Raw genomic sequence first — 46,676 nt, forward strand, 5'->3', positions numbered from 1 at the left:
TTCTTTCTTTTTTGGTTGTGTTTTGTGGTGTGGTGCTCCCCCCCCCCGACGCCGGCGACGTCTGGATCGACGCCACGCGCAGCCGCGAGCGTGCGCCGCTGCACGCGCGCGAGCCGCTGCCGTTCCGCTACGGCCTGCCCGTACATGCGGGCGGCGGCCTGGTGGAGATCCCCGCGCCGAAGCCCGCACTGCCGGACGTCGAAGTCACGCAGCGGATCCGCCTGCACGCGTCCGGCGGCGAGGCCCGGGCGCTGTTCGGCGTCGTGACCGACTACCGCCGCGGCGAGGCCGAGGACCGGCGCGTGCAGTACGAGGACAGCGCCCGCGGCGATATCGGTGAACGCTATCTGTCCTATATGCGCTCGTTCTACGACGGCATTGCCGCCGCCGGCAGGCCCGATGCGGCCGAGCCGCCGGCGCCGGGCGTGATGCGCACGGTCGAGGGCTACCGCCTGGACTGGAACCTGCAGCGGGACGGCCAGGCCTTCGGCATCGTCCTGTTCCAGCTTGGCGACTGGTTGCCGACCCTGGCGCAGGGCACGAGGACCGCGCCGCGGCTGCTCGCAGGGCCGCAGTACGCAACGCACACGATCCGCGTCGACTATCCGCGCGGCTGGTCCATCACGCCCGGCGAAGATCGGGTCGAGAACCCGTGGTTCACGTTCGAACGCCGCGTGGACGTGGAGGGCGATGACCTGGTGGTCTCGGGCAGCTGGCGCCGCCACGCCGACGACGTCCCGGCCGCCGACTACGCCCGCTTCCGCACCGACATGGAGCGCGCCAGGGACCTGCTGGCGTACCAGGTCGACCTGGACGCAACGCCGGCCGTTTTTTCCGCGCGCGCGGCGGACTGGGCCTGGCCGGCGGCGGCCACCGTCGCCCTGGCCGCGCTGCTGGGCCTGGCATGGAGGCGCAGGCGCAGGGACCGGCTGTCGGGAATGCTGTTCGCGCCCAGGCCGACGATGGCGACGCTGCTGCAGCGCCCGCGCGCGTGGTGGCCGGCGCTGGCGCTGATGGCGTTGACCGCCGTGCTGGGCGCGGCGCCCGACTTCGTCGACGAGTCCCTCGGCGGCAACCTGGTGCTGGCGATCGTGAGCCTTGTGTCGTCGCTGGCCTGGTTCCCGCTCTACACGCTGTTGCTGATGGGTTGCCTGCGCATGCTTTCAGTACGCGCCGGCTACGGCAACCTGCTGCTGGCCGCCGCCTGGGCATGCGTGCCCTACCTGCTGTTCCTGCTGCTTGCCGGCATGGCGCTCGGTGGTCGGATCGAGGTCTTTGCCGACGGCCATGAAATGCAGCCGTCCGACCTTCCCGGCGTCCTGCTCGCGGTGCTGCTGGTGCTCACCGGCCTGTGCTGGAGCCTCGTGACCAGCGTCAACGCGGGCGCGGTGGCGGCATCCACCGGGCGCGCGAAGATGTTCGGCGCATTCGCGCTGTCCTTCCTGTTCCTGGTCGGCCTGGCGCTGGTCGTGGGGCTGGTCGCCGCCGTCGTCTATTTCTCAAGGGGCGGGGTCCTGTGATCCCGTCCCGCCACCGATCCCAGCCTTCATGCCAGCCCCGTCCGGAGCATCGCAAGCCATGACACGTTCCAGCGTTCCGTCCCCGATCCCCGCGCGCATGCGCGGCCTCAACCGCGCCGAAATCTGCGACGTCAATTTCAGCGAGTTCGTGCGCGGCTGGGAGGGCGGCGTCGGCCACGCGCCCGCCGCCGGCGACGCCATCCTGCCAGGCAGCGCGCTCGACGCCTCCGGCTTCATGGAGCTGTTCGAATCGCAGCTGATCAGCCGCCACCTGGACCTGATGGCGCGCGTGCTGCGGGTGCAGAACAAGGTCTTCTACACCATCGGGTCCAGCGGCCACGAGGGCAACGCGATGGTCGCGCGCGCCACGCGCCACACCGATCCCGCGTTCCTGCATTACCGCTCCGGTGGCTTCATGGCCGAGCGCTTCCGCAAGCTTCCGGGCATGGATCCGGTGATGGATTCGGCGCTGTCGTTCGCGGCGTCAAAGGACGATCCGGCCTCGGGCGGTCGCCACAAGGTGTGGGGCAGCAAGCCGCTGTGGGTGCTGCCGCAGACGTCCACCATCGCATCGCACCTGCCCAAGGCCTTCGGCACCGCGGTTGCGATCGAGCAGGGCAGGCGCATCGGCCACCCGCTGCCGGTGCCGGGCGACAGCATCGCCATCTGCTCGTTCGGTGATGCATCCAGCAACCACGCCACCGCCCAGACCGCGTTCAACGCCGCCGCCTGGACCGCCTACCAGAAGCTGCCGGCGCCGGTGCTGTTCGTGTGCGAAGACAACGGCATCGGCATCTCGGTGAAGACGCCCGACGGCTGGATCGCGCGCAACTTCGCGCAGCGCCCGGACCTCGACTATTTCACCGCCGACGGCCTGGACCTGGCGACCGGCTATGGCGACGTGCAGCGCGCGGTCGACCACTGCCGCCGCACCCGCCGCCCCACCTTCCTGCACCTGCGCACCACCCGGATCATGGGCCACGCCGGCACCGACTTCGAGATCGAATGGCGCTCGATCGAAGAACTGTGCGCGGTCGAGGCCACCGACCCGCTGCTGCGTTCGGCCGCGATCGCGCTCGAATCCGGGCTGATGTCCAAGGACGACGTCATCGACCTGTACGAGGCCACGCGCGCGAAGTGCTTCGCCGCCGCCGAGGACGCCGACAGCCGCCCGCGCCTGGACAATCTCGAAGACGTGATGGCGCCGCTGGCTCCCTACACGCCCGACGCCGTGGCCGCCGAGGCCGGGCGCGCCGATTACGAAGAGCGTCGGCTGGACGTGTTCGGCGGCGCAGCCAAGCTGCCCGAGAACCAGCCGCCGAAGCACCTCGCCGTCCAGATCAACCAGGCCCTGCACGACCTGTTCGCGAAGTACCCCGAAGCCCTGCTGTTCGGCGAGGACGTGGCCCAGAAGGGCGGCGTCTACACCGTCACCAAGGGCCTGCAGAAGTCCTTCGGCGCGCGCCGCGTGTTCAACACCCTGCTCGACGAAACCGTGATCCTCGGCCTGGCCCAGGGCTACGCCAACATGGGCCTGCTGCCCATGCCCGAGATCCAGTACCTGGCCTATTTCCACAACGCCTGCGACCAGATCCGCGGCGAGGCGGCGTCACTGCAGTTCTTCAGCAACGGCCAGTACCGCAACCCGATGGTGATGCGCATCGCCTCGCTCGGCTACCAGCGCGGCTTCGGCGGCCATTTCCACAACGACAACTCGATCACCGCGCTGCGCGACATCCCGGGCCTGGTGGTCGGCTGCCCCAGCCGTGGCGACGACGCCGCCACCATGCTGCGCACGATGATGGCGCTGGCCAAGGTCGACGGCCGCGTCTGCGCCTTCCTCGAGCCGATCGCGCTGTACATGACCAAGGATCTGCACGAACCCGGCGACGGCGGCTGGCTGACCACGTTCCCGGCGCCGGGCGAAGCGATGGAGCTCGGCGAAGGCCGCGTCTACGACGAAGACCACGAGGACCTGGTGATCTTCAGCTACGGCAACGGCGTGCCGATGAGCCTGCGCGCCGCCCGCGCCATCGAGGCCAGGCACGGCTGGAAGGTGCGCGTGGTCGACCTGCGCTGGCTGGTGCCGCTCAACGAAGACTTCATCCGCGAACAGGCCGCGACCGCGACCCGCATGCTGATCGTCGACGAAGGCCGCCGCAGCGCCGGCGTCGGCGAGGGCATCGTGACCGCCATCGTGGAGGCCGGCTTTGCCGCGCGCCCCTTCCTGCGCGTCACCGGCGCCGACACCTTCACCCCCCTGGCCGGCGCCGCCTTCCTCGTGATCCCGTCCGAAGAGGAAATCCTCGCCGCCGCCGACCGCCTCGCCGCCACCTGACGCTGGTGGACCGGCGCGCGGTACGGCGGGTCGGTGGGTACTCCGTGGGCTGTCCCGCTGCGCGGGCCTTTATGCCCGCTGCGCACCCCCCGACCCGCCTTGCAGCGCCTTCCCGCGGGCCGCAGGGAAAATCAAAGGCGCGACGCTCCTGCCTTTCCCACCGCCCCACCGCGCTGATGGCAGCGGAGGGTGGGCGGGTATTCCGCCGGCAATCAGGAGCAGCCCCACCGCGACGCCGGCGGAGTAACCGCCCATCCTCCGCCCCCGGTCACTCAGCGCGCCACAACCCGCACCTCAACCCGCCGGTTCGGAGCAAGGCAGTCGATCAGCGCCTGCCCCCTCTCGCCATCGCACGCGGCCACGGGCTCGACGCTTCCGCGCCCCACCGCCGTGACCTGTTCCGCCAGAACACCGGCGGCAATCAGATGATCCCGCACCGCCGCCGCGCGCTTGCGCGACAACTCCACGTTCGCCGCGTCCTTGCCGATGCGATCGCTGTGGCCGATCACGTGCACCGCCTCGATGTCGGGCGTTGCAAGGACCCGCGCCGCCAGGTCGTCGAGCTCGGCGCGCCCCGCATCGCTCAGGTTCTCCACGCTGGCCTTGCCGAACGCGAACAGCGCATCGCCGGACAGCGTGTGATTGAAGGAGGCTGGCGGCGGCGGTTCCGGCGCAGGTGCAGGTTCGGGCGCGGTGGCGCAGGCGGCGATCAGGCAGGTGGCCGCGAGCGCGGCCAAGGTCGGCTTCCACTGGCGATACATTTAATTCCCCTGGTTCGTTGCGGCGGCGCCTGGCCCCATGCCGGGCGTCCCCCTCCGGATCCCCTGCGCCCGAGCATAACGCCGGAGCATGTCCATGCTGCAACCGCGGTCGCGGTTCCGGAACCTTGGGGGCGGGGGAGTGGTGCCGGCGGTCAGCGCGCCAGGCCGTCCAGCAGCGGCAGGGGCGCCAGGGCCGCGCCATCGACGTGCAGCGCCGGGGCGTCTTCCGCCCGATCAAGCGGCAGCACCGCCAATGCCAATGCAGCGTGGCCGGGCGCTTCGTTGGCAGCCGAAGCGCCTGCGACCACGGTGCCGAGCACGCGATCGCCCGCCATCACCGATGCACCGGCAGTCGGCGCGACCGCGCAGCCGAACAGCGCCAGCCCGCGCTTGGCCTGGCCGAGGAAGTGGGTGCGGGCCACGATCTCCTGCCCCGGGTAGCAACCCTTGTGCACGCTGTAGCCGCGCAGGCGGTCCAGCGAGAGCTGCTGCGGAGTGAAGGCTTCGAGCGTTGCGGCACCGGGTCGCGGCAGGCCGTGTGCAATGTCGAAGGCGCGCCAGCGGGCGAGGGCATCGGCATCGACGCGGGGGCCAGCGGCCGCGGCGTCGCCTGCGTTGGCTCCAAGCGCACCAGCGCTGCCGGACAACGCGATGCGCAAGGTGCGTGGCGTCGTGCCGTCGCCGAAATCGAGCTCCACGTCGCCATCGGCATCGATCCTTGCCGCTGCGCCGGACGCTACGGTCGCCCCAGGCGCGGTTGCGCCAACCGCGCCAACCGCGTCGCCCGGCGCAGCAAACGCCCCGCAGACCGACAGCTCCTCGGGAACCCGCAATTTCACCTTGCTGCGGAACACGAAGCGCCCCAGCGCCGCCGCCAGCGCCCCGGCATCGCCATCGGGCAGCAGCAGCCACAGCGTCTCCGGCCCCACGCGCAGCAGCGCGAACAGGGCCTGCACGCGACCCTTTGGCGTCAGCCAGCCGCTCCATTGCCACTGGCCGTCTGCCAGCTTCGAAAGGTCACCCATGAACTGCGCCTGCGCGAAGGCGATCGCATCGCGGCCTTCAAGCGCGAGCAGGGCATGGTCGGAAAGTGCGAAAAACCGTGCGTGCGCGGCGGCTGGCTTGTCCAAACTGTGCTCCGGGACGTAGACTTCGACTCGTGCAAGATCCCGCAATCATAGGCGAAACGCCGCAAGAGACGCCCCCGGTGACATCCCCGGGCGACGCGTCGGCATCGCCGCCGGCGCGCGAGTACGGCGGGCGGGACGGCCCCGATCCAACGCGCTACGGCGACTGGGAGAAGAACGGACGCTGCATCGATTTCTGATGCGGAGCCGCCGGACGCGGCCACAGCAAGACCTTCGTAAGCCAACGCGGCGCTGCCGCCGCCCAGCAAGAGACGCCTGCCGCGATGACCCATTCCAACCGCCCCCTGTCGCCGCACCTCCAGGTGTACCGCTGGCAGATCACCATGCTCATGTCGATCCTGCACCGTGCCACCGGCATCGTGCTGGTGGTCGGCGCGTTCGGACTCGCGTGGTGGCTGCTTGCCGTCGCCGCCGGCGGCGAGGCCTATGCCTCCGCCGCCGCCTGCCTGGCCTCGCCCCTGGGCAAGGTCGCGCTGTTCGGGTTCTCGGCGGCCCTGGTCTTCCACCTGCTCAACGGCATCCGCCACATGCTGTGGGATGCCGGCTGGGGCATGGAAATTCCCGAGGTCTACCGGTCCGGCTATACCGTGTTCGGGCTCACCGTGGTGCTGACCGCGCTGATCTGGTTCGTGGCACTGGGAGCATCGGCATGAGCGACGTCAAGGTGACCCCCGACTACCGCACGCCGCTGTCGCGCGCGCGCCGCCTGGGTTCGGCCAAGTCCGGCACCGGCCATTTCTGGTGGCAGCGCGTGACCGCCGTGGTGCTGGCGCTGCTGGTGCCGTGGCTGGTCGGCACCCTGGTATCGATGGTCGGAGCCGACCTGGCCCGCGTGTACGACGTGTTCTCGCGCCCCTACAACGCCATCCTCATGGCGCTGTTCGTGATGGCGCTGTTCTGGCACGCGAAGCTCGGCCTCCAGGTGGTGATCGAAGACTACGTGCACAACCGCGCCGTCGAGCTCGCGCTGCTGGTGCTCAACATCCTCCTCTGCGTGCTCGGCGCGCTGGGATCGCTGTACGCGATCGCCCGCATCGCGCTGCTGGCCTGACAAGACGCCCGAAATGACCAACGCCTACAAGATCACTGAACACAACTACGACATGATCGTGGTCGGGGCCGGCGGCGCCGGCCTCCGCGCCACCTTCGGCCTGGCCCAGAAGGGCCTGCGCACCGCCTGCATCACCAAGGTGTTCCCGACCCGTTCGCACACGGTCGCGGCGCAGGGCGGGATCTCGGCGGCGCTCGGCAACATGGGCGAGGACGACTGGCGCTTCCACTTCTACGACACCATCAAGGGCTCCGACTGGCTGGGCGACCAGGACGCCATCCAGTACATGTGCCGCGAGGCCATCCCCGCGATCATCGAGCTCGAGCACCAGGGCGTGCCGTTTTCGCGAACAGAAGAGGGCAAGATCTACCAGCGTCCCTTCGGCGGCATGACCACGCACTACGGCAAGGGCACCGCGCAGCGCACCTGCGCCGCGGCCGACCGTACCGGCCACGCCATGCTGCACACGCTGTACCAGCAGTCGCTGGCGCACAAGGCCGAGTTCTTCATCGAGTATTTCGCGCTCGACCTGATCATGGACGAGGAGGGCGCCTGCCGCGGCGTGCTTGCCATCGACATGGCCGAGGGCACGCTGCACCTGTTCCGCGCCCAGGGCACGGTGCTGGCCACCGGCGGCTACGGCCGCGCCTATTTTTCCGCAACGTCCGCCCATACCTGCACCGGCGACGGCGGCGGCATGGCGCTGCGCGCCGGGCTTGGCCTGCAGGACATGGAGTTCGTGCAGTTCCATCCCACCGGCATCTACGGCGCCGGCTGCCTGATCACCGAGGGCGTGCGCGGCGAAGGCGGCATCCTGCGCAATTCCAACGGCGAACGCTTCATGGAGCGCTACGCGCCCAACGCCAAGGACCTCGCCAGCCGCGACGTCGTCAGCCGCTCGATGACCATCGAGATCCGCGAAGGCCGCGGCGTCGGCGAGCACAAGGACCACATCCACCTCGACCTGACCCATCTCGATCCCAAGGACATCCACGAGAAGCTTCCGGGCATCTCGGAGTCCGCGCGGATCTTTGCCGGCGTCGACGTCGAGAAGCAGCCGATCCCGGTCATCCCCACCGTGCACTACAACATGGGCGGCGTGCCGACCAACTACCACGGCGAAGTGGTGCAGCTGAAGGACGGCAACCCGGATTCCGTGGTGCCGGGCCTGTACGCCATCGGCGAGGCCGCCTGCGTCTCGGTGCACGGCGCCAACCGCCTGGGCTCGAACTCGCTGCTGGACCTGGTGGTGTTCGGCCGCGCGGTGGCCAACCGTTGCGCCGAGACCATCAAACCCGGCGCGCCGCACAAGCGCCTGGCCACGGATGCCTGCGACAAGGCGCTGGCCAACCTCGACAAGCTGCGACATGCCAACGGTGATACGCCGACGGCGGTGATCCGCGACAACATGCAGCGCACCATGCAGGCTGACGCTGCGGTGTTCCGCACCGGCGAGACCCTGGCCGAGGGCGTGGCGAAGATCCGCGACATCCACGCCTCGTTCGCCGACGTCAAGGTCAGCGACCGCTCGCTGGTCTGGAACTCGGACCTGATCGAGACCATGGAGCTGCAGAACCTGCTCGGCCTGTCGCTGGCCACCATCGTGTCTGCGGAAAACCGCAAGGAATCGCGCGGCGCACACGCACGCGAGGACTTCCCGGACCGAAACGACGCCGAATGGCAGAAGCACTCGCTGACCTGGGTGGACGAGGCGGGCAACACCCGCATCGACTACCGCCCGGTGCACATGTACACGCTCGACGACGAGGTCGAAGTCGTCCCGCCCGTTGCGCGCGTCTACTAGGATCGAAGCAGATGGCTGAATTTTCCCTCCCCAGGAACTCCAGGGTCCACAAGGGCAAGCACTTCGCCGCACCCGCCGGGTCGTCACGCGTGCGCGAGTTCAAGGTCTACCGCTGGAGCCCGGACGACAGCGAAAACCCGCGCACCGACACCTACGAGGTCGACCTCGACAAGTGCGGGCCGATGGTTCTCGACGCGCTGATCAAGATCAAGAACGAGATCGATCCGACGCTGACCTTCCGCAGGTCCTGCCGCGAGGGCATCTGCGGTTCGTGCGCGATGAACATCGACGGCACCAACACGCTGGCCTGCACCAAGGCCATCGACGACTGCGGCAAGGGCGAGGTGCCGATCTACCCGCTGCCGCACATGGAGGTGGTCAAGGACCTGGTTCCTGACCTGACCCACTTCTACGCCCAGTACGCCTCCATCCAGCCCTGGATCCGCACCCAGAGCTCGCCGCCGCCGGACCGCGAGCGCCTGCAGTCGAAGGAGGACCGCGCCAAGCTCGACGGCCTGTACGAGTGCATCCTGTGCGCCTGCTGCAGCACCGCGTGCCCCAGCTACTGGTGGAACGGCGATCGCTACCTCGGCCCCGCGATCCTGCTCCAGGCCTACCGCTGGATCGTCGACTCCCGCGACGAAGACACCGGTGCGCGACTCGACGACCTCGAGGACCCGTTCAAGCTCTACCGCTGCCACACCATCATGAACTGCACGCGGACCTGCCCGAAGGGGCTCAACCCCGCCAAGGCCATCAGCGAGATCAAGCAGCTGATGCTGGCCCGCCAGGTCTGATCCACACCGCGCCGGCAGCCGCCGGCGCGTTCGTATCCGGGGGAGCGATGACAAGCAACCTGATCCTGTGGCCCGCTGTGGTCCTGGTCGCGCTGACCTTCGTGGTGGCCGTGGTGATGTACCGCCGGCGCGTGGCGGTGATGAAGCGCGAGCGCGTGCATCCGCAGTCGGTGGCGCTGTCGGCGCAGATCGCGCAGCGGCTCACCGATACCCGCGCGTCCGACAACTACCGCAACCTGTTCGAACTGCCGGTGCTGTTCTATTTCGCGGTCGCCGTGGCGATCGCCGCCGGTGTGCGCGATCCATGGGTGCTCGGGCTGGCCTGGGGCTTTGTCGCGTTGCGCATCGTGCACAGCGCGATCCACTGTGGCTACAACAAGGTCATGCATCGCTTCCAGGTCTTCATTGCCGGCTTCTTCGTGCTGGCGCTGCTTTGGATCCGCCTGGCCTGGTACCTGTTCCAGGTATGAGCAGGCCCGTCGACACGCCCATCGCCGACGACGAAGCCGAGTTCCGCCGCCTGCGCTGGCGCTGCCGGCGCGGCATGCGCGAGCTGGACCAGCTGCTCGAGCGCTGGCTCGACCGCGAATGGCGTCAATCCCCGACGGCCGAGCGCGAGGTCTTCCTGCGGCTGCTGGACAGCGAGGACGATAGGCTGTGGAAATGGTTCCTCGGCCACCAACGCCCGGATGACGACGCCCTCGACGCCCTGGTCGGCAGGATCCGCGCCCTGCCGCATTGACTGGCGGCCATCGCGCTGGCCTCCGGCGATCCTGATACTGCTGGGCGTGCTTGCGCCGGTCGCAGTGCTGGCCAGCGAGATGCCGCGCCCGGCGGCCTGGCTGCTGGCCGCGGCCGCGGGGCTGCAGGGCCTGCATTCGGCCATGCGCGAGTGGCGACGGGTCCCGCGCAGCCTGCTGTTCACCGCTGATGGCGGCCTGCTGGTCGATGAGGTCGACGTGACCGGCGTCCAGCTGCACTGGCGCGGCCCGCTCGCCTTCCTTTCCTGGCGCGATGCCGCCGGCCGCCGCCGGCGCCTGGCCTGGTGGCCCGATACCCTGCCGCCGCGCTGGCGTCGTGAACTCCGGCTGGCCGTCGACAGGCTGCCCGCTGCGCGCGCGGGGCCATCGGTGGCACCATAGCGGTCTTAAAGCCGGCGAGACCCGATGTTCAAACCACTGCCTGTCGCCATCGGCCTGCGCTATCTCCGCGCCAAGCGCCGCAACGGCTTCATCTCCTTTATTTCGCTGGCCTCCATCCTCGGCATCGCCATCGGCGTGACCGCGCTGATCACCACGCTTGCGGTAATGAGCGGGTTCCAGCGCGAGATCCGCGACCGCATGCTGCAGATGACGCAGCACGCCACCGTCAGCGCCCACGGCGAACCGATGCAGGACTGGCAGCGCGCGGTCGATGCGGCGATGGCCGATCCGCGCGTCGCCGGCGCCGCGCCCTACATCTCCACCGAAGGCCTGCTTTCGGGCAAGCGCCGCGAGCCGGCCATGGTCCGCGGCATCACGCCGGCCGACGAGGCCAAGGTCTCGGTGCTGGGCGAGCGCATGGTCGAAGGCAGCCTCGATTCGCTGACCCCGCGCAGCTACAACATCGTGCTTGGCCGCGAGCTGGCTGCGTGGCTTGGCGTGCGCACCGGCGACAGCGTGGTGGTCACCACCGATTTCCAGGCCACGCCGATGGGCGCGGTGCCGCAGCTCAAGCGCTTCACCGTCAGCGGTGTGTTCGAGGCCGGCTACCAGGAGTTCGACAAGGGCCTGGCCGTGGTCAACATCGAAGACCTGCAGCGCCTGCTGCGGATGGGCGAGGGCGTGACCGGCGTGCGCCTGCACATGCACGACATGGACCAGGCCTATGCGGTCGCGCGCGAGCTCGCGCTGAAGCTTGAAGGCCCGTACATGGTCAGCGACTGGACCATGGAAAACGCGCACCTGTTCCGCGCGCTGAAGCTCGAAAAGACCATGATCGCGATCCTGCTGTCGCTGATCATCGCCATGGGCGCCTTCAACCTGGTGTCATCCCAGGTGATGCTGGTCACCGACAAACAGTCCGACATCGCCATCCTGCGCACCCTGGGGCTGACGCCGGGCGGGGTGATGCAGGTGTTCATGGTGCAGGGTTCGCTGATCGGCGTGTTCGGCACCGTGCTTGGCGTGGTCGGCGGCGTGGCGCTGACGCTCAATCTCGAGCGCATCCTGCGTTTGATCGAGGCCGTGACCGGCGCCGAGCTGATGCCGGCCGACGTCTACTACATCACCGGGCTTCCAACCGACCTGAGTCCGCAGGACATCGTGATCGTGGCCCTGGTCGCCCTGGCCATGGCCTTCCTGGCCACCATCTACCCGGCGCGGCGTGCGGCGCGCACCGACCCTGCGGAGGCGTTGCGCTATGAGTGAGCGGGCGGAGCGCCATGCCGACGAAGTCGTCGGTGCCGGGGCGCTGGGCAAGACCTATGCCGAAGGCCGGATGCACACGCCGGTGTTCGACGGCCTCGACCTGTCGGTATCGGCCGGCGAGACCGTGGCGATCCTCGGCGCATCAGGCGCCGGCAAGAGCACGCTGCTGCACCTGCTTGGCGGACTCGACACGCCCACCGCCGGCGAGGTCTACGTCGCCGGCCAGCGCATGAGCGCGCTGTCGGATGCCGAGCGCGGCCGCCTGCGCAACCACGCGCTGGGCTTCGTCTACCAGTTCCACCACCTGCTGCCCGAGTTCACCGCGCTCGAGAACGTGATCCTGCCGGTGCTGCTGTCGGGCGCCGGCGTCGCGGAGGCGTCCGCGCGCGCGCGCGTACTGCTGGAGTCCGTCGGCCTTGGCCATCGCCTCGAGCACAAGCCCGGCGAACTTTCCGGCGGCGAACGCCAGCGCGCCGCCGTCGCCCGCGCCCTGGTCAACCGCCCGGCCTGCGTGCTCGGCGACGAACCCACCGGCAACCTCGACGAAAAGACCGCCGCCACCGTGTTCGAACTGATGCTCGAACTCAACCGCGCCGAACGCACCAGCCTGGTCCTGGTCACCCATGACCGCCGCCTCGCCCGCAGGCTCGACCGCGTCCTCGAACTCCACGAAGGCAAACTCCGCGAGATCGCCCCCGCCTCCGCCTGAAAGCCCCGAACCACCCCCATGCAGGAGCAGCTACAGCTGCGACCCCGACCGGCACACCTGTCGCGGGCTGGCCCTGCCTGAACATGCCGGGGTGACGGGTCGCCGGCTGTAGCTGCTCCTACAGGTGCGGGGCGGGTTGGCCGACGCGAATACAGGAGCAGCCATCGCTGCGACCCGCGGGGCGCCATTCCATCATTGCGGCATGCCTGGCCAACGTTCCCATGCGCTTCGCCGCGGCCGCTGGTCCAAGCCCGGCGGCATCTACCTCATCACTCTCGTCACCGCCATGCGCCGCCCGTGGTTCGCCCGCATCAGGGGCGGGGTCGCAGCGATGGTTGCTCCTCCATTCGGGGTGGGGGTGGCGGGGGCGCTGGTTCTGGGGGCGTTTGCCTGCCTGCGGCTTCCGGCTTTGCCGGCGACGGCCCTGTTTGCGGCCTTGCTGCTCGTGGGGCTTGCCGGTTGGTGGGGCCTGCGAAGCCGCTGGCGCTGGGCCGGGGCGGCGCTGGCCGGGTTCGCGCTCTGCGGCCTGCATGCCGCGGCGTCGCTGGGTGCGCAGCTGCCGGCGGAGCATGAGCGGGCGGACTTCAGCGTCAGCGGTCGCGTCATCGGCCTGCCCGAGACCGAGCCGCGGCGCACGCGCTTCCAGCTTCGCGTCGATGACGATCCGGCGCTTCCTGAATTCCTGCGCGGAGCGAAGCTGCGCCTGTCCTGGTACGAAAACGACTGGTCGGACGAACCCACGCGGCGCCACGAGCTGCGCCCCGGCGCGCGCTGGCGGCTGCAGCTGCGCCTGCGTGCGCCGCGCGGGCTGCGCAACCCCGGCGGCTTCGACAGCGAGCGCCACGCGCTGGCCGCGCGCATCGCCGCCACCGGCTATGTCCGCGAGCAGGCGACGGCGGAGCCGCTGGCTCCGCCGCGCGGCATCGACGCCTGGCGCGACCGCATCGCGACCCGCATCGACCAGGCCGTACCCGGCGCTTCCTCACGCTACGTGCGCGCGCTGGCACTGGGCGATACCCGCGGCCTGGCCGACACCGACTGGGAGCTTCTGCGTGCGACCGGGCTGACCCATCTGATCGCGATTTCCGGTTTCCACGTCGGCCTGGTCGCAGGCTTCTTCGCCCTGCTCGGGGCAGGCGCGTGGCGCCTGTTTCCGGCGCTGTGCACCGTCGTTCCGAGGCCACAGGCCGCCGCCGCCGCGGCCTTCCTCGGCGCGCTGGGCTACGCCGCCGTCGCCGGCTTCGCCCTGCCCACGGTGCGCACGGTGCTGATGATCGCGGTGGTGGTCGCGGCGCGGCTGTCACGCCGCCCGCTGCGGATTCCCGAGTCGCTGGCGCTGGCCGCGATCGCCATCGTCCTGGTCGATCCGCTGGCGCTGCTGTCGCCGGGCTTCTGGCTGAGCTTCGGCGGCGTGGCCTGGCTGCTGTGGTGCCTGCCGCAGGCCGGCGGACGCCCGCTGCGCGACTTCCTCTCCGCGCAGTGGGTGGCCACGCTCGGCCTGCTGCCGATGACCGCCATCCTCTTCGGCCAGGCCTCGCTGGCCGGGCCGTTCGCCAACCTGGTGGCGATCCCGTGGTGGAGCCTGGTGGTCGTGCCGCTGTCGCTGGCCGGCACGGCGCTGGAAGGCCTGCACGCCGGCTGGGGCAGCGGCGCCTGGCGTCTGTCGGCCTGGGCTTTCGATCTTTCGTGGCCGCTGTTCGAGCGCCTCGGCAGCAGCCCGCTGGCGCTGTGGTGGCTCCCCGAGGCCCGCTGGTTCGCGCTGCCGATGGCGATGTTCGCCGCGTTCTGGATCCTGCTGCCGCGCGGCGTGCCGGGCAAGCCGCTGGCGCTGCTGCTGTGGCTGCCGCTGCTGTGGCCCGACCGCCAGCTGCCGCGGCATGGCGAAGTCGAGCTGGTGGTGCTGGACGTGGGGCAAGGCATGTCGCTGCTTGCGCGCACCGCGGGCCACGCCATGCTGTTCGACATGGGCCCTGCCATCCGCGATGGCTACGATGCCGGCGAGCGCGCCGTGGTGCCGGCGCTGCATGCGCTGGGCGTGCGCCGGATCGATGCGATGGTGGTGAGCCATGGCGATGCCGACCATGCCGGCGGACTCGACGCCGTGCGCCGGCGCTTCCCGGCGAAGCGACTGCTGGCGCCCGAGGGCGTGGAGATCGACGGCGCATCGACCTGCCTCGCCGGCAGCGGCTGGCAGCGGGACGGCGTCAGCTTCCGCTTCCTGCACCCGCCGCTGCACTTCCCCTACCTACGCAACGAATCCAGCTGCGTGCTGCGCATCGAGACCGCCCACGGCAGCGCCCTGCTGCCCGGCGACATCGGCGAGCCGGTCGAGGAGCGCCTGGTGGGGCGCGTGCCGCAGGATCTGCCGGTGGACGTGGTGGTGGTGCCGCACCACGGGTCCAGGCATTCGTCGACGACGGGCTTCGTGGCCGCGACCTCGCCGCGGCTGGCGCTGGTATCGGCCGGGCACGGGAACCGGTTTGGCCATCCCGATGCGGACGTGGTCGAGCGCTGGCAGGCCGCGGGGGCGCGCGTGCTCGAGACCCCGGCCGCGGGTGCGCTGCGCATCCGCATCGGCGGGGCCGGGCTGGAGGCCGTAGCGGAACGTGACCGCCGTCGCCGTCTCTGGGACGCCGCCGCCGCCGCCCGCCTCCGGGAGCAGCTGTAGCTGCTCCTGGAGGTTGCAGCCATCGCTGCTCCCACAAGAGCGGGCTGCTCCTACGGGCGGGGGTTGTGGCGGTATCCTATGGGCCCTGTTTCCCGGGCCCCCCGGCCCCTGGAGTGATGCGTGCTGGAACTGGTCAAGGCGGGCGGCTGGCCGATGCTGCCGCTGCTGCTGCTGTCGGCGGTGGCGCTGGCGATCATCGTTGAACGCTTCTGGACGCTGCGTCGCAACCAGATGCTGCCGGCCGGCCTCGGCCGCGAGGTGCGCGACTGGGTCGGGCGCGGCGGACAGCTGGATCCGGCGCACATCGAATCGCTGCGCGGCAACTCGCCGCTGGGCGCGCTGCTGGCCAGCGTGCTCGACATGCGCAACCACCCGCGCGAGGAAATGCGCGAGCGCGTCGAGGACGTCGGCCGCCACCAGGCGCACCGCATGGAGCGCTACCTCAACGCGCTCGGCACCATCGCCGGCATCGGTCCGCTGCTGGGCCTGTTCGGCACCGTGGTCGGCATGATCCAGATGTTCCTCGGCATCATGGATGTCGGCATGGGCGAGATGAACGAGCTCGCCGGCGGCATCGGCAAGGCCCTGGTCTGCGCCGCCGCGGGCATGGTGGTGGCGGTGCCGGCGCTGATGTTCCACCGCTTCTTCCGCGGCCGCATCGACGGCTACATCGTCGCCATGGAGCACGAGGCGATCGCGCTGATGGACGCGCTGGATCCGCGCAACCGCCCGGCCAGGGGCTGAGCCACACATGCGCATCCGCGACCGCCGCGCCGAGGACATCCCCGAGATCAACCTGGTGCCGCTGATCGACGTGATCCTGGTGCTGATCATCTTCTTCGTGGTCACCACCACCTTCGACACGCGTTCGATGTTGAAGCTCGAACTTCCGCGCGCCGACGCCCGCGCCGCCGACAGCGAGCAGCCTTCGCTGAGCGTGCTGGTGAATGCCGAGGGCCGCTACTTCATCGATGACCGCGAGGCGCTGCGCACCGACGTCGAGTCGATCAAGGCCACGATCCTTGAAGTCGCCGGCGAAGACCGCGAGCGCCCGGTGCTGCTACGCGCCGACGCCCGCACCCCGCACCAGGCGGTGGTGACGGCGATGGACGCGCTGGGCCAGCTCGGCTTCCGCCGCATTTCGATCGCGACCGCGCCCGAGGCCGGCGGCGCCGTCGTGCAGGATCCCGCGCGGTGAGCCGCGCAGGCGGACGGGACCCGTCACAGCCGCAGGCCCCGGCCGCCGAAGGCGCATCGGCTGCCGCGCCGTCCGCCACCAGGCCGGCTGCACCCGCGCCCTCGGTCTGGCAGACCTACCGCCGCCTGCTCGGCCACACCATCAACTACCGGCCGCTGCTGATCGTGGCGATGGTCGGCATGGTGATCGAGGCCGCGGCCGGCGCCGCCTTCGTCTGGCTGATGGAGCCGCTCACCAACCAGGGCTTCGTCGACCCCGACCCGGACATGGCGCTGATCCTGCCGTTGGCGATCATCGGCCTGTTCCTGCTGCGCGGCGCGGCGACGTTCTGCACCGACTACGGCATCGCGCGGGTGGGCCGCAGCGTGGTGCGCGACCTGCGCGAGCTGGTGCTGGGCAAGTACCTGCGCCTGCCCAGCAGCCGCTTCGACACCGAAGCCGTGCCGCAGATGGTCAGCCGGCTGAACTTCGACACCGAGCAGGTCACCCAGGCCAGCGCCGACGCGCTGAAGATGCTCATCGCCGACGGCCTGACCATCGTCTTCCTGTTCGGGCTGATGCTCTGGACCAGCGTCAAGGTGACGCTTGCGATGATCCTGATCGCGCCGCTGATCGGGGTGCTGGTCTGGTACGTGGGCGGGCGCTACCGGCGCATCAGCCGCGGCATCCAGACCGGCATGGGCGACCTGGCGCACAGCGCCGAGCAGTCGCTGGCCGCGCAGCAGGACGTCAAGGTGCACGGCGCGCAGGCCTTCGAGCAGGGCCGGTATTCGAAGCTCGCCAACCGCGTGCTCGGCCTGAACATGAAGGTCGAGGCCACGCGCGCGGCGTCCTCGGCGCTTGTGCAGATCCTGGCGGCGCTGGCGCTGGCGGCGATCGTCTGGGTGGCGATCCGCGAATCGCTGGCGGGGCAGCTGAATCCCGGCGAGTTCATCAAGCTGATGACGGCGATGATGGGCATCATCCCGTCCCTGCGGCGCATCACCAACGTGCAAAGCGTGCTCGGCCGCGGCGTGGCCGCCGCCGAGCGCCTGTTCGCGATCCTCGATGACGAGGAAGAGGACGACCGCGGCCGCCACAAGGTCGAGCGCGTGCGCGGCGAGCTGGTGCTCGACGGCGTCGGCCTGCGCTACCGCAGCGGCGAGGGCAGCGCGCTGGATGACGTGAGCTTCCGTGCCGCGCCCGGCACCGTCACCGCCATCGTCGGCCGCTCCGGCAGCGGCAAGACCAGCCTGGTGCGCCTGGTGCCGCGCTTCTACGAGCCCAGCGCCGGCCGCATCACCCTCGACGGCGTGCCGCTGGGCGACTACCCGCTGGCCGACCTGCGCCGGCAGATCGCACTCGTCGGCCAGCGCGTGGCGCTGTTCGACGACACCGTCGCCGCCAACATCGCCTACGGCATCGACGCGCCGCTGGAATCCATCCGCGCCGCCGCCGAGGCCGCCAACGCCTGGGAGTTCATCGAACGCCTGCCGCAGGGCCTGGACACGCCGATCGGCGAGAACGGCTCGCTGCTGTCGGGCGGCCAGCGCCAGCGGCTGGCGATTGCGCGCGCGATCCTGCGCGATGCACCGATCCTGATCCTCGACGAGGCCACCGCCGCGCTCGACACCGAGTCCGAACGCCTGGTGCAGGACGCGCTGCAGCGGCTGATGCCCGACCGCACCACGCTGGTGGTCGCGCATCGCCTGTCGACCATCGAGCACGCCGACCAGGTGCTGGTGTTCGACCAGGGCCGGATCGTGGAGCAGGGCACCCATGCCCAACTGCTGGCGCAGGGCGGGCTGTATGCGCACCTGCACGCGATGCAGTTCCGCGACGGCGGTGCCGCATGAGTCGTCGCGAAACTCCGCGCTGGTGGTACGACGGCGGCCGCGTGCCGCTGTGGGCGCACGCGGTGTCGCGCGTGTACGCCGCGCTGGTCGCGCTGCGCGTGCGCCTGTACCGCATCGGCCTGCTGCGCAAGCACCGGATCAAGGTGCCGGTAGTCGTGGTCGGCAACCTGGTCGCCGGCGGCAGCGGCAAGACGCCGCTGACCATCGCCATCGTCGAACGCCTGCGCGCCGAAGGCTGGAATCCCGGCGTCGCCACCCGCGGCTACGGCCGTGCGGACGCGTCGAAGCCGCTGTGGGTCCAATCCAACACGCCCGCGGCGCAGGGCGGTGACGAGCCGGTGCTGATCGCGCGCCAGTCCGAAGCCCGCGTGCGCGTCGACCGCGACCGCGTCGCCGCCGCGCGCGCGCTGGCCGCCGCCGGCTGCGACATCGTGGTCTGCGACGACGGCCTGCAGCACTACGCGCTGGCGCGCGATATCGAGATCGAAGTCATCGACGGCCGCCGCCGCCACGGCAACGGCCTGCCGATCCCCGCCGGCCCCATGCGCGAGCCCGCCGCGCGCGCCGCCGCCTGCGACTTCCGCATCCTCAACGCCGGCAGCGATCCCGACATCGCCGCCGGCTTTGGCGAATGGCCGATGTGGCTCGCCCCCGGCGACGCCGTGCCCCTGCTTGGCGGCCGCGGCCTGCCGCTGTCGGCCTTCGCCGGCCGGCGCGTGCACGCGGTCGCCGGCATCGGCGACCCGGAGCGCTTCTTCGACATGCTGCGCGCGCTGGACATCGCCGTGGTCCCGCACGCCTTTCCCGACCACCACGCCTATGTCGAAGGCGACCTGCGCTTCGGCAGCGACCTGCCGGTGCTGATGACCGCCAAGGACGCCGTGAAGTGCGCCGCCTTCGTCACCGAAAAGCACTACGCCGTCCCCGTGCGCGCCGAACTCACCGAAGCCTTCTGGGTCGCCCTGCTGGCCAGGCTCGCCCCCGCCTGAGTCTGTGGGAGCGGCTATGGCCGCTCCCGCAAAAGCGCTCCTGCGGGTCGAAGCGGGGCACAATCGGGGGCATGATCAGGCAATCCTTCGTCGTCGCCATTCCCGCGCGCTTTGCCGCCTCGCGCCTCCCGGGCAAGCCCCTGCGCCTGCTCGCGGGCGAGCCGCTGGTCCTCCACGTCGCCCGCCGCGCGCTGGCCGCCGGTGCCGATGCGGTCTGGGTGGCCGCCGATGACGAGCGCATCGCCGAGGCGCTCGCCGACAGCGGCGTCCGCATCGCCATGACCTCGCCCGGGCACGCCTCCGGCAGCGACCGCCTGGCCGAGTGCGCCGCCATCGCCGGCTGGTCCGACGACACCGTGGTGGTGAACCTGCAGGGCGACGAACCCTTCGCGCCCGCCGCCGGCATCCGCGCCGTGGCCGCGGCGCTGGTGGAATCCGGGGCCGAGATGGCGACCCTCGCCACGCCGGTGGACGCCGCCGCCACGCTCGCCGATCCCAACGCGGTGAAGCTGGTCCGCGCCGCCAGCGGCGACGCTCTCTACTTCAGCCGCGCGCCGATCCCCTGGCCGCGCGACGCCTGGTCCACCGCCGAAGGCCGGGCCGCGCTGCCCGCCGGCGGCCACTGGCTGCGGCACATCGGCATCTATGCCTACCGCGCCGGCTTCCTGAAGCGCTTCGCGGCGCTGCCGCCCACGCCGCTGGAGCAGGCCGAATCGCTGGAACAGCTGCGCGCCCTCGAGCATGGCCACCGCATCGCCGTCGCCCTGTCGCCGGAGCCGTTTCCGCCCGGCGTGGATACGCCGGAAGACCTGGCGCGCGCCGAACTGCACTTCGCCGCCGCCCAAGCGGCCCACTCGGCCCATGCCGACCACAGCGACTACTGACCGCTTACGCTCACCGCTGCCCACCGCCCGCCACGCCTCAATTGCCCGAAGGCTTCAAGTAAGATCCAGACATGCAGGCCGCACCCGAATTCCCGCCAGGCATCGACTGGCTCAACACCACCGAGCCGCTGCGCATGTCCCATCTGCGCGGCAGGGTGACCGCGCTCGCGTTCGTCAATGCCGGCTCGGCCTGGTCCAGCCAGACCCTGGTCGACCTCAACCACTTGCGCAACCGCCATCCCGACCGCCTCAACGTGGTCGCGGTGCACGTGCCGCGCTTCGACCACGAGCGCGAGCCGCGGCGCGTGGGCAAGCGCCTGGCGCGCAACAGTTTCGAATTCCCGGTCGGCCACGATGCCGACTGGACGCTGTGGCAGCACTACGGCATCCAGGCCTGGCCCACGGTGGTGCTGATCGATGCCGAAGGCCAGGTGCGCGAGCGCTTCGTCGGCGACGGCCAGCTGCGCGAGATCGATTCCGCCATCAGCCGCCTGCAGGCCGAAGCCACCCCGCGCTCGCTCAACGCCGAACGCATCGAGATGCGCCGCGGCGGCGAACCGCTCCTGCCGCTGCGCTTCCCGGTGGGCCTGGCGCTGTCGGGCAACTATCTGTACGTCGCCGACAGCGGCCACCACCGCGTGCTCGAATGCGACCTCAGCGGCCGCGTGCTGCGCCAGTTCGGCAGCGGCGGCGCCGGCTTCATCGACGGCCCCATGGAGCTTGCCGCCTTCAGCCGGCCGCAGGGACTGTGCATCGAGCGCGACACGCTCTACATCGCCGATACCGGCAACCACGCCGTGCGCCGCATCCAGCTGCGCAGCGGTGACATCGACACCGTGGTCGGCGCCGGCCGCCCCGGCGTGCCGAGCGAAGGCCCGGTGACCGATCCGCGGATGGTCGCGCTGGACCAGCCGCGCGCGGTGTCGCTGGCCGCCGGCAAGCTGCACATCGCGACCGCCGGCGACAACCGCGTCTGGTCCTTCGACCTCGGCGCCCCGGCGATGGCGCTCCTGGCCGGCTCCGGCGCGCTGGCCGTGTACGACGGCACGCGCGAACAGGCCTCGTTCGCCGAACCCGCCTCGCTCGCCGCCGTGCAGCAGCTGGTCTATGTCTGCGATGCCGCAGGCTCCGCGATCCGCTCGGCCAACGTCCGCAGCGGCCAGGTGAGCACGCTGGTGGGCCAGGGCCCTTGGACCCACGGCAGCGACGACGGCGCCCGCGCCAGCGCGCGGCTGCAGCAGCCGCAGGCCATCGCGCTTGATCCCGATGCGCCGGTGCTGTGGATCGCCGACAGCGGCAACGACTCCCTGCGCTCGCTGCGCCTGGGCGGCGGCGAACTCACCACCGTCATCCTGCCGCAGCGCCTGCACGCACCCTGCGGCATGGCCGTGGCCGACGGCGTGGTCTGGATCGCCGACACCGATGCGCACGCCGTGCTTCGCTATGACACCCGGGACGGAAGCCTGAAGCACGTTCCCATCGGCGAATGACCGCGGCCGGCGACCCCGCCGCGCCCGCCTTCGACGGCAAGGACTTCGTCCGCGGCCTGAGCACCGCACCCGGCGTGTACCGCATGTACGCCGCCGACGACAGCGTGCTGTACGTCGGCAAGGCCGGCGCGCTGAAGAAGCGCGTGGCCAGTTATTTCAGCGCCAGCCCCAAGAACGCGCGCACCGCCGCGATGCTGTCCCAGGTCGCGCGCATGGAGGTCACGGTCACCCGCACCGAGGCCGAAGCGCTGCTGCTGGAAAACCAGCTGATCAAGTCGCTCAAGCCGCGCTACAACGTGCTGCTGCGCGACGACAAGAGCTACCCCTACCTGCTGCTGACGCGCGAGGACTGGCCGCGCATCGCACTCCACCGCGGGCCGCAGTCGGTGCCCGGCCGCTACTACGGCCCGTACTCCAGCGTGGTCGCCGTGCGCGAAACGCTCAACCTGCTGCACAAGCTGTTCAAGCTGCGCAGCTGCGAGGACAGCGTCTTCAAGAACCGCACGCGGCCCTGCCTGCAGTACCAGATCGGCCGCTGCAGCGCGCCCTGCGTGGGCCTGGTGGAGGCCGCCGAATACGAGGCCGCCGTGCGCCGCGTGCGCATGTTCCTTGAAGGCCACAGCGACGAGCTGCTGGACGAACTCGGCGCCTCGATGGAGGCCGCCAGCGAACGCCTGGACTTCGAAAACGCCGCCCGCCTGCGCGACACCCTCGCCAGCCTGCGCAGCATGCAGGCGCGCCAGTACGTCGACGGCCACGCCGCGGATCTCGATGTGCTCGCCATCGCCATGCAGGGCGCCAATGCCTGCGTGCTGCTGCTCGCATTCCGCGACGGCCGCAACTTCGGCACCCGCGCCTTCTTCCCGAAAACCAACGGCGTCGATGAGCCCGCCGAAGTGCTGGCCGCCTTCGTCGCCCAGTACTACATCGCGCACCAGCCGCCGCGCGAGATCGTGCTCGACCGCGTAATCGACGATGTCGCGCTGCTTGAAGAAGCCTTCGCCCTGCAGGCCGGCCGCAAGGTCACGCTCAAGACCAGCGTCCGCGGCGAGCGCGCCGGCTATCTCGACCTGGCCCGCCGCAACGCCGAGAACTCGCTGGCCACGCAGCTTGGCAGCCAGGCCGCGCAGGCCGCGCGCGCGGAATCGCTGCGCGAACTGCTGGGCCTGGCCGAGCCGGCAAAGCGCATCGAGTGCTTCGACATCAGCCACACCATGGGCGAGGCCGCCGTCGCCTCCCAGGTGGTGTTCGATGCCGAAGGCCCGGTGCGCGGCCAGTACCGCCGCTACAACATCAGCGGCATCGAGCCCGGCGACGACTACGCCGCCATGCACCAGGCCCTGACCCGCCGCTTCAAGCGCGCCGCCGGCAACGACGACGCCGTGCTGCCCGAGCTGCTGCTGATCGATGGCGGGGCAGGGCAGGTGTCCCAGGCCAGGGCGGTGCTGGCCGAGCTCGGCATTGCCGGCATCACGATCGTGGGCGTGGCCAAGGGCGAAGCGCGCAAGGCTGGCGACGAGACGCTGCTGCTGCCCGACGGTCGCGAAGTGAAGCCCGGCGCCGCGTCGCCCGGTCTGCAGCTGGTGCAGCAGGTGCGCGACGAAGCCCACCGCTTCGCCATCACCGGCCATCGCGGGCGCCGGCAGAAGGCGCGCAGCACCAGCCGGCTGGAAGACATCCCCGGCATCGGCCCGCGCCGGCGTGCGTCACTGCTCAAGCATTTCGGCGGCCTGGGTGGCCTGCGCGCCGCGGGCGTGGCCGAAATCGCGCGCGTTGAGGGCGTCAATCTCGCGCTCGCCGAACGGATTTACGCCACACTGCACGGCCTGGACGCCCCCGCGCCAGCTGCAACGCGACCCCAGAAGGACCCATGAAGCTCACCCTTCCCACCTGGCTGACCCTGCTCCGCATCCTGCTGATCCCGGTGATGGTGGCGACGTTCTACATGCCCTGGCAGTGGAGCAACTTCGCCACCGCCGGCGTGTTCGGCCTGGCCGCCATCACCGACTGGCTGGACGGCTGGATCGCGCGTCGCTACCGGATGTCGTCGGCCTTCGGCGCCTTCCTCGATCCCGTGGCCGACAAGCTGATGGTCGCCACCGCGCTGTTCCTGATCGTGCAGGGCCATCCCACGCCGTGGATGGCGTTCTGGGCGGCGGTGATCGTGGGCCGCGAGATCGCCGTCTCCGCCCTGCGCGAATGGATGGCCGAACTCGGCCAGCGCGCCACCGTGAAGGTCGCCGCCATCGGCAAGGTCAAGACGGTCGCGCAGATGATCGCGCTGCTGGCGCTGCTGTACGCCGTCACCCCGGACAAGAACCCGCCGCGGCCCGAGCCCTGGCTGGGCAACCCCATCTTCCACATCGGCGACTGGATGCTGGCCGTGGCCGCGCTGCTGACCCTCTGGTCGGCCGTCCTCTATCTCCGCGCCGCCTGGCCCGCCCTCAAAGAAGGCGAACACAGCTGAAGTGTTTTTGTGGCGGCTCCCACCGGTTGGGTATTGACAGACTTTTTCTTCTGCCTAAAATAGCCGGCTCAACGCGGGAATAGCTCAGTTGGTAGAGCACGACCTTGCCAAGGTCGGGGTCGCGAGTTCGAGTCTCGTTTCCCGCTCCAGTTTTTGACAAGGCCCCGGAAACGGGGTCTTGTTGTGTCAGGGCCGGCAATTCGCCTGGCGCCAGTTTTACGTGGGCCTCATGGCAGAGTGGTCATGCAGCGGACTGCAAATCCGCGTACGCCGGTTCGATTCCGACTGAGGCCTCCATACAAAAAGCCGCCCCCGAGGCGGTTTTTTTGTTTGCAGATCGCCTTTGTGGGAGCAGCTCTTTGTGGGAGCAGCTATAGCTGCGATTGCTGTCCGGCAGGATCCGACCTCTGATCGCGGTTATGGCCGCTCCCACAGGATCGTCGCTCCATAAGATCGTCGCTCCTACAGTGAAGCGTTTGCGGCGAGGGCAGGGCAGTCCGCACGGAGGCATCACCGGGCCTGCGCGATGCTCGGCCGCAGGCACGCGCGGAAGGAGAGCACGATGGGCAGGAAGCAGGAGCCCCACAACGCACCCACCGGCAGAGAGCAGCAGCCCTACGACGGACCCACCGGAGGCTGGGGTTCGGTGAAATCACTGGCCCGGCACGGACTGCGCCGAGAGGTGCGCACCACCGATGCCGCCGCGGAACTGCTGCGCCAGAACAAGCACGACGGTTTCATGTGCGTCAGCTGCTCCTGGGCCAAGCCGGCCAAGCCGCACCCTTTTGAGTTCTGCGAGAACGGTGCCAAGGCCACGTTCTGGGATCTTGTCAGCGACCGCGCCGACGCGGAGTTCTTCGCCAAACACACCGTCACCGAACTCGCCGCCTGGCCCGAGCATGACCTCGAAGCCGCCGGCCGCCTGACCGAACCGCTGCGCTACGACGCCGCGAGCGACCGCTACCTGCCGATCACCTGGGACGAAGCCTTCGCCTTGGCTGGCCAGGGTCTGCGCGCACTGGCCGACCCAAAGCGCGCCGTGTTCTACGCCTCCGGCCGCGCCTCGCTCGAAACCTCCTATATGTATGCCCTGTTCGCGCGCATGTACGGCAACAACAACCTGCCCGACAGCTCCAACATGTGCCACGAAAGCACCTCGGTGGGCCTGCCGCGGAGCATCGGCGTGCCGGTGGGCACTGTGCGCCTGGACGATTTCGAGTCCACCGCCTGCATCCTCTCCTTCGGCCAGAACGTCGGCGCCAACAGCCCGCGCATGCTGCATCCGCTGCAGGACTGCAGCCGCCGCGGCGTGCCCATCCTCACCTTCAACCCCCTGCGCGAGCGCGGCTGGGAGCGCTTCAAGAACCCGCAGGCGCCGGCCGAAATGCTCACCCCGGGCTCGACCCGCATCAGCGGCTGGTACTACCAATGCCGCGCCGGCGGCGATCCCGCCGTGCTCCAGGGCCTGTGCAAGGCGGTGCTGGAACTCGACGACGCCGCCCGTGCCGCCGATGCACCGCGCGTGCTCGACACCGACTTCATCGAAAACCACACCACCGGCTACGAAGCGCTGGAGCGCCAGCTGCGCGCCCTGCAGTGGCCCGATATAGAACGCGCCTCGGGCCTGTCCGCCGAGCAGATCCGCGAGGCCGCCGAGGTCTACGCCCGCGCCGAATCCGCACTGCTGATCTACGGCATGGGCCTGACCCAGCACCGCTACGGCGTGGACAACGTGCGCCTGCTCTGCAACCTCGCGCTGATGCGCGGCAACGTCGGCCGCGCCGGCGGCGGCGTGCTGCCGGTGCGCGGGCACTCCAACGTGCAGGGCCAGCGCACCGTGGGCATCAGCGAGAAGCCCGAGCTGGTGCCCCTGGACACGCTGGCCGAGCAGTACGGCTTCGAGCCGCCGCGTGAAAAAGGCCTGGACACCGTCGGCACCGTCGAGGGCGTGATCAAGGGCGAAATCGAAGCCTTCATCGGCCTGGGCGGCAACTTCCTGCGCGCCGCGCCCGATACCACCCGCCTGGCCGAGGCCTGGCGCCGCCTGCCGCTGACCGTGCACGTCGCCACCAAGCTCAACCACACCCACCTGGTGCCCGGCGCCACCTCGCTGCTGCTGCCCTGCCTGAGCCGCATCGAATGCGACCTGCAGGGCGGGGTGGGGCAGACCGTCACCACCGAGGACAGCACCGCCTGCTTCCACGCCTCGGTGGGCGTGCAGGACCCGGCCGCCGACACCCTGCTGTCCGAACCCGCCATCGTCGCGGGCCTGGCCCGCGCCACCTTGGACCCCAATCCGCGCGTGCCCTGGGCCGACTGGGTGGCCGACTACTCGCGCATCCGCGACGCCATCGAGGCCACGTACCCCAAGGACTTCCGCGAGTTCAACGCCCGCATGGGCACCCCCGGCGGCATGCCGCGGCCGCTGCCCGCCCGCGAGCGCATCTGGGAGACCGAAAGCGGCAAGGCCCAGTTCCACGCCACCGCCTGCCTTGACGCGGCCGGTTTCGACGACGCCCCCGAGCGCCTGCGCCTGGTCACCCTGCGCAGCAACGACCAGTTCAACACCACCGTCTACGGCTACCACGACCGCTTCCGCGGCATCGAAGGCAGCCGCCGCGTGGTGCTGATGGGGCAGGGCGACATCGACAGGCTGGGGCTCGCCGCCGGCCAGCAGATCAGCCTGGTCACCGACGTCGACGACTGCGAACACCGCGAAGTCGGCGGCTTGGCGGTGACCCCCTACGACCTCCCGCCCGGCTGCATCGGCGCCTATTACCCCGAGTGCAACCCGCTGCTGCCGGCTTCCCACCACGCCATCGACAGCCACGTACCGGCCGGCAAAACCGTCCCCGTCCGCATCAAACTCGAAGTCGACCCCCGCCACATCCCCCCCGGCCCAGCCCCCACCGAACTCCTCTAGGAACAGCTTTTATGGGAGCAGCTATAGCTGCTCCCACAAAAACCCTGTCGCGGCGGCGTCACGGGGCGGTGGTAAAGTGCCGCCCCCACCGCGCCGCCAACGGATTGTGCACGCGTGTATGACCTCCACTGCCACCTGCTGCCGGCCATCGACGACGGCGCCACCGACCTCGCCATGTCGCTTGAAATGGCGCGCATGGCCGTGGCAGACGGCATCACGCTGACCGCCTGCACTCCGCACATCTACCCCGGCCTGTACGAGAACACCGGCCCCGGCATCCGCGCCGCGATCACCGCGCTGCAGGCCGAACTCGACCGCGAGGGCATCGCCCTCAGGCTGGTTGAAGGCGCCGACGTGCACATGGACCACAACCTGGTCGTCGGCATCCGCAGCGGGCACATCCCGACCATCGCCGGCTCCCGCTACCTGCTGTTCGAACCGCCGCACCACGTCGCCCCACCGCGGCTGGAAGAGACGCTGTTCGACCTCATGGCCGCCGGCTACGTGCCCGTGATCACCCATCCCGAACGCCTGACCTGGGTCGAACAGCACTACGAGACCTTCGTCCGCCTGGCCCACCGCGGCAGCTGGATCCAGGTCACCGCGGGCGCCCTGACCGGCCGCTACGGCCGCCGCGCGAAGCACTGGGGCGAGAAGTTCGTCGGCGAAGGCCACTGCCACATCCTCGCCACCGACGCCCATCACCCCACGCGCCGGCCGCCGTTGCTGGCCGAAGCACGCGAGGCCGCGGCCGTCCTGGTGGGCGCTGAAGAGGCTGATCACATGGTGAATACGCGGCCCGCGGGCATCGTGGCCAATGCTGCACCGGATACACTGCCCCCGTTGAAGGCGCCAGCGCCCGTCGCCCCGCACCGCGGCCTGCTGGCCCGGTTCTTGCGTCAAGCCTGATTTGCCCCGATCCGCCGACTCGCCCCGATCCGCCCGCTTTCCGAGGTCCCCCCCCATGAAACAAGCCAGCCGATTCCTGATCGCGGCCGTGTTCGCTTTGCTGCTGGGCGCCTGCGCCTCGGGCGGGAGGAGCAACGTCGCCCACGGCATTGACCTGCCGCCGCCGGACACCACCTCCGCATCGGGCGCCTACGAAGGCGCGACCGATTACCGCGTGGGTTCGCAGGACCTGCTTGAAATCAGCGTGTTCGGCGTGTCCGAACTCGCGCACCAGGCGCGCGTGAACTCCAACGGCATGATCAACGTGCCGCTGATCGGCGGCGTCATGGCCGGCGGCAAGACGGTGCCCGAGCTCGAGAAGGAGCTCGCCGCCAAGTACGCCGATGGCTACCTGCAGAACCCGCAGGTCACCATCTTCATCAAGGAATACACCAGCCAGCGGGTCACCCTGGAAGGCGCGCTGAAGAAGCCCGGCATCTATCCGCTGACCGGCAAGACCTCGCTGCTGCAGGCGGTGGCCATGGCCGGCGGCACCGACGAATTCGCCGATCTCGAGGGCGTGGTGCTGTTCCGCCACGTCAACGGCGAGCGCATGGCCGCGGCCTATGACCTCACCCTGGTGCGCCGCGGCGAGCTCGACGATCCGCAGGTCTTCGGCGACGACGTGATCGTGATCGAGCGTTCCGGCAGCAAGTCGGCGTTCCGCGAGTTCATCCGCTCGGTGCCCGCACTCGGCCTGTTCCTCGCCCTGTAAGCCACCACGCTCCAAGCCCCCAGGTTACGGACAACAGACAGACATGCCAGACGACAATCTTCCGATCCGCCCGGAGGGCGACAGGGACCAGCTTCCGGCGCATCGCGCCGATGCGAACCTGCCCGCCACGGCCGGTTCGCGCGCGCTTGCCATCGAGATGTTCGACGACAGGCGCGGCGGCGACGAAGACGAGATCGACCTGCTTGCCTACTGGCGCATCCTGGTCAAGCGCAAATGGCTGGTGCTGGGCGTGCTGGGCACGGTGGTGGCGCTGGCGCTGATCGCCACGCTGATGATGCCGCCGGTGTACCGCGCCACCGCGGTGCTGCAGATCGACCGCGAGTCGGTGCAGATCCTGCAGGCCGAAGGCATGGGCAACGCCGAGGCCGCGGCCCCCGACTTCCTCACCACCCAGTACGAGCTGCTGAAAAGCCGCGCCCTGGCCGAGCGCGTCGCCAACGAGCTCAACATCGACGGCAACACCCTCGAGCGCCTGGACTCCACCGGCTGGTGGCAGCGCGCCACTGGTGCGCTGCGTCCCGAGCAGCAGGCCCAGGCCGATGACGCCGGCGCCGATGCCGCGGCCGAAGGCGAGGGCGACACCGCCGACCAGCTGGTGGACCTGCGCCAGGCCGTCGGCATCGTCCGCGGTGGCCTGACCATCGAGCCGATCCGCAACTCGCGCCTGGTGCGCGTGCACTTCGATTCCACGCTGCCGGCGTTCTCGGCGCGCGTGGTCAACGCCGTGGCCGACGGCTTCATCGCCCACGCCATCGAGCGCAAGTTCGACGCCTCGTCCTACGCCAGCAAATACATCGAAGAACAGCTGGCCCTGGCCAAAGGGCGCCTGGAGCAGTCCGAGCGCGCGCTGGTGGCCTTTGCCACCAAGGAAAACATCGTCACCAGCGGCGAGGGCAGCCAGAGCCTGGAAAGCCAGAACCTCGGCGCGCTCAATACCGCGCTGGCCGCGGCGCAGGACGACCGCATCCGCGCGCAGGCCGCGTGGAGCCAGGTTTCGGGCGGCGGCCAGCTGCCGGCCGGTGCCATCGGCAACTCCATCCTCAACACCCTGCAGCAGCAGCGGGCCACGCTGAACGCGCAGTACCAGCAGCAGCTCAAGACCTTCAAGCCCGAATACCCGACCATGCAGGCGCTGAAGGGCCAGGTCGATGAAGTCGACCGCCAGATCGCGCAGGAGCGCGCGTCGGTGCGCGCCAGCATCAAGGCCGAGTACGACGCCGCGCAGACGCGCGAGAACATGCTCGTGGCCCAGCTCGACACCCTCCGGGACCGCACGCTGGACGTCGACAACCGCTCGATCGACTACAACATCCTGCGCCGCGAGGCCGACACCAACCGCCAGCTCTACGACAGCCTGCTGCAGCGCTACAAGGAAGTGGGCGTGGCCGCCGGCGCCGGCGTCGGCACCAACAACATTTCCATCGTCGACCGCGCCATCGCGCCCACCGGCCGCTTCAAGCCCAACCTGCCGCTGAACCTCGCCATCGGCCTGATGCTGGGCCTGATGCTGGGCGTGCTGGTCGCCTTCGTGCTCGAGTTCCTGGACGACACCCTCAAGGCGCCCGAAGACATCGAGCAGCACCTGCGCCTGGCCGTGCTCGGGATCATTCCGCACCTGAAGAAGCAGAGCGTGGCCGATGCCATGGCCGATCCGCGCTCGGCCTTTGCCGAGGCCTATCGCTCGGTCCGCACCGCGCTGCAGTTCTCCACCGACCAGGGCGTGCCCAAAGTGCTGCTGGTCACCAGCCCCAGCGCGTCCGAAGGCAAGTCGACCACGGCCAAGACGCTTGCGCGCAACTTCGCCCAGCTCGGCAAGCGCGTGCTGCTGATCGAGGCCGACCTGCGCAATCCTTCGCTGCACCGCTCGTTCGGCCTGCGCTCCGACACCGGCCTGTCCAGCCTGCTGGCCGGCGCCGCCAGTGCCAACCAGGTGATCATGGATACCGACGACGAGCGCCTGAAGGTGATCCTGGCCGGGCCACTGCCGCCCAATCCCGCCGAGCTGCTGTCGGGCAGCCGCCTGCTCTCGATGCTGACCGTGGCCGCGGAAAAGTACGACCAGGTGATCATCGACGGCCCGCCGGTGCTGGGCATTGCCGATGCGCCCATCCTGTCCAACGTTGCCGGCGGCACGCTGCTGGTGGTGCAGGCGGGCGAGACGCGCATCAAGACCGCGCAGGCCGCGCTCAAGCGCCTGGCCGCCGCGCGCGCACGCGTGATCGGCGGGCTCATGACCCACTACGACGCCAAGGTTGCCGGCTACGGCTACGATTACGCCTCGTACTATTCCTACGGTACCCAGCCGAAACTGGCCGGGAAGTAGCGGTGGGGCGGGGGCCCGCAAGGGGATGATGGCGAACGCGGGCGAGGCACTTGAACTGGCCATGGGCCTGCTGCGCGCACCGGCGCACCGCAGCGCCCTCCGCGCTCGGCGCCTGCCGCAGGGCATGGACACGCTGCTGGCGATCGCCTCCGGTTCGGCCGAGGCGTGCCGCCGCGCCGCGCAGCACACAGGCTACGACGAAGCCGAACTGCTCGAGGCCAGCCGCTTCTACGTCCAGCAAGTGCTGCTGGCCGAAGACGCCGACGCCTACCGCGTCCTCGGTGCAGACCGCAGCGCCGACCACGCCACCCTGCGCGACCACCACCGCCACCTGCTGCGCTGGCTGCACCCGGACCGCACCGGCCCCGGCACCCAGTGGGACTCCGCCCTCTCGAGCCGCGTCAACCAGGCCTGGAACCTCCTCCGCACCCCGGCCGCCCGCATCCAGTACGACGCCACCAACCCCGTCTCCTCCCCCGAAGCCTCCCCTGCAGGAGCAGCTGCAGCTGCGACCCGTGCGCCCATGGCAGCGGCGACAGCCGCGATGTCTGCCACGCCGCGCTACCTGCACCCCAACGCCGCGCCCCTTTATCCGGAAGGCGAAGCCGCCGCCGGCCAGCGCCTTGCCCCCGCGCCCATCCTGGTCGGCCTGCTCGGCCTCGCCTGCATCGTCCTCGCCTGGCTCGCCTTCACCCGCGAAGACAACTTCGAGGACGTGCGCAGCGGTGCTATCGCGCCGAACCGCATCGCCGCCGCGAGCCCGGCGGCTAACGGTCCGGTGAACGACCTCGCCGCCACCGCGGTAAAGGACCCGGCCGACACCGCGGCAAATGACCTGGCCGACACAGCCGCAAATGACCTGGCGAATGACCTGGCAAATGATCCGGCGAATGACTCGGCCACCAAGCCGGCAAATGACCCGGCAAGTCCGGCAAGTCCGGCGACTCCTGCACCCCCGGCACCCCCGGCCTTCGTGGGAGCAGCTATAGCTGCGATCCCACCCCCCGCCCCAGCCCCACCAGCCACACCCCCACCCCCAACCATCGCACCGGTCACTGCCGCGATCACACCCATACCAATCGCAGCTATAGCTGCTCCTACAAAGGCTGCTCCTGCGGGGGCGGGGGATCCGCTGGGGCTCTTCATGGAGGCGGAAGACATCGTGCGCAGCGTCACCGACTACCTTGCTGCCGACGGCGCGGAGCCTGCCTGGCTCGACCTGCCTACCGGCCTCGAGGCTGCGGGCATCCGCACGCAGTTGCAGGCGCGCCATGCGCGCACCGCGCAGCCGCGGATGCTGGTCGATTCGCCCAACTGGACCCTGGATGCCATGGCCGCGTCCATGCTCGGCGCCTACCGCCTGGACGACCGCCGCGGCACGGTGGAAACCGGCGTGCTGCGCGTCGAGCTGATCCGCATGGACCAGGCCTGGCGCGTGGTCGGCCTGCAGCTGGAGCCTGCCCGATGAGCACCGCACGCTGGATCGCCTTTGCCGCGCTTCTGGCCGCACTGCTCGCCGCCGGCGTGGGCCTGGTCAACACCCACGGCGATCAGGCCGCGCTCGAAGCCGACCTTGCCGCCGCCGAAACCGCCCTTCGCGAAGACGACGCCCCGCGCGCGGCAGCGATCGCCCGCAGCGTGCTTGCGCGCGAACCCGCGCTTGGCCGCGCCTTCGGCATCCTTGCCCGCGCCGAGGACGGGCAGGGCGATGCCGCCGCCGACCGCGCCCGCTACCAGGCCGCCGCCCGCCGCGCCCCGCGCGACCCCCAGGTCCGCGGCTGGCTCGCCACCCGGGCCCTGCAGTCCGGCGATTTCGCCGCCGCCGCGGACCATCTGGATGCCCTGCTCACCGTGGCCCCGGCGCAGCGCAGCGACCTGCTCAAGCTCATCGCCGAGCTCGCCCAGGACCAGGACTTCGCCGATGCCCTGGCCAGCCACCTGCTGCAGCGGCCGCAGTGGCGCCAGGCGATCCTGCGCGCAGCCACCGCCAGCGGCCTGTCCACCGCCGCCGACAACCTGCACGGCGCCCTGCGTGCCGAGGGCGGCCTGGCCGGCGATGAAGCCGCGCGCTGGATCGACGGCATGCTGCGCGACGGCCGCTGGGGCAGCGCCTACGCACGCTGGGTAAGCGGCCTTGCCGACCCCCCCGCGCGCCTGCCCGTGCCCTGGAACGGCAGCTTCGGACGCCCGCCGTCATCGGCCGGCTTCGACTGGCGCGTGCGCCGCACGCCGGGCGTGCTGGTCCAGCGCATCGAACTCGTCCGGCCCGTGCCCGCCACCGCCACCGGTCCCGCCGAGCCCGCCGAGCCCGCCCGTCACGCCGCCCGCCTGCGCTTTCTCGGCCGCCCGGTGGCCAACACTGGCCTTGAAGTGCCGCTGCTGCTCGCACCCGGCCAGCACCTGCTGCAGCTCCGCGCCCGCACCCGCGACCTGCGCTCCGACCAGGGCCTGGAATGGACCCTGAGCTGCGGCGATGGCCGCACCCGCATCGCCAGCGGCGCCCGCATCCGCGAATCCCGCGACTGGGCCGCGCTGGAGCTGCCCTTCACCGTGCCCGAGGGCGAGGGCTGCGAGGGCCAGTGGCTGCGGCTGGTGAACCCGGCCCCGCGCGGCGTCGCCCAGATCCTGCGCGGCGAGCTGGACATCACCGCCGTGGCCATCACCCAGCCGCCGGCGGCAGCGCCGGACGCGGAGCCGCGCACGCCAGCAGCTGCACTGGCACGGTAATTGCGACATACTTCACGGTTCCGCCGCCGAGTCCCGGCCGCGGCCTGGAAAACACCCGCGGAAGGATCCCGAATGCGCCAGCTTGTCGCCGTTTTGAGCTTCACCACGCTTGCCCTGGTCGCCTTCGCGGCGCCTGCCCAGAACGCCGTCGAGGCCACCGCCCCGGCAGCCGAACCCGCCATCTCGCTGGGCATCGACAGCGGCTCGGTGCTTGTCAGCACCGGCGGTGAGTTCAGCCAGGCCGCGAGCGGCCAGGCGCTTGCCCCGGGCCATCGCGTGCTGGTGGCCGAAGGCGGCAGTGCCCGCATGGCGTATGCGGGTGGCTGCCAGAAGGCCCTGAGCACGCCCGGCGTCTACACCGTCACCCCGATTGCGTGGCGGCCGGCGGCCCCCGCGTGGATGGCCGCGTGCTGGCAGGCATCGTGGGCGGTGTTGCGGTGATCGCCGCTGCGGCCGGCGGTGGCGGTGGCGGCGGGTCGCCGCCGGTGAGCCGCTGAGCTGCGCGCCGCATTCATATAAGCGTCGCATCTTGCTGATATTACACACAAAATTCACGCAACTGTCACATCAAAATCCTTGCATCGACGGTTCGTTTTCAGTAGTCTCTATTGCGGCGCAGCATGCGCCACCCCCATACGCACCACTGGAAGGACTCCATGAAAACCCACCGCCTCCTCATTGCCGCCGCACTGGCCACGCTGTTCGCCGCGCCCGCCCTGGCGCAGAGTGAATCCGCAACGCTCCGCATCGACAGCGGCAGCGCCATGGTCAGCACCGGTGGTGAGTTCACCAGCGCCGCATCCGGCACCCAGCTCGCCCCCGGCAGCCGCGTCATGCTGACCGAAGGCAGCCGCGCCACCCTGGTCTATCCCAACGGCTGCACCCAGGCGCTCGGCGCCGCCGGCGTGCACGGCGTGCCCGCCACCTGCGTTGCCGCAGCCGGCAGCTCGGCTGGCAGCGCCACCGCCGGCTCCACCGCCGCGGGCGTCGACATGGGCGCCGTGGGCATCATCAGCGGCGCGGCCGTGCTTGGCGCCGCCGGCCTGAACAGCATGGACGAGCAGCCCTACGTGGCGCCGCCGCCGGTCAGCCGCTGACCCTGGCGGTTTGACACAGGTTGCACTGCGGGACGGGTAACCCCCGTCCCGTTTTCGTTTCCAGGGGCGCAACACATGCACGGCGCAGCGGCCGACGCACACCAGCACCAGCACGCAGACAGGCCCGCACGCGCGGGGCTGGTGGCCGCATGCGCGCTGCTGGTGCTGTGCATGATGTCCGGCGGCAGCTCGCAGGAGTCGGGCACCGGCACCTTCATCGCCCAGCTGCTTGCGCTGCCGCTGCTGGCCTGGGCCGGCTGGCTGCTGCTGAAGCGCCCCGCCGGCGCGGTGCAGCTCGCCTGGCTGGCCTTTGCCGCCGCGCTGGTCGCCATTCCCCTGCTGCAGGCCGTGCTGCCCGCCGCCGTGGCCGGTGGCGAGGGCAGGGCGGCCCTTGTGCAGGACCTGGCGCTGTTCGGCGTCGATGCCCCCGCGCACTGGAGCCTGGCCCCGGCCGCCACCCGCGCCGCGGGCTTCCAGCTGCTGCCGGCCCTGGCCATCTTCGCCATGGCGCTGGCCCTGCCGCGCGCCGCCCACCGCCGCTTGGCGCAGCTGATCGTGGTGCTGGCCGTGGCCAGCCTGCTGCTGGGCGTGGCCCAGCTTGGTGCCCCTCAGGAAAGCCCGCTCAACCCGTATCCGCAATGGTCCGCGGCCATGAACGGCTTCTTCGCCAACCCGAACCACCAGGCCACCCTGCTGGTGGTTGCGGCCACGCTGGCCTGCGCGCGCCTGGCGATGGTGGCCGGCGCCTGGCCGCCCGGCCGCCCGCACCGCCTGATGCACGGCACCGTGGCCGCGCTGGTGATGCTGCTGGCCGCCGTAGCTCTGCCTCTGACCGGCTCGCGCGCCGGCGTGGTGCTGATCATCCTGGCCTGCGCCCTGGTGGTGGCCGCGCACTGGCCCGCCTGGCGCGGCGGCACCCGCAGTCGCGTTGCACTTGCCGCGAGTCTTGCCGTGGCCGCCTTGGCCCTGTTCCTGGCCCTGCGCTGGATGCAGGTCGAAGCCATTGATGAACTCCGCGGTCCCCTGCGCGCGCTCACCGGCGAGATCGCCGCGCGCTTCGCGCCCATGGGCGCCGGCGTTGGCAGCTACGTGCCCGTGTTCGAGCAGGAAGCCCCGCGCGACCTGCTGATGGGCGAATACATCAACCACGCCCATAACGAATACGCGCAGTGGTGGCTCGAGGCCGGCGTGCCCGCGCTGATCGCCATGCTGCTGGGCGCCGCGGCCTTGGCACTCACCTTGCTTGGACTGCTGCGGCAGCCGGCGCAGATGCGCGGGCTGGGGATTACCGCGCTGGTGGCGCTGGCGGCGATACTGGCGCACTCGCTGGTGGACTATCCCCTGCGCACCCCGGCCATGCTGGCCGTGGCGGCGGCGCTGGCGGGCATCGCCGCGGCGCAGGCCGCAGGCAGCGACAAGGGACGTTCAAGGGCGAAGGTCCAGCGCACCTCGCGGGACGCGCCAATCATGCAAAGGACAGGATTCAATGAGTGATTTTCCGACGCCGCAGGACACCCGCATCGCCGTGGTGGGCCTGGGCTACGTAGGCCTGCCGCTGGCCGTGGAGTTCGGCAAGCAGTACGACACCGTGGGCTTCGACATCAACGCCGCGCGCGTTGAAGAGCTGCGCACCGGCCGCGATGCCACGCTGGAAGTGGAGCCGGAGCTGCTGGCCGAGGCCACGCGCCTCACGTTCACCAGCGAGGCCGACGGCATCGCCGCCTGCAACGTCTACATCGTCACCGTGCCCACGCCGATCGACAGCGCCCGCCGCCCGGACCTGACCCCGCTGCGCAAGGCCAGCGAAACCCTGGGCAAAGTGCTGAAGCCCGGCGATACCGTGGTGTACGAAAGCACCGTCTACCCCGGCTGCACCGAAGAAGTCTGCGTGCCGATCCTGGAGCAGGTGAGCGGGCTGAAGTTCAACGTCGACTTTTTCAGCGGCTACAGCCCTGAGCGCATCAACCCCGGCGACAAGCAGCACCGCGTCACCACCATCATGAAGGTGACCTCCGGCTCCACGCCGGCCGCCGCGGACTTCGTGGATGCGCTGTACGCCAGCGTCATCACCGCCGGCACCCACAAGGCCAGCAGCATCAAGGTGGCCGAGGCCGCCAAGGTGATCGAGAACACCCAGCGCGACCTCAATATCGCCTTGGTCAACGACTTGGCCATCCTGTTCAACAAGCTGGGCATCGACACGCTGGAAGTGCTGGAAGCCGCCGGCACCAAGTGGAACTTCCTGCCGTTCCGTCCCGGCCTGGTGGGCGGGCACTGCATCAGCGTGGATCCGTACTACCTCACGCACAAGGCGCAGGAAGTGGGGCACCACCCGGACGTGATCCTGGCAGGGCGGCGCACCAACGACGGCATGGGTGCGTACGTGGCGGGCGAAGTGATCAGGCTGATGGTGCGCAACGGGATCAACCCCGTGCGCGCGCGCATTCTGATCCTGGGGCTGGCGTTCAAGGAGAACTGCCCGGACCTGCGGAATACGCGGGTGGTGGACATTATTGGCGCGCTGCAGGGTTACAACGCGCGCGTGGATGTGTGCGACCCGTGGGTGGATGCCGCCGAGGCCAAGCATGAGTACGGGCTGTCGCTGTGCAAGCCGGGCGAGGGCGAGTACGACGCGATCATCGTGGCGGTCGGGCACGAGGAGTTTCGGAAGCTGGGTGCGGCGGGGATCCGCGCGCATGGCAAGCCGGGGGCGGTGCTGTATGACGTGAAGTATGTGTTGCCGCGGGAAGCGGTGGACGGTCGTTTGTGACCACGGTCGAATCTGCGCACCTGAGGGCACCCGTCCCACCCAACAGCAATTATCGTCCTGACATTGATGGCCTGCGGGCGATCGCAGTCATGGCCGTTGTCCTGCACCACCTTTCGGCGAAGTGGGTGCCAGGAGGGTTCATCGGCGTGGATGTGTTTTTCGTGATCTCGGGCTATCTGATCACGAAGATCATCTCCCGCGAGATCGCGGACGGCACGTTCACCTTCGCGCGGTTCTACGAGCGGCGCATCCGCCGCCTGTTTCCAGCGCTGTTCACCGTGCTGGCCTTCGTGCTGGTGGTGGGCTGGTTCGTCCTGTTGCCCAGCGATTACCTGGCCACCTTGCGCGGATCGGCGGCCACGCTCCTGTTCTCCGCCAACATCCTGTTCTGGCACGTACAGACCGACTACTTCGCGGCTGACGCCAAACTCAATCCACTGCTGCACATGTGGTCGCTGGGCGTGGAGGAACAGTTCTACCTCGTGTTCCCGGTGGTGCTGCTGCTAATCCATCGTTGGATGCCGCGATGGGTCGTGGCGACCATGCTGGCCGGGTTCGGCCTGTCGTTGGCGCTGTCGATCGTGTTCACGCCCACCAGCTTCGTGGCGTCCTATTTCCTGCTGCCGACCCGGGCTTGGGAGCTGCTGGCGGGCGGCCTGCTGGCCGTGATCCCGATGCGTCAGCCGGGGCGATACTGGCGGGAGCTGTTGGCATTGGCAGCCATGCTGGCGATCTTGGTCCCGGCATTCCAGTACACGCAGCAGACCCCATTTCCGGGCCATGCGGCCCTGCTTCCCGTGCTGGGCACAGCTGCCCTCATCTGGCTGGGGGGGGGGGTCCCCACGGCCGTCAGCAGGCTTCTACAGCTTCGGCCCGTCGTCTACATAGGGCTCATTTCGTACTCGCTGTACCTGTGGCATTGGCCACTGATCGTGTTCGCACGGTTCCAGAACGGCTTGCAGCCGTTGGACGAATGGCTCTTTATGCTGTTGGCGCTGTCGATTGCGGTGGCAGCATTGAGCCATCGCTTTATCGAGAAGCCGTTTCGCGCCGGCGCGGCGCAACGTCGGTCGAAAGTCTTCGCGGCCGCGGGCGTGGCGATGGCTGCGCTTCTTTCCGTTTCCGTCCTGGGCAACCAGCAGCAGGGATTCGAAAGCCGGGTGAGCGCGGAGGTCCTGGCGCTGGATCGTCAGCGCAGGCCGGACATTCCATTTATCCATTGCGACGGAAAGCTGGAGGGGTGTCCCATCGGCAGCCAAGAGCGCCAGACGGTTGGCAAAAAAATCGTGTTCTTGGGTGATAGCCACATGCTTGCCTGGGCACCGGCCATCGACAAGATCCTGAAGGATCGCGGCGTTGCGGGAACGCTTGTTGTGACTTCATCCTGCCCCCCTCTTGTCGGCGTGGCAAATGACATGTTTCCGGCCTGTGAAAAGCAGAACCTCCAATTGGCCGCCCGCATGCGCAGTTTTGATGCTGTTGTTATGACTGCGGCTTGGAACGCATATGAAGACAAAGTCAATAACGGCCGAGTTCGTTTCGGAAGTAGCACGACGGGCATACTAACGGCTGGTCTTCCCCGGACAACAGGAGCGTTGTTGGACCAAGGAGTTGATGTGTACTTGATCGGACCTGTACCGACGTACGAGTTGAGTGTTCCCTACATGTATGCCACTCAAGCAATGAGTGGCCAGTTCGATACCGGTGGGAAGTCAGTGGTGGAACATTTCATCCAGAGTCAGGAGTTTTTCTCTGTAGCCAGGGGGCTTCCAGCTTCAGTGAAGGTTATTGATCCCGCCGAATGGATCTGTACGCCGAACTGTGTGGTGGGCCAGGCATCCGAGGTGTTCTATCGTGACGATGATCACCTGAGCATCTCCGGCGCAGTCTATTTCTCGAACCGACTCGGCGACGCATTGGCGGCGCTGTTCACGACAGAGCCGACCTCAAGAAACTAAATGTGACTATCGGCCGTTCTAACGAAGAGCTTGCCCATGTGGATTCCTCCAAAGTTGGATCCTTGGCACGCAAGGGCGCCGTCTGGTCGGTGATCCAGATCGTCGTGCGCAATGTAGTGAGCATTGGCTCGACGGCGATGCTGGCGCGCCTGCTGGCGCCGGACGACTACGGCCTGATTGGAATGGTGGCGACGCTCACGGCGCTGCTGTTGGTGTTCTCCGACATGGGCCTGAGCTGGGCCACGATCCAGCGCCGCGAGCTTACGCAAGCGCAGGTCAGCAACCTGTTCTGGATCAACGTCGGGGCCGGCTTGGCGCTTTGGCTTGCCTGCAGCGTGGTTGCGCCCGTGATGGCCCAATTCTACGAGCGGGAAGAGTTGCGACTGGTGACGATGGTGCTGGGCGCCAGCTTCCTGGTCGGTGGCTTGTCAGTGCAGCCATTCGCGCTGCTCAAGCGGCGCATGGATTTCCGCACGGTCGCCCGTATCGAGATTGCCGCGGGCGTGGTGGCCGCCGTCACTGCGATTGCATGCGCGCTTGCCGGGCTCGGGTACTGGGCATTGGTGATTCAGGGTTTGGCTGGACAGCTGGCGCGCGCCGCACTGTCGATTCCGGCAAGCCGCATCCGACTGCAGGCGCCTGCCAAAGACAGCGGAACGCGGAGCATGGTTGGCTTTGGTGGATTGTTGGCCGTCAATGGCTTGCTGATCTATCTGTCCCGCAACCTCGACAGCGTGATGATCGGAAAGGTTTGGGGGACAGAGCAACTCGGCTACTACGATCGGGCCTACTTTCTTATGCTGCTGCCCAGCATGCTGGCGACTGGTGCATTGGCAAACCTCATGGTGCCGTCACTGTCTGCGCTGCAGGATGAGCGCGAACGGTTCGGAGATGCCTACCGCCGCGCATTGCGGATGGTGGCCTTTGTCGGGTGTCCGATGGCCGCCGGATTGGCTTTGGTGGCACCGGAAGCAGTCCGGCTCGTCTACGGTGAGAAGTGGTTGCCGGTCGTGCCCATTCTGGTATGGCTTTCACTGGCGGGAATTACACAGCCCATCTACAACACGACTGGCTGGCTGTTCACAGCTGCAGGCAAGGCGAAGCTCTACTTCGCAGTTACGCTGCTCAATGCTATTGCTTTGACTATCGCCTTCTACTGGGGGGTAAAGAAGGGAGCGGTAGGAGTGGCGATGGCGTACGGGGTAACAATGGGCCTCGTCTTGCTTTGGCCGGCGATGTGGGTCGCACACAGGGCGGCAGGCCTGCGGCTGATTCAGTCCGTCAAAGAATTGTTGCCGATCATGGTTGCAGTTGCAGGAATGGGGGTGGCCGCAGTGCTTGCTGGAAAGTTCGCCGAACAGGCGCAACTTGGTTGGGGCTGGGTGTTGTCCGCAAAGATCGTTGTGGGGGTGCTTGTTTACGGTTTGTTGGCGTCCGTTCTGCTCAGCCAAGTGCTCCGGCGTGACCTGTATCCAATGCTGCCTGCGAGATTGAGGAAGGGTCAGTCGGCATGAAGATCGTGTATCTGGCCAGTGTTGATGTTTCGGAGTTCAACGCTCCGGCAAATCACGTCAAGGAATGCGCATGCGTCATGTCGAAGCAGCACGACGTGACGCTCATATCTGCCCGCAGGCGGATCCTCCAGAGCCATCCTCTTGTGGACGGTGTTACCCATATCCCCATTGCTTTTCCGGGGATCAATGGGGGGTGGCGGTACTTCGAGAGGCGCGTATCCTGGATTCTGAAAAGGTCAGGATGCGGAGCAGGCGACGTTGTCTACCTCAGAACTTCACCGTCTCGGATCATTGCCCGCGCCCTGAGCGGTATGACGTGCACCAAAGTGATGGAAGTAAACGGTCTTGAGGTGTCTGCACATCCGAACTTCAAAGACATGATGGATGCTGCGGATATTGTGCTGGTGGGGACGGAGTCGACGAGGAAAGGTCTCGTTGAGATGTTTCCTTTTTCTGGTCACAAAGCCCTCATTCACTCGAACATTGGACTTGATGGAGCTCATTTCCGCCCGAAGGATAAGATTCGCGCTAGAAGGTTCTTGGGTTTGCGTGAGGACGCTAAGCTGGCCCTTCACGTTTCTGGTTTTCAGCCGCATCATGACTATGACACGCTGCTTCGCGCGGCTGAATCAATCTCGAGGGACAATCCGGCCTTCCAGTTGATCCTCGTGGGTGATGGTGAACGTCAGGGCGAAATCAAGGCGTCTGCCTCGGGGTTGATCCGGAGTGGCGCAGTGCAATTTTCCGGTGCAGTGGCAGTTGAGCAGTTGTCGAACTACATCGCCGCAGCCGACGTGTGCATCAATGCGATGACGATGGAGAAGCTGGGTCATGGCAACGGCAACGCACAGAAAACGATGGAGTACTTGGCTTGTGTCCGGCCGGTGATCGAAACGGTTGACGCGGCACAGGATGTTCCCTCATGGCTTTCGGAGCATGCGATGTGCGTTCCGCCCCACAACGTCCCGGTCATGGTCGATGCGATCCAGTGCGTGATGGAGCAGCCGATCCTGTGGGAGCAGAAGGCCGCGTCGGCGCGGGACATGCTGTTGCGCACCCATTCATGGGACGCGGTCGTTGGCAATACGCTGTCGATGATTGAGCGTGTGCGGCCGGCGAGGAAGCAATGAGCAAGCTCGTCCTGCTCGGCTACGACTATCCCCCCAACGACGGCGGCATCAGCCGCCTGTCGGCGTCGCTGGTGGAGGGCCTTGCGCGCGAAGGGCAGTCGGTCGAGGTGTTGACCCTGCACAATGACGACCGCGTCGGCCCGGCGCGGCCGCAGGTGCCGACCACGCCGGTGCCGCGCAGCGGCTGGCGGCGCGATCTGGCCACGCTGCGATTCATCCTGCGCCAGCCGCGCGATGCCGCGCTGGTGGCGGCGGTGTGGAATCCCGAGGGCACGCTCGCTTGGCTCGCCGGGCGTTCGCGCCAGCTGTGGGTGATGGCGCACGGCAATGAGGTCATGCCGTATCCGCCGGGCCTGCGTTTTACGTTCAAGCGCTGGTTGCGCAGACGGATGCTGGCGTCGGCGCGGGTCGTGGTGTGCAACAGCCGCTACACCGAGCGGCTGGTTAACGCGGCCTCTCCGCAGGCGCGCACCGTTGCCATTCCGCTGGGCGTGGATGCGCAACGCTTCCAGAGCCCTCTGGGCCAGGCTGAGGCGCGCGCGCGTTTCGGACTGCCGCAGCAGGAGCGCGTGGTGCTGAGCGTGTCGCGGCTCAATGCACACAAGGGGCACGACACGGTATTGCGGGCATTAGCCGCATTGCCGATTGCCGAGCGTAATAGGGTCTGTTACGTGATAGCCGGAAGAGGCAAGCATGCTGCGAATCTTCAAGCGTTTGCAGCTGAGCTTGGCGTTGATGAACATGTCCGTTGGTTAGGGTATGTCAGGGAAGATGAACTGCCCATGCTTTACGCTGCGGCAGATCTATTTGCGCTTTGTTCGCGAGAGGATCAGCGCGAGCGCGGAGTGGAAGGCTTCGGCCTGGCGTTCCTGGAAGCGCAGGCGGCCGGCGTGCCGGTGCTGGGCACTCGCGCCGGCGGTATCCCGGACGCCGTGGAAGACGGGCGCGGTGGTTGGCTGGTAGCACAGGACGATGTGGCCGCGGTGCGCGATCATCTGGCGCGGCTGGTGGCGGCGCCAGCGCTGTTTGCGGCGCAGGGACTGGCCGCGCGCAAGCGTGCCGAAACCGAATGTGGCTGGGGCATCTACGTGGACAGGTTCCGTGCTGTTCTTGGGCAGCGTCCGGCAGTAGCCGGCGGGCCACAAGAGAATCGACAGGAGTCAAGGCAATGACCGTGGCAACCGCCAGCAATGGCGTCGACACTTCCGGATCCCGGCCCAGCGGCGTGTCGGTCGTGATCCCGACGATCAACCGAGCCGAGGTGCTGGTGGATACGGTGAAGGACCTGCTGGCGCAGGACTTCGACCGTTACGAAATCATCGTGGTCGATCAGTCCGACGAGACCAACCAGGCCGTTGTTGAGCTGCTGCGCGAAAGCCCGGTACCGGCCCGGTACTTCAAGGCCGACAACTTCCGCGGCCTGCCGCAGGCCCGCAACTTCGGCTGGCAGCAGGCGCGGCACGACATCGTGCTCTACATCGACGACGACATCCGCACCACCCGCACCTTCGTGTCCACGCACTACGACACGTTCTGCAGGACCGGCGCGATGATGGTGGCCGGTGGCATCGACGAGGCCAAGGGCGACCATCCCACCAGCCATTCGCCGGGTTCGTTTAACTGGTGGACCGGCACCGCGGTGCGGAACTTCAGCGTCGACCAGCCCGGATGGTGCCTCCATGCGCCAGGCGGGAACTTTGCGGTGCGTCGCGACGTGCTTTCCGGTGTTGGCGGCCTGGATGAAGTGCTCAGCATCGGCGCGGCGCTCTACGAGGAATCGGAACTCGCCTTGCGCATGCAGGCCGCGGGTCATCGCACCTGGTTCGAACCAGCGGCCCGCCTCACCCATCTTGCCGCCCCCATGGGCGGCTGCCGCGTGCAGCGCGACGTGCCGCGCTACATGCACGGACTGGCGCACAACCGCGGCATCCTGATCTTCCGCCACCTCAAGCCTTGGCACCGGCCCACCGCGATCGCGCGGCTGCTGCTGTTGGGCCTGTCCTACAGCCGCGCGGACCGCTCTCTGCGGCCGCTCAAGTCCACATTTGCCGGCCTGGCTGCCGGCCGCAAGGCCGCGGCCCGGCCACCGGTCAAGAGCGAACTTCGGGCGACGGAATGCACTTCCTCCTGATCCCCATCATCGTGCTGAGCGCGATGTTCGTGCTGCACTACCACCAGCAGGATCGCAGGACCGGGAATGCCGGGCTGGTCGTCGTGTCCGGTATCACCATGCTGGTGTTGTTCCTGGCGATGCTGTTTCGGCCAGTGGCAGGCGATGGCTGGCGCTATTACCAGTACTTCCTGTCGATCAGGAATGTCGACTTCTTGGGGATGCTGCAGGACGAACAAAGCGATCTCCTGTGGAAGCTGCTCAACTGGTTTACCGGCCAGGCCGGCGAAAGCAATCTCTGGCTGTTCGGCACCACCCTGGTCCTGTACTTCGGCGGGTTCGTCTGGGCCCTGCGCCGCCTGCTGCCGCCGGCACAGGTGGCCGCGCTGCTCATGTGCTATGCCGCCTATCCCTTCTTCATTGCCTATGGCGCCAACGGCCTGCGCCAGGGGCTTGCGCTGGTGTGCATGCTGATGGCGCTGGTGCAGTTCAACCGGGGCAAGCGCAGCGGCTGGCTGTGGCTGCTGCCAATTCCGTTCTGGCACGGTGGCTCGGTGATCGGCGCGATCGTGGTTGCGGTATTCCAGTTGATGAACCGCTGGGTCCCACGGGAGCGCTCGCGCTGGGCCCTCGTCCTATCGGTGTATGGTTTTTCAATCCTGCTGTCACTGACCGGCTTGAACGCCGCCATCCTCGGCCAGCTCCCCGACGTGTTCGACATCGAAGCCCGGCACCAGGTCTACTTCATGGATCCATCCCAGATGGGCGTGGCCTACCGCACCGGCTTCCGCCCCGACTTCGCCTTGTTCTCCCTGCTGCCCTTGATCAGTGCCTTTCTGCTGCGCAGGAACCGTGAGATGTTCAGCTTCAGCGCATCGGGCTGGTGGCTGGCCGTGTACCTGAGCTTGAACACTGTCTACCACCTGTTCTCATTCGCACCCTTCGCCGACCGCTTCTCGAGTTTTTCCTGGTTCCTGTTACCGCTGGTCCTGTTCCTGCAAGTCCGCGATGCCCAAAATCGTTGGCTTCGCTCGTTGTTCATCGTCGGTATTTCAACGATTAACGTCCTGATGTTGCAGGTCTATACCGGGAATTTCATTCCGCCCTTGGAGTGGTGATGGGAACACGGCGCTACACTTCAGAGGAATACAAGAGTGGGATTATCGATTTGCATGGGGTTGGTGGACATCCGCTGATCACTGTATTCACGCCAACCTGGAATAGGGCGCATCTGCTCTCGCGAGCCTTTGATTCGCTTCTGATCCAGTCGAAAAAGAATTTTGAATGGATTATCTATGACGATGGCTCTACAGATGAGACTGAGCAGGTAGTTCGGGGCTGGCTCGATCGCGCTGACTTCAGGATTCACTATATAAAATCCAAGAATCGAGGCAAAGCTGCAGCCATGAATGCCGGGGCTGAATTGGCGAATGGGGAACTGTTTCTGGTTCTTGACAGTGACGACGCTGCTAGCAGTAACGCGATGGAAAAGTTCGATCAAGTCTGGCGCGACTTGGCTGATACGGGTTTGCGAGATCGCTATGCGGGCATGTCAGCGCTAAAGGCCACATTTGATGGTGTTTTGGTTGGGGACGGTTATGAGTTACTGGAGAGAGCTCAGGCGTCATATATCGAGCGCAGCAATCTTGGAGTCGCTGGAGACAAATGGGAAATCATTCGAACTGACCTGGTGCGGGCGCATCCATATCCCTTGGCGAGCGGAGAAAGGTATATGGCTCCTAGCTATTCTTGGCTGGTCATTGCCCGTCACCACCTAACGGCTTTTATTAATGAGCCGCTTGGGCTCATTGAATATCAAGCTGATGGCATTTCGGCAAATAACATCAGAAACAGAGTTAATAGCCCGGTGAGCACCTATAGATACTATAGCGAGTTTTATGGTGACCGTCGTTTCAGATTTCGTTGCAGGCTCAATTTTACGGCGAATATGAATCGATTCGCATTGCATGGTGGGGGCAAACTCGTCGTTTGGGATTTCATGGCGCTTGTTCTGTTGCCGGTTTCGTGCGCCTTTTACTTGATCGATCGGTTTCGCCTTCGCTCGATTCTTGGGCCGAAGTAATCAATAGAAGCACGGATTTGTTCATGGTTGATGTGTGCTTATTGTTCCCCGACAGTGACCGCTTTTCGAGACGGTGTTGATAATGATTCCAGTGATCTTGTCAGGCGGGTCGGGTACCCGCCTGTGGCCCTTGTCGCGCGAAGACTTCCCAAAGCAGTTTTTGCCGTTGGTGGGCACGACCTCCATGCTGCAGGCAACGTGGCAGCGGGTCGCGGGGGTGGAGGGGGGGGGGGGGGGGGGTGTGGTCGGCGCGGGACAACCATTCCCGGCCGCTAAGCAAATCCGCCCGA

At 68.4% G+C, this 46,676-nt stretch carries 40 protein-coding genes, 2 tRNA genes and 1 pseudogene; 41 read left to right on the plus strand and 2 right to left on the minus strand.

Annotated features, from left to right (window positions below):
- Positions 1-32 precede the first annotated feature (32 nt).
- Together WCE37_RS02990 and WCE37_RS02995 are read left to right on the plus strand one after the other, a co-directional pair.
- The gene (locus tag WCE37_RS02990) at positions 33-1,520 is read left to right on the plus strand and encodes a Yip1 family protein (RefSeq protein ID WP_343278075.1); all 1,488 of its coding nucleotides are present in this window, start codon (positions 33-35) and stop codon (positions 1,518-1,520) included.
- Positions 1,521-1,578: 58 nt separating this feature from the next.
- Positions 1,579-3,858 carry a thiamine pyrophosphate-dependent enzyme gene (locus tag WCE37_RS02995; RefSeq protein WP_343278076.1) on the plus strand — a complete coding sequence of 760 codons (2,280 nt, stop codon included), beginning with the start codon at positions 1,579-1,581 and terminating at the stop codon, positions 3,856-3,858.
- Between the two features lie 272 nt (positions 3,859-4,130).
- On the opposite strand, the gene WCE37_RS03000 is transcribed toward WCE37_RS02995, so the two are convergent.
- Together WCE37_RS03000 and WCE37_RS03005 are read right to left on the minus strand one after the other, a co-directional pair.
- Positions 4,131-4,619, minus strand: coding sequence for an OmpA family protein (locus tag WCE37_RS03000; protein WP_343278077.1), 489 nt, complete (start codon positions 4,617-4,619; stop codon positions 4,131-4,133).
- A gap of 152 nt (positions 4,620-4,771) precedes the next feature.
- Positions 4,772-5,644, minus strand: coding sequence for a folate-binding protein (locus WCE37_RS03005; protein ID WP_343278104.1), 873 nt, complete (start codon positions 5,642-5,644; stop codon positions 4,772-4,774).
- 182 nt (positions 5,645-5,826) lie between these two features.
- Here WCE37_RS03005 and WCE37_RS03010 point away from each other — a divergent pair, with 182 nt between their 5' ends.
- From WCE37_RS03010 to WCE37_RS03200, 39 genes and pseudogenes are all read left to right on the plus strand, one after another.
- Positions 5,827-5,946 carry a succinate dehydrogenase assembly factor 4 gene (locus WCE37_RS03010; RefSeq protein WP_343278078.1) on the plus strand — a complete coding sequence of 40 codons (120 nt, stop codon included), beginning with the start codon at positions 5,827-5,829 and terminating at the stop codon, positions 5,944-5,946.
- 84 nt (positions 5,947-6,030) lie between these two features.
- Positions 6,031-6,420, plus strand: a complete 390-nt coding sequence (sdhC, locus tag WCE37_RS03015) for a succinate dehydrogenase, cytochrome b556 subunit (RefSeq protein WP_343255402.1) — start codon at positions 6,031-6,033, stop codon at positions 6,418-6,420.
- Complete coding sequence (gene sdhD / locus WCE37_RS03020) at positions 6,417-6,818, plus strand: succinate dehydrogenase, hydrophobic membrane anchor protein (RefSeq protein ID WP_343278079.1); 402 nt, start codon at positions 6,417-6,419, stop codon at positions 6,816-6,818. Before sdhC ends, sdhD begins: the two co-directional genes overlap by 4 nt.
- Before the next feature lie 13 nt (positions 6,819-6,831).
- Entirely contained in the window at positions 6,832-8,622 is a 1,791-nt protein-coding gene (gene sdhA, locus WCE37_RS03025; RefSeq protein ID WP_343274669.1) for a succinate dehydrogenase flavoprotein subunit, read from the plus strand.
- A gap of 11 nt (positions 8,623-8,633) precedes the next feature.
- Positions 8,634-9,419, plus strand: coding sequence for a succinate dehydrogenase iron-sulfur subunit (locus WCE37_RS03030; protein ID WP_343255405.1), 786 nt, complete (start codon positions 8,634-8,636; stop codon positions 9,417-9,419).
- A 47-nt stretch (positions 9,420-9,466) separates the two neighbouring features.
- Entirely contained in the window at positions 9,467-9,889 is a 423-nt protein-coding gene (locus WCE37_RS03035; protein WP_343255406.1) for an MAPEG family protein, read from the plus strand.
- On the plus strand, positions 9,886-10,161 hold the full coding sequence (locus tag WCE37_RS03040) for a succinate dehydrogenase assembly factor 2 (protein ID WP_343278080.1): 276 nt from the start codon (positions 9,886-9,888) through the stop codon (positions 10,159-10,161). The genes WCE37_RS03035 and WCE37_RS03040 overlap by 4 nt, the downstream gene beginning before the upstream one ends.
- Positions 10,109-10,561, plus strand: a complete 453-nt coding sequence (locus tag WCE37_RS03045; RefSeq protein ID WP_343278081.1) for a hypothetical protein — start codon at positions 10,109-10,111, stop codon at positions 10,559-10,561. Before WCE37_RS03040 ends, WCE37_RS03045 begins: the two co-directional genes overlap by 53 nt.
- 24 nt (positions 10,562-10,585) lie before the next feature.
- Complete coding sequence (locus WCE37_RS03050) at positions 10,586-11,827, plus strand: lipoprotein-releasing ABC transporter permease subunit (RefSeq protein WP_343255409.1); 1,242 nt, start codon at positions 10,586-10,588, stop codon at positions 11,825-11,827.
- Positions 11,820-12,536, plus strand: coding sequence for a lipoprotein-releasing ABC transporter ATP-binding protein LolD (gene lolD / locus WCE37_RS03055; protein ID WP_343255410.1), 717 nt, complete (start codon positions 11,820-11,822; stop codon positions 12,534-12,536). The genes WCE37_RS03050 and lolD overlap by 8 nt, the downstream gene beginning before the upstream one ends.
- Before the next feature lie 331 nt (positions 12,537-12,867).
- Positions 12,868-15,204: a DNA internalization-related competence protein ComEC/Rec2 gene (locus tag WCE37_RS03060; protein ID WP_343278105.1), complete on the plus strand. Its 2,337-nt coding sequence runs from the start codon at positions 12,868-12,870 to the stop codon at positions 15,202-15,204.
- Between the two features lie 120 nt (positions 15,205-15,324).
- Positions 15,325-15,948, plus strand: a complete 624-nt coding sequence (locus WCE37_RS03065) for a MotA/TolQ/ExbB proton channel family protein (RefSeq protein ID WP_343255412.1) — start codon at positions 15,325-15,327, stop codon at positions 15,946-15,948.
- Positions 15,949-15,955: 7 nt separating this feature from the next.
- The gene (locus WCE37_RS03070) at positions 15,956-16,402 is read left to right on the plus strand and encodes a biopolymer transporter ExbD (RefSeq protein ID WP_343278082.1); all 447 of its coding nucleotides are present in this window, start codon (positions 15,956-15,958) and stop codon (positions 16,400-16,402) included.
- A 125-nt stretch (positions 16,403-16,527) separates the two neighbouring features.
- Entirely contained in the window at positions 16,528-18,237 is a 1,710-nt protein-coding gene (msbA, locus tag WCE37_RS03075; RefSeq protein WP_343278106.1) for a lipid A export permease/ATP-binding protein MsbA, read from the plus strand.
- Positions 18,234-19,226, plus strand: coding sequence for a tetraacyldisaccharide 4'-kinase (gene lpxK / locus WCE37_RS03080; protein ID WP_343278083.1), 993 nt, complete (start codon positions 18,234-18,236; stop codon positions 19,224-19,226). Before msbA ends, lpxK begins: the two co-directional genes overlap by 4 nt.
- A 71-nt stretch (positions 19,227-19,297) precedes the next feature.
- Positions 19,298-20,110 (plus strand): 3-deoxy-manno-octulosonate cytidylyltransferase, encoded by an 813-nt coding sequence (gene kdsB / locus WCE37_RS03085; RefSeq protein WP_343278084.1) that lies wholly within the window; start codon positions 19,298-19,300, stop codon positions 20,108-20,110.
- 71 nt (positions 20,111-20,181) lie between these two features.
- Complete coding sequence (locus WCE37_RS03090; RefSeq protein WP_343278085.1) at positions 20,182-21,600, plus strand: thioredoxin-like domain-containing protein; 1,419 nt, start codon at positions 20,182-20,184, stop codon at positions 21,598-21,600.
- Complete coding sequence (gene uvrC, locus WCE37_RS03095; protein WP_343278086.1) at positions 21,597-23,474, plus strand: excinuclease ABC subunit UvrC; 1,878 nt, start codon at positions 21,597-21,599, stop codon at positions 23,472-23,474. The genes WCE37_RS03090 and uvrC overlap by 4 nt, the downstream gene beginning before the upstream one ends.
- Complete coding sequence (gene pgsA / locus WCE37_RS03100; protein ID WP_343278087.1) at positions 23,471-24,067, plus strand: CDP-diacylglycerol--glycerol-3-phosphate 3-phosphatidyltransferase; 597 nt, start codon at positions 23,471-23,473, stop codon at positions 24,065-24,067. The genes uvrC and pgsA overlap by 4 nt, the downstream gene beginning before the upstream one ends.
- A gap of 73 nt (positions 24,068-24,140) precedes the next feature.
- Positions 24,141-24,216 (plus strand) — tRNA-Gly (locus tag WCE37_RS03105).
- Between the two features lie 74 nt (positions 24,217-24,290).
- Positions 24,291-24,364, plus strand: a tRNA-Cys gene (locus WCE37_RS03110).
- A 265-nt stretch (positions 24,365-24,629) separates the two neighbouring features.
- A complete protein-coding gene (locus tag WCE37_RS03115; RefSeq protein WP_343278088.1) occupies positions 24,630-26,990 on the plus strand; it encodes an FdhF/YdeP family oxidoreductase in 2,361 nt (786 codons plus the stop codon).
- A gap of 114 nt (positions 26,991-27,104) precedes the next feature.
- Positions 27,105-27,899 carry a CpsB/CapC family capsule biosynthesis tyrosine phosphatase gene (locus WCE37_RS03120; protein ID WP_343278089.1) on the plus strand — a complete coding sequence of 265 codons (795 nt, stop codon included), beginning with the start codon at positions 27,105-27,107 and terminating at the stop codon, positions 27,897-27,899.
- A gap of 55 nt (positions 27,900-27,954) precedes the next feature.
- Complete coding sequence (locus WCE37_RS03125) at positions 27,955-28,653, plus strand: polysaccharide biosynthesis/export family protein (protein ID WP_343255420.1); 699 nt, start codon at positions 27,955-27,957, stop codon at positions 28,651-28,653.
- Positions 28,654-28,696: 43 nt separating this feature from the next.
- Positions 28,697-30,997, plus strand: coding sequence for a polysaccharide biosynthesis tyrosine autokinase (locus WCE37_RS03130; protein WP_343278090.1), 2,301 nt, complete (start codon positions 28,697-28,699; stop codon positions 30,995-30,997).
- Positions 30,998-31,022: 25 nt separating this feature from the next.
- Positions 31,023-32,465: a J domain-containing protein gene (locus WCE37_RS03135; protein WP_343278091.1), complete on the plus strand. Its 1,443-nt coding sequence runs from the start codon at positions 31,023-31,025 to the stop codon at positions 32,463-32,465.
- A complete protein-coding gene (locus tag WCE37_RS03140; protein ID WP_343278092.1) occupies positions 32,462-33,724 on the plus strand; it encodes a hypothetical protein in 1,263 nt (420 codons plus the stop codon). The genes WCE37_RS03135 and WCE37_RS03140 overlap by 4 nt, the downstream gene beginning before the upstream one ends.
- 72 nt (positions 33,725-33,796) lie before the next feature.
- Entirely contained in the window at positions 33,797-34,165 is a 369-nt protein-coding gene (locus tag WCE37_RS03145) for a hypothetical protein (protein ID WP_343278093.1), read from the plus strand.
- Positions 34,166-34,380: 215 nt separating this feature from the next.
- Positions 34,381-34,821: a hypothetical protein gene (locus WCE37_RS03150; RefSeq protein ID WP_343278094.1), complete on the plus strand. Its 441-nt coding sequence runs from the start codon at positions 34,381-34,383 to the stop codon at positions 34,819-34,821.
- A gap of 75 nt (positions 34,822-34,896) precedes the next feature.
- Positions 34,897-36,315, plus strand: coding sequence for an O-antigen ligase family protein (locus WCE37_RS03155; RefSeq protein WP_343278095.1), 1,419 nt, complete (start codon positions 34,897-34,899; stop codon positions 36,313-36,315).
- Positions 36,308-37,591 (plus strand): Vi polysaccharide biosynthesis UDP-N-acetylglucosamine C-6 dehydrogenase TviB, encoded by a 1,284-nt coding sequence (gene tviB, locus WCE37_RS03160; protein ID WP_343278096.1) that lies wholly within the window; start codon positions 36,308-36,310, stop codon positions 37,589-37,591. Before WCE37_RS03155 ends, tviB begins: the two co-directional genes overlap by 8 nt.
- Positions 37,588-39,549 carry an acyltransferase family protein gene (locus WCE37_RS03165; protein WP_343278097.1) on the plus strand — a complete coding sequence of 654 codons (1,962 nt, stop codon included), beginning with the start codon at positions 37,588-37,590 and terminating at the stop codon, positions 39,547-39,549. Before tviB ends, WCE37_RS03165 begins: the two co-directional genes overlap by 4 nt.
- Before the next feature lie 2 nt (positions 39,550-39,551).
- Positions 39,552-41,063, plus strand: coding sequence for a lipopolysaccharide biosynthesis protein (locus WCE37_RS03170; RefSeq protein WP_343278098.1), 1,512 nt, complete (start codon positions 39,552-39,554; stop codon positions 41,061-41,063).
- Positions 41,060-42,193: a glycosyltransferase family 4 protein gene (locus WCE37_RS03175; protein ID WP_343278099.1), complete on the plus strand. Its 1,134-nt coding sequence runs from the start codon at positions 41,060-41,062 to the stop codon at positions 42,191-42,193. The genes WCE37_RS03170 and WCE37_RS03175 overlap by 4 nt, the downstream gene beginning before the upstream one ends.
- Positions 42,190-43,365: a glycosyltransferase family 4 protein gene (locus WCE37_RS03180; RefSeq protein ID WP_343278100.1), complete on the plus strand. Its 1,176-nt coding sequence runs from the start codon at positions 42,190-42,192 to the stop codon at positions 43,363-43,365. The genes WCE37_RS03175 and WCE37_RS03180 overlap by 4 nt, the downstream gene beginning before the upstream one ends.
- Positions 43,362-44,324, plus strand: a complete 963-nt coding sequence (locus tag WCE37_RS03185; RefSeq protein ID WP_343278101.1) for a glycosyltransferase family 2 protein — start codon at positions 43,362-43,364, stop codon at positions 44,322-44,324. The genes WCE37_RS03180 and WCE37_RS03185 overlap by 4 nt, the downstream gene beginning before the upstream one ends.
- Complete coding sequence (locus WCE37_RS03190; RefSeq protein WP_343278102.1) at positions 44,309-45,421, plus strand: EpsG family protein; 1,113 nt, start codon at positions 44,309-44,311, stop codon at positions 45,419-45,421. The genes WCE37_RS03185 and WCE37_RS03190 overlap by 16 nt, the downstream gene beginning before the upstream one ends.
- Positions 45,421-46,386, plus strand: coding sequence for a glycosyltransferase family A protein (locus tag WCE37_RS03195; protein ID WP_343278103.1), 966 nt, complete (start codon positions 45,421-45,423; stop codon positions 46,384-46,386). Before WCE37_RS03190 ends, WCE37_RS03195 begins: the two co-directional genes overlap by 1 nt.
- A gap of 73 nt (positions 46,387-46,459) precedes the next feature.
- Positions 46,460-46,612: pseudogene (locus WCE37_RS03200) on the plus strand (sugar phosphate nucleotidyltransferase); the annotation flags it as partial.
- Between the last annotated feature and the right edge of the window lie 64 nt (positions 46,613-46,676).

The sequence above is a fragment of the Luteimonas sp. MJ250 genome, from assembly GCF_039548455.1.
Taxonomy (GTDB): domain Bacteria; phylum Pseudomonadota; class Gammaproteobacteria; order Xanthomonadales; family Xanthomonadaceae; genus Luteimonas.

Bases quoted from the DNA above. Each gene is read 5' to 3' on its own strand.
- WCE37_RS02995 (WP_343278076.1), top strand. From the start codon at position 1,579: ATGACACGTTCCAGCGTTCCGTCCCCGATCCCCGCGCGCATGCGCGGC.
- WCE37_RS03000 (WP_343278077.1), bottom strand. From the start codon at position 4,619: ATGTATCGCCAGTGGAAGCCGACCTTGGCCGCGCTCGCGGCCACCTGC.
- WCE37_RS03005 (WP_343278104.1), bottom strand. From the start codon at position 5,644: ATGGGTGACCTTTCGAAGCTGGCAGACGGCCAGTGGCAATGGAGCGGC.
- sdhC (WP_343255402.1), top strand. From the start codon at position 6,031: ATGACCCATTCCAACCGCCCCCTGTCGCCGCACCTCCAGGTGTACCGC.
- sdhD (WP_343278079.1), top strand. From the start codon at position 6,417: ATGAGCGACGTCAAGGTGACCCCCGACTACCGCACGCCGCTGTCGCGC.
- sdhA (WP_343274669.1), top strand. From the start codon at position 6,832: ATGACCAACGCCTACAAGATCACTGAACACAACTACGACATGATCGTG.
- WCE37_RS03030 (WP_343255405.1), top strand. From the start codon at position 8,634: ATGGCTGAATTTTCCCTCCCCAGGAACTCCAGGGTCCACAAGGGCAAG.
- WCE37_RS03035 (WP_343255406.1), top strand. From the start codon at position 9,467: ATGACAAGCAACCTGATCCTGTGGCCCGCTGTGGTCCTGGTCGCGCTG.
- WCE37_RS03040 (WP_343278080.1), top strand. From the start codon at position 9,886: ATGAGCAGGCCCGTCGACACGCCCATCGCCGACGACGAAGCCGAGTTC.
- WCE37_RS03045 (WP_343278081.1), top strand. From the start codon at position 10,109: ATGACGACGCCCTCGACGCCCTGGTCGGCAGGATCCGCGCCCTGCCGC.
- WCE37_RS03050 (WP_343255409.1), top strand. From the start codon at position 10,586: ATGTTCAAACCACTGCCTGTCGCCATCGGCCTGCGCTATCTCCGCGCC.
- lolD (WP_343255410.1), top strand. From the start codon at position 11,820: ATGAGTGAGCGGGCGGAGCGCCATGCCGACGAAGTCGTCGGTGCCGGG.
- WCE37_RS03060 (WP_343278105.1), top strand. From the start codon at position 12,868: ATGGTTGCTCCTCCATTCGGGGTGGGGGTGGCGGGGGCGCTGGTTCTG.
- WCE37_RS03070 (WP_343278082.1), top strand. From the start codon at position 15,956: ATGCGCATCCGCGACCGCCGCGCCGAGGACATCCCCGAGATCAACCTG.
- lpxK (WP_343278083.1), top strand. From the start codon at position 18,234: ATGAGTCGTCGCGAAACTCCGCGCTGGTGGTACGACGGCGGCCGCGTG.
- kdsB (WP_343278084.1), top strand. From the start codon at position 19,298: ATGATCAGGCAATCCTTCGTCGTCGCCATTCCCGCGCGCTTTGCCGCC.
- WCE37_RS03090 (WP_343278085.1), top strand. From the start codon at position 20,182: ATGCAGGCCGCACCCGAATTCCCGCCAGGCATCGACTGGCTCAACACC.
- uvrC (WP_343278086.1), top strand. From the start codon at position 21,597: ATGACCGCGGCCGGCGACCCCGCCGCGCCCGCCTTCGACGGCAAGGAC.
- pgsA (WP_343278087.1), top strand. From the start codon at position 23,471: ATGAAGCTCACCCTTCCCACCTGGCTGACCCTGCTCCGCATCCTGCTG.
- WCE37_RS03115 (WP_343278088.1), top strand. From the start codon at position 24,630: ATGGGCAGGAAGCAGGAGCCCCACAACGCACCCACCGGCAGAGAGCAG.
- WCE37_RS03125 (WP_343255420.1), top strand. From the start codon at position 27,955: ATGAAACAAGCCAGCCGATTCCTGATCGCGGCCGTGTTCGCTTTGCTG.
- WCE37_RS03130 (WP_343278090.1), top strand. From the start codon at position 28,697: ATGCCAGACGACAATCTTCCGATCCGCCCGGAGGGCGACAGGGACCAG.
- WCE37_RS03135 (WP_343278091.1), top strand. From the start codon at position 31,023: ATGATGGCGAACGCGGGCGAGGCACTTGAACTGGCCATGGGCCTGCTG.
- WCE37_RS03140 (WP_343278092.1), top strand. From the start codon at position 32,462: ATGAGCACCGCACGCTGGATCGCCTTTGCCGCGCTTCTGGCCGCACTG.
- WCE37_RS03145 (WP_343278093.1), top strand. From the start codon at position 33,797: ATGCGCCAGCTTGTCGCCGTTTTGAGCTTCACCACGCTTGCCCTGGTC.
- WCE37_RS03150 (WP_343278094.1), top strand. From the start codon at position 34,381: ATGAAAACCCACCGCCTCCTCATTGCCGCCGCACTGGCCACGCTGTTC.
- WCE37_RS03155 (WP_343278095.1), top strand. From the start codon at position 34,897: ATGCACGGCGCAGCGGCCGACGCACACCAGCACCAGCACGCAGACAGG.
- tviB (WP_343278096.1), top strand. From the start codon at position 36,308: ATGAGTGATTTTCCGACGCCGCAGGACACCCGCATCGCCGTGGTGGGC.
- WCE37_RS03175 (WP_343278099.1), top strand. From the start codon at position 41,060: ATGAAGATCGTGTATCTGGCCAGTGTTGATGTTTCGGAGTTCAACGCT.
- WCE37_RS03180 (WP_343278100.1), top strand. From the start codon at position 42,190: ATGAGCAAGCTCGTCCTGCTCGGCTACGACTATCCCCCCAACGACGGC.
- WCE37_RS03185 (WP_343278101.1), top strand. From the start codon at position 43,362: ATGACCGTGGCAACCGCCAGCAATGGCGTCGACACTTCCGGATCCCGG.
- WCE37_RS03190 (WP_343278102.1), top strand. From the start codon at position 44,309: ATGCACTTCCTCCTGATCCCCATCATCGTGCTGAGCGCGATGTTCGTG.
- WCE37_RS03195 (WP_343278103.1), top strand. From the start codon at position 45,421: ATGGGAACACGGCGCTACACTTCAGAGGAATACAAGAGTGGGATTATC.